Source organism: Vibrio sp. M250220 (assembly GCF_036533795.1).
Classification (GTDB): domain Bacteria; phylum Pseudomonadota; class Gammaproteobacteria; order Enterobacterales; family Vibrionaceae; genus Vibrio.
Window position 1 is genome coordinate 1 of the sequence record NZ_JATABI010000038.1, and the last position, 42534, is coordinate 42534.

At 45.1% G+C, this 42534-nt stretch carries 29 protein-coding genes and 6 pseudogenes; 22 read left to right on the top strand and 13 right to left on the bottom strand.

The features are described 5' to 3' along the window. From QTN94_RS13415 to QTN94_RS13430, 4 genes are all read left to right on the top strand, one after another. A partial coding sequence (locus tag QTN94_RS13415; RefSeq protein WP_331427906.1) for an S-type pyocin domain-containing protein occupies window positions 1-605 on the top strand: 605 nt, incomplete at its 5' end. Further along, the gene (locus tag QTN94_RS13420; protein ID WP_331427907.1) at window positions 606-1055 is read left to right on the top strand and encodes a hypothetical protein; all 450 of its coding nucleotides are present in this window, start codon (window positions 606-608) and stop codon (window positions 1053-1055) included. After that, on the top strand, window positions 1052-1327 hold the full coding sequence (locus tag QTN94_RS13425) for a hypothetical protein (RefSeq protein WP_331427908.1): 276 nt from the start codon (window positions 1052-1054) through the stop codon (window positions 1325-1327). The genes QTN94_RS13420 and QTN94_RS13425 overlap by 4 nt, the downstream gene beginning before the upstream one ends. Further along, a complete protein-coding gene (locus QTN94_RS13430; RefSeq protein WP_443088793.1) occupies window positions 1324-1701 on the top strand; it encodes a hypothetical protein in 378 nt (125 codons plus the stop codon). Before QTN94_RS13425 ends, QTN94_RS13430 begins: the two co-directional genes overlap by 4 nt. Before the next feature lie 100 nt (window positions 1702-1801). Here QTN94_RS13430 and QTN94_RS13435 read toward each other — a convergent pair. The 4 genes and pseudogenes from QTN94_RS13435 to QTN94_RS13450 form a co-directional block, all read right to left on the bottom strand. Further along, window positions 1802-1963 (bottom strand): annotated as a pseudogene (locus QTN94_RS13435) (transposase domain-containing protein); the annotation flags it as partial. A gap of 85 nt (window positions 1964-2048) precedes the next feature. Then, entirely contained in the window at window positions 2049-3836 is a 1788-nt protein-coding gene (locus QTN94_RS13440; protein WP_331417855.1) for a cation:proton antiporter, read from the bottom strand. Between the two features lie 151 nt (window positions 3837-3987). Further along, window positions 3988-5019 carry an IS630 family transposase gene (locus tag QTN94_RS13445; protein ID WP_331427909.1) on the bottom strand — a complete coding sequence of 344 codons (1032 nt, stop codon included), beginning with the start codon at window positions 5017-5019 and terminating at the stop codon, window positions 3988-3990. Between the two features lie 205 nt (window positions 5020-5224). Continuing rightward, window positions 5225-6345 (bottom strand): annotated as a pseudogene (locus QTN94_RS13450) (IS110 family transposase). 79 nt (window positions 6346-6424) lie between these two features. Between QTN94_RS13450 and QTN94_RS13455 the strand changes: the two are divergent. The 3 genes and pseudogenes from QTN94_RS13455 to QTN94_RS13465 all read left to right on the top strand — a co-directional run. Then, a pseudogene (locus tag QTN94_RS13455) lies at window positions 6425-6568 on the top strand (transposase domain-containing protein); the annotation flags it as partial. Between the two features lie 26 nt (window positions 6569-6594). Further along, window positions 6595-6830: pseudogene (locus tag QTN94_RS13460) on the top strand (S-type pyocin domain-containing protein); the annotation flags it as partial. 93 nt (window positions 6831-6923) lie between these two features. Beyond that, a complete protein-coding gene (locus QTN94_RS13465) occupies window positions 6924-7160 on the top strand; it encodes a hypothetical protein (RefSeq protein ID WP_331427910.1) in 237 nt (78 codons plus the stop codon). 166 nt (window positions 7161-7326) lie between these two features. Here the strand turns inward: QTN94_RS13465 and QTN94_RS13470 are convergent, their stop codons facing one another. Beyond that, window positions 7327-7941: a TetR/AcrR family transcriptional regulator gene (locus QTN94_RS13470; RefSeq protein ID WP_331427911.1), complete on the bottom strand. Its 615-nt coding sequence runs from the start codon at window positions 7939-7941 to the stop codon at window positions 7327-7329. Window positions 7942-8088: 147 nt separating this feature from the next. After that, the gene (gene arcC / locus QTN94_RS13475) at window positions 8089-8997 is read right to left on the bottom strand and encodes a carbamate kinase (protein WP_331427912.1); all 909 of its coding nucleotides are present in this window, start codon (window positions 8995-8997) and stop codon (window positions 8089-8091) included. A 397-nt stretch (window positions 8998-9394) separates the two neighbouring features. On the opposite strand from arcC, the gene QTN94_RS13480 reads away from it, so the two are divergent. The 6 genes and pseudogenes from QTN94_RS13480 to QTN94_RS13505 all read left to right on the top strand — a co-directional run. Then, the gene (locus QTN94_RS13480) at window positions 9395-10831 is read left to right on the top strand and encodes an APC family permease (RefSeq protein WP_331427913.1); all 1437 of its coding nucleotides are present in this window, start codon (window positions 9395-9397) and stop codon (window positions 10829-10831) included. A gap of 16 nt (window positions 10832-10847) precedes the next feature. Beyond that, the gene (gene aguA, locus QTN94_RS13485; protein WP_138972094.1) at window positions 10848-11939 is read left to right on the top strand and encodes an agmatine deiminase; all 1092 of its coding nucleotides are present in this window, start codon (window positions 10848-10850) and stop codon (window positions 11937-11939) included. Between the two features lie 120 nt (window positions 11940-12059). Then, window positions 12060-13106, top strand: a complete 1047-nt coding sequence (argF, locus tag QTN94_RS13490) for an ornithine carbamoyltransferase (protein ID WP_331418083.1) — start codon at window positions 12060-12062, stop codon at window positions 13104-13106. Window positions 13107-13277: 171 nt separating this feature from the next. After that, window positions 13278-14543, top strand: coding sequence for a RidA family protein (locus tag QTN94_RS13495; protein WP_331427914.1), 1266 nt, complete (start codon window positions 13278-13280; stop codon window positions 14541-14543). Between the two features lie 19 nt (window positions 14544-14562). After that, window positions 14563-15202, top strand: a pseudogene (locus QTN94_RS13500) (Tn3 family transposase). Between the two features lie 202 nt (window positions 15203-15404). Continuing rightward, window positions 15405-15614 (top strand): annotated as a pseudogene (locus QTN94_RS13505) (Tn3 family transposase); the annotation flags it as partial. 77 nt (window positions 15615-15691) lie between these two features. Here QTN94_RS13505 and QTN94_RS13510 read toward each other — a convergent pair. Next, window positions 15692-16540, bottom strand: a complete 849-nt coding sequence (locus tag QTN94_RS13510; RefSeq protein WP_443088794.1) for a pirin family protein — start codon at window positions 16538-16540, stop codon at window positions 15692-15694. A 221-nt stretch (window positions 16541-16761) separates the two neighbouring features. On the opposite strand from QTN94_RS13510, the gene QTN94_RS13515 reads away from it, so the two are divergent. After that, complete coding sequence (locus QTN94_RS13515) at window positions 16762-18057, top strand: alpha/beta fold hydrolase (RefSeq protein WP_331427916.1); 1296 nt, start codon at window positions 16762-16764, stop codon at window positions 18055-18057. A 35-nt stretch (window positions 18058-18092) separates the two neighbouring features. Here the strand turns inward: QTN94_RS13515 and QTN94_RS13520 are convergent, their stop codons facing one another. Next, on the bottom strand, window positions 18093-18473 hold the full coding sequence (locus QTN94_RS13520; RefSeq protein WP_331427917.1) for a VOC family protein: 381 nt from the start codon (window positions 18471-18473) through the stop codon (window positions 18093-18095). 333 nt (window positions 18474-18806) lie between these two features. On the opposite strand from QTN94_RS13520, the gene QTN94_RS13525 reads away from it, so the two are divergent. Beyond that, window positions 18807-19046, top strand: coding sequence for a hypothetical protein (locus QTN94_RS13525; protein WP_331427918.1), 240 nt, complete (start codon window positions 18807-18809; stop codon window positions 19044-19046). Window positions 19047-19086: 40 nt separating this feature from the next. Beyond that, complete coding sequence (gene arfB, locus QTN94_RS13530) at window positions 19087-19500, top strand: alternative ribosome rescue aminoacyl-tRNA hydrolase ArfB (RefSeq protein ID WP_138971256.1); 414 nt, start codon at window positions 19087-19089, stop codon at window positions 19498-19500. A gap of 19 nt (window positions 19501-19519) precedes the next feature. On the opposite strand, the gene QTN94_RS13535 is transcribed toward arfB, so the two are convergent. Further along, window positions 19520-20029: a GNAT family N-acetyltransferase gene (locus tag QTN94_RS13535; RefSeq protein WP_331427919.1), complete on the bottom strand. Its 510-nt coding sequence runs from the start codon at window positions 20027-20029 to the stop codon at window positions 19520-19522. 152 nt (window positions 20030-20181) lie between these two features. Here QTN94_RS13535 and QTN94_RS13540 point away from each other — a divergent pair, with 152 nt between their 5' ends. Next, window positions 20182-20823 carry an START domain-containing protein gene (locus QTN94_RS13540; RefSeq protein WP_331427921.1) on the top strand — a complete coding sequence of 214 codons (642 nt, stop codon included), beginning with the start codon at window positions 20182-20184 and terminating at the stop codon, window positions 20821-20823. Window positions 20824-20869: 46 nt separating this feature from the next. Here QTN94_RS13540 and glgB read toward each other — a convergent pair whose 3' ends face one another. The 3 genes from glgB to QTN94_RS13555 form a co-directional block, all read right to left on the bottom strand. Continuing rightward, entirely contained in the window at window positions 20870-23047 is a 2178-nt protein-coding gene (glgB, locus tag QTN94_RS13545; RefSeq protein WP_331427922.1) for a 1,4-alpha-glucan branching protein GlgB, read from the bottom strand. 185 nt (window positions 23048-23232) lie between these two features. Further along, window positions 23233-25413, bottom strand: a complete 2181-nt coding sequence (gene malQ, locus QTN94_RS13550) for a 4-alpha-glucanotransferase (RefSeq protein WP_331427923.1) — start codon at window positions 25411-25413, stop codon at window positions 23233-23235. Window positions 25414-25514: 101 nt separating this feature from the next. Continuing rightward, window positions 25515-27968, bottom strand: coding sequence for a glycogen/starch/alpha-glucan phosphorylase (locus QTN94_RS13555; RefSeq protein ID WP_331427924.1), 2454 nt, complete (start codon window positions 27966-27968; stop codon window positions 25515-25517). A 568-nt stretch (window positions 27969-28536) separates the two neighbouring features. Here QTN94_RS13555 and malT point away from each other — a divergent pair. Both malT and QTN94_RS13565 read left to right on the top strand, forming a co-directional pair. Then, complete coding sequence (gene malT / locus QTN94_RS13560) at window positions 28537-31245, top strand: HTH-type transcriptional regulator MalT (protein ID WP_331418093.1); 2709 nt, start codon at window positions 28537-28539, stop codon at window positions 31243-31245. A gap of 158 nt (window positions 31246-31403) precedes the next feature. Then, window positions 31404-34289 (top strand): alkaline phosphatase family protein, encoded by a 2886-nt coding sequence (locus tag QTN94_RS13565; protein ID WP_331427925.1) that lies wholly within the window; start codon window positions 31404-31406, stop codon window positions 34287-34289. Between the two features lie 76 nt (window positions 34290-34365). On the opposite strand, the gene QTN94_RS13570 is transcribed toward QTN94_RS13565, so the two are convergent. Then, window positions 34366-34722 carry a YibL family ribosome-associated protein gene (locus QTN94_RS13570; protein WP_138971249.1) on the bottom strand — a complete coding sequence of 119 codons (357 nt, stop codon included), beginning with the start codon at window positions 34720-34722 and terminating at the stop codon, window positions 34366-34368. A gap of 226 nt (window positions 34723-34948) precedes the next feature. Between QTN94_RS13570 and QTN94_RS13575 the strand changes: the two genes are divergently transcribed. The 3 genes from QTN94_RS13575 to QTN94_RS13585 all read left to right on the top strand — a co-directional run bounded on the left by QTN94_RS13575 (window position 34949) and on the right by QTN94_RS13585 (window position 41944). After that, window positions 34949-35722, top strand: a complete 774-nt coding sequence (locus QTN94_RS13575) for a DUF4344 domain-containing metallopeptidase (protein WP_331418654.1) — start codon at window positions 34949-34951, stop codon at window positions 35720-35722. 386 nt (window positions 35723-36108) lie between these two features. Continuing rightward, entirely contained in the window at window positions 36109-37770 is a 1662-nt protein-coding gene (locus QTN94_RS13580; RefSeq protein ID WP_331427927.1) for a methyl-accepting chemotaxis protein, read from the top strand. Between the two features lie 364 nt (window positions 37771-38134). After that, window positions 38135-41944, top strand: coding sequence for an SIR2 family protein (locus tag QTN94_RS13585; protein WP_331427928.1), 3810 nt, complete (start codon window positions 38135-38137; stop codon window positions 41942-41944). The last annotated feature ends 590 nt before the right edge of the window (window positions 41945-42534 follow it).

The following is a 42534-nucleotide window of genomic DNA, read 5'->3' on the forward strand; positions in this document are numbered from 1 at the left end:
ACGGCTCAACGGATGTACTCACACCTGATACCGTCCTCCCCGAGAATGACCAAGTGGATGTTCACAATATCTTGGTTCACCCAATTGAAGAGCACGAGCAAGAAATTGGCACGGTTCTCTACCCAGAAGAAGATCTAGTCGAATATATTGTCACCTTCCCTGCGGATGCTGGGCTCCCTCCTCTTTATTTAGTCTTCAATAAACCAAAAGTAAAGCCATTGGAAGTCGGAACTTACGGTGAGTTAGCACCTAAAAGTAAAAAAGATGGTATGGATATTGACCATATTCCATCTCAGGCTGCTTTAAGAAGAGCAACAGAAAGTGCATTGCAGGGGCAAGCTCTTACTAAAGAGGAAGAACGTACGTTAATTAATACTGCTGCAATTGCTATACCTCAGGAGGTTCATCGAAAGTGTAGTGAAACATACGGTGGTAGAAATCAGGCTGATAAGCAGAAAATTGATGCAATGGATATAAAATCGGCGGTTGACTCTAATTTTGACGCTATTAAAGAGTGTTTGAAAAATGAAGGCTATAGTGATGAAGATTTAGAAAAGGCCAGAACTCAACTACATGAAATTAATATTAAAAATGGTTGGTATTAAATGAGCGCGTACAAAAAATTTCTCGGAAAAAAATACAATGAATTACTAAAACAGGCGAACTTTTTAGCTTTGATTGGTGGTAATGTTCCAGAAGTATTGAACTCTAATAGTGATGCATTTTACATATGTGTTGGCTCATCTGGTATCGAGTTTAGGTTTGATCGCCAAACTTATGAGCTAACTACTGTTGTCGTGACTAACTCAGCTTTTTATGAGGATGAGCTTAATTTGGTAGAAAACCGTTTTCAGGTAAGAAATGTTCTTGGTTTACCGTCAAATGAACGGCCTGAGAAAAATATCCCTGTTCTCGGGAGAGTCGGCGCAATGGATGAGTATACAGATGAGAGAGGGGTTTCTACACAAGTAGTGTATAGAGTAGGGTCTGATGATATTGAAAGGGTACATTATCAAAAAAAGGAGTATATACCCGTAATCATTGAAGATGCTTGATTTCTCAAGCTCTTCGTATTCACGTATCGACCGTTGCTGGGGGAACCACCAGCGGAAATATCGCTGCTGCTGGCACGCTATTAGTATTGGGTATTGTAGGAGTTACCTCTGCGCCTGTGTTAGCAATTGCTTTAATTGGTGCTTTTGTTGCAGGAGGAGTGGTTGGTGGAATCACTGGTACGGCTATTGGAAAAACCTTTGGTGATATCCTTTATGAAAAGGTCATCGACCTTAAAGAATCGAGTGAAGAGCTTGTAGAGGATTGGCTTTGAGTAATTTTTTTGAACATGCTTATACTATTATTACAGGCATACTAGCTGTATATGTGATCATATGGTCTGTTCCCGCAGTAATTATGAGTGCAATGGTCTCACTAGGAAGCATTGAAAAAATTGTATTTATTGATAAGCAGGTAGCTAAGGATTTAGATAAATATTACGACGACCAAGGGTATATGAAATGGAACTACCAAATGTCCTATTCTATAGGGACTAGATTGTTTGGTTACTGGCTAGCCTACCCATTTATAAGACATAGAGTAACAACTAAATCTAAATGGTTCAGATTGTTTATGTGGATTAATAGTATTGGGATATGGAGCTGGCTTCTAGTTCCTTCCTTATCTTTTGTAGAAAAATTAATGTAACCGTAGTTGTGTGAAATCAACGTACATTCAGCAAAGTTACGATGCGTGTCCGTTTCAGTATGTACACCGTATCCGCCCCATGATCCCACGGGGCGATTTGCTAGTGCTTGAAGTTCCAAGGCAGGAGTGCTTCGATATCTGGCTCTGCTTTCGCCAGCTCTTTCATGCACTTGACCATGTAGTCGTAGAGGATAAGGCCGTTGGCTTTCGCTGTCTCGACGATACTGTATCGCTTCAGCTCCATTAGATTGGTCGAGAAGAGCTTAATTGCGTTAGAGCAAAAGTGGAGACGGCTATACATCACAAATCGCTGAAATAGGCACTAAAAAGAAATCACTCTAAGATCGTTAACACTCTTTCACCAAAGAAACGACAATATCACCGCTCACTGGTACCGTTTCATCAGCTTGAGCAAGCATTTGAATGTGCTGCTTGCTGTTAACCGTAAACAATGGCACCACTGTCGCTGATTTATACTGCTCTTGGTAATCCTCGTAACCAAAGCTATCACTCAGCTTAGTGTGTTTTATTTCTGCGCCTTGGCTAATCAGACTCGCGAGCTTTTTGTAACTAGTCGTGCCTCCGAGTAGCAAGGAGTAGGCGTGTTCCGAATTATGGCTATGCTTATCCAACCTCTCCTGCTCTTTTTTATCTTGCAGGCTAAACACCTTACGATACCCAAATTCATTCGAGAAATGTACGCTCGCCACCGAGTTTAAGTGCTGATCGGGCGTAACTGCCAACACTTGCCCTATCCCAATCAAATCAAGGTACTCATCGGCATGACTTGAAGTCGGGTTGCCATAATAGCTGTCAAAACCACCCATACGTGCTTTACTAACATAATCCCAGTTGGTATCTGACATAAGCACGCGACAACCGTAAGTTTGAATCGCTTTACCCAATGCTCTCGCCACATCGTTCGCGCCAACGATTAAAAAGCCTCTTGGTGCTGGCTCAGCGACCCCAAGCAGATTGGCAATCGGACGAGCGGTGGCACTTTGCAGCACCACGGTACCGATGATGACCATAAAGATAAGTGGGACAAGTAGGTTGGCTTGCTCAACATTTTGCTGAGTTAGCTTAATGGCAAATAGAGACGACACCGCTGCTGCAACAATACCTCTAGGTGCCACCCAAGCAAGAAATGCTTTCTCTTTAATTTCTAAATTGCTGCGCAAGGTGGATAAGAAAATGGAAGCTGGGCGCGACACCAACTGAATCACGATAAACAGCGCCAAAGCTGCCCACCCAAGCTGAGCAAAGTCACTCAACTCAACCCTAGCAGCGAGCAGAATGAATAAGCCAGAAATAAACAAAATGGTCAGGTTTTCTTTAAAGTGGAGGATATGACTGATGTTGACGCCTTTGGCGTTCGCCAGCCAAATACCCATCACGGTTACTGTCAATAGACCCGATTCGTGTGCTAGGTAATTGGATAAGGCAAACACGCCTAACAAGATGGTCAGCACAGCAAAAGGCTGTAAGTACTCTGGTAGCCAGTGGCGCCGTATCATAGATGCAACCAACACACCTGCGGCGATGCCGACAGAAAAGCCAATCACCACAATCAAACCAAATACCGCCAAACTGTGCATTTGACTGTGCGAGACAATGAACTCGTATACCATCACTACAAACAGCGCGCCTAGAGGATCAATAAGTATCCCTTCCCAACGCAAAATATTGGCGAGCTTCGAGCTCGGTCTGACCGTTCGTAGCAAGGGAACTATCACGGTTGGCCCAGTGACCACCGTCAGGCTCCCGAACAAAAATGCCAGCGCCCAATCTAGGCCTAATAAATAATGCGTCGCCACGGTAGTAATAATCAATGACACCACAGCGCCGATCGTTACTATGCTCCAAACACTCTTACTTATCCCTTTGATCTGCTTAAAATTGAGCGTCAAGCTGCCTTCAAAAAGAATCACTGCAACCGCTAAAGAGATAACTGGAAAAAATAGATCCCCCAACGCTTCTTGAGGAGAAAATAGACCAAGTACAGGCCCCACTAACAAGCCTGCTATGAGTAGAAACAAAATAGCGGGAAGTTTTAGCTGCCATGCAACCCATTGGCAAATCAAACCCAGTAAGCCAACACTAGCGAGGGTTAGTGCAATCGTCTCCGAAGTCATTGAGTATCCTTATAACGAGCGAAGTAGAATTTTCTATACTAAACAGTGGGTAATAATTAGACAACAACGCCAAGTAAAACCAAACCATTACTGTTTGCTTATAGACAGTTAAATAAAAAATGGCTCTAAAAATAGAGTCCTTTATACCGAATCAACTTGAAGATGCAGGTTTGAGAACCTGGAAATTATCATTAATTCTAGATATCAAAGAGCCTGCGATCTCTGGAAGAGTCACAGCAAAAAATTGGTCTATTTCCACCTTGAAATCCCGTTTTCTTTTGAAATAGACGTTGTTCCTCGACTTCTCATTCATTACTTTCCATAGCCACTCTATTGGGTTGAGGTTTGGACTGTAAGGTGGAAGATAATGCAGTTCAATATTCAGGACAAACGCCGCATCTTTGACTAAGTCACTGCGGTGATACCCCGCACCATCTAAAATGGTATGAAGCTTATGGGTTAACGGATAACTCTCTCTTAACTTACAGAAAAAACGAACAATCGATTCATTGTTAATGCTCTCATAGGCGTGAACAATGGTTGCACCAATATCCGACAGGTTCAGTGCGCCAATAATGTTCAATCGGCTACGATTACCCGTTGTTTCAATCACTTTATCCTGACCAGTACGTATCCAGCCATGCGATATTTTTGTTGATAGTGTTGGGTGAACTGCATCGATAAAGACTATCGATTCATCCTCGCCACAGCTTGCCTTTAGCGCTTCATATGCCTCTATGAATGCTTGCTGTTTTGCTTCATCAAACTTGTGTGGTATGCCTTTCGGTTGCTTGTAGCTAAAACCATTGTGGTGAAGCCATTTGTTCATACCAGAAACAGTATAATCAAGTCCAAATGTCTCTTTAACGTAGGCGACAATTTGATGAGTATGAGAATAGGTTTTCTCAGACAAATGCTCGATTAGGTGCATGGTTTGAATAGCGGAAAGCTTGCTTTGGCTTCCGCCATTCTCAGGCTTAAGTTTTTCAGAAAGTACGTAGTCACTGAGGTGACGTGCAACGGTCGATTCATGAATACGAAGAGCTTGTGAAATCATAGTCTGACTCCAGCCTTCAGAAGCCAGCAAAACCGCTTTAATACGGTCGCAAACTCGACTATCACGTTCAATGTCGTGCATTTGTTCGAGTTGCAGTTTCTGTTGAGAAGTCAGTGTAATTTTCATGGTTCGTAGCATGATACTGATTCTAAATAAAATCAAGCATTTTCAATGATCAGGGGTATACACACTCTTATTCGGGGATCATTAACCCCAACATGGTTTTCGTAATGAGCTTACCTCTTTCTGGCTGCTAGTATCTAACCAAATGGTCGACTTAAATTCTTGACGAGGATTACTCACCTTGAGCGTCTTTACTTTCAAGCAAATTTTAAACTTTTTGAGGTTGTATGGTTACAGCAATATCCCACATAAACCCAAGCAGCTCTCTGGCTACAGCAGTAATGGCCACTTGTGATCTTTTCCCTCTAGCAAGCAAACTTCGATAACGGAAACATAACCGCAGCTGTGCTTTCCAAGAAATATCCTTAGCTTCTTGGCAGACACTATCTGGGCGGTAGGTGACTAACCAGTTGCCAACTTTTGCCTTCGTTCTATAGCTCCATGCTGCTTCATATAACAAGCGCCTAAGTTCTACGTTGCCAACCTTAGTTATTCCGGCTTTTCTAACTTTGGTGCCGCTTGAACACTCGCCAGGGATCAGCCCTAGAAACGCCATGATTTGCTTGGGATTACTAAATCGAGAAAAATCTCCCAATTCAGCAACAACTGAAATAGCAATAGTCCGACCGACACCTTTCAAAGCTTGTAATTGGTTAACAAGATTATAGAGCGACCAATCTGGAAGTAATCGATCAATCTCTTGGTCAAGCTGTGTGATTCGGTTTTCTATTTGCTCAAGGCTTTGTCGATAATGCTCGTACGCAATTTGTTGGGATGGGAGTGGGAATGACTGATTTGCCAGCCATATTCGATGCCTGACAGTCCACATTTTTTTGTCATATCGCTTACCTGTCCTAAGAAGAATACTCTGGATACGTTGTTTAGCGACTTTTTCATCTTTCTTTGAGCAGCTTCGTGCACGGATCAAATCTCTCATCGCCTCATGAGTAATATCCGGAACCCATACTTCAACGAGTTCGCCAGCACGAAGAAGCCGAGCAAGTGCGACAGCATCTCGATGATCATTCTTTATCTTATTGGTAGAAATTTTAGGAATTCGAGAAGGGGCAACAACAGTACAATCGATATTCAAACTCAGTAAAAGCCGATAAATACCATAACCAGTAGGCCCGGCTTCATAGCAGGCTAGAAATGAGGGGTGTAGCTTCATAAGCTTCTTCATCAGCCTAATGACAGAATCTTTGGATGAGGATATGTACCCCAAAACCTTACCTCTCCCTGTCGTTCAGGACTCGCTATTGCAACTGCAATAGTGTCTTTATGAACATCAAGCCCTACATAAGCCGAGTAATTGTTAACATTTGCCATATCAGAGACCTCCAAAAACACACCATAGGTGAATGTTAAGTATATAAGGTCATACCATCTGGCTCTTCTCGACCAATCAGCGAGTGCTATGCTTTACAGTCTCGTCGAGACCGCGAAAGCCAATGGACTCATCCTCTACGACTACATGGTCAAGTGTATGAAAGAGCTGGCGAAAGCGGAGCCAGATATCGATGCGCTCCTACCTTGGAACTTCAAACATTAGTAGCATCGCCCTGTGGGATCATGGGGCGGATACGCTTCAATATGTACACCGATGAAAATGGCAAGTAACAAGTCGTTGGTATAAAAACGGGCGAAGGAAGCGCATACGGTGATCGTGTAGCGAAGCGTGAGGCGGTGCAGCAAGGGCAACCCTTTATTGTAATGGTATCACCATTACCTGGACACCTGACGGCTCAACCGATGTACTCACGCCTGATACCGTTTTCCCCGAGAATGACCAACTGGATGTTCACAATATCTGGTGGCTCAATGTTAGGCAAAGCTACTGGTGATATTATGTATATTGCTTATCAGTGGGGGAAAGATCAGGTTGAAGCTAATCAGGAAGATCCTAGATGATTACATTTAAATTAGTATTTGCCTTATTTACAGTGCTTATATTTTGGTGTTTTGTTATTTGGTGTGTGCTCGGTACCATTATGTTAGCCATGGCTTCATTAGGGAATATTGGAAGAATTGTATTTATTGACAAGCAATTAGCTAAGGATTTAGATAAATATTACGACGAACAAGGGTATATGAAATGGAACTATCAAATGTCCTACGAAATTGGAACTCGATTGATGGGTTAATTGCATTGGCATCTGGATCTTTGTTATCGCATCATGCTTTACCCTATTGGTGAAATGGCTGGAGACTATAGGTTAATCATTCACTGAGGCATCGTTCGAGGACTTATTTTGAGTGATTTGCTTAAGGGGTTTTCATGAACATTTTTTGTACAGCAATTTAACTTACTTAACCGCCCCAAACCGACTTCTGACAAATATGCGGAATATAAAGCTGAAGGTAAGACTCCGTTAAACGAAGGGCTTCGTTAGCGAGTTCAGGGGTAATATAGCCATGTTCATGGTAAGACAGTGAATATATCTTGTCGGCGACTTGCAGTGAAATAGCGAATACATTGATGGGTTGGGTAAACAGGGGGACATCGAAGAATTGACGATAGATTGCTTCGACTTCTTTACCCAATGTTAAATCATGTTTGGTGTCAGCGTGACCAAGTTCAGTAAAAGTATGGCGACCTAAAATCAGCTTTCTCGCGATTGGATTATTGTTGTAGTAGTCCACATAGGCGGTTTCGATCATACGGTTAATATCAGTCCAATGCGTGACTTTTTCGGCATCGATACATTGACCAAGTAGTGAGTCGAAATCAGTAAACACATCGTCTAATAAGCTATGGAATAGATTCTCGATGTTCGGGTAGTGGTGATAGACGGTCGAGGTGGCCATACCGCATTCTTTTGCCACATCGTACATAGAGATATCAGTAGCTTCTCGCCTTTCCATTAGTTGAGTAACGGCGTTATGAATTTTTGTAAGTTTCTCTTTTGTAGTTACTTTTCGCATAAAACTGTCGTCACTTATTGTCAAAGCAGATTTCAAAATAGAGGGTTGATTGTCAAAAATCAATTCTGTCAATATGAAGTTTGATGTCATCAACCCTTATGTTTCGAGTGTTTGGATATTCGTGGAAAAAATCGATCTTGATCAAAACTACGCTTGGATATGTGTGCCTGATTTCCCTTCTATGATTTCGAGTGCGCAGGAAAGATCGCCGATATGACCATGTTGCCCGGTCTTTTCCACAAATTGGCAGCATGCATCGACTTTTGGCCCCATCGAACCGGCAGGAAAGTGATATCCCTTCATCTCGTTAACCGATACTCTTTCTAGCTTTTGTTCTTGTGGCGTGCCCCAATCCAAACAAACATGAGTCCCATCAGTTAAGATCAGTAAGTGCTCTGCGCCAATTTCTTCGGCAATAAGTGCGGCTGTCATATCTTTATCAATCACAGCTTCAAAACCGACATAGGCACCATCTTTTTCGATAACAGGAGCGCCGCCGCCGCCGCCACAAATAATAAGGTGCTCTTTCTCAAGTAAGTCTTTAATCGCTTTTATTTCTAGCACCTCTTTAGGCGCAGGAGATGGAACAACGCGGCGCCAATGCACACCGTCTGGTTTTACGATCCAATTATTGGCTTCAGCCAGCAATTTAGCTTGCTGCTCGGTATAAACAGGTCCAATAAATTTGCTTGGGTCAGCGATGGCTGGGTCATTTTCATCAACAACGATGCGCGTCAGTATTGTGGTGGTAAAGCGGTCTTCGATGGCAGCATTTAACCCCTGTTGAATTAAGTAGCCGATCATACCTTGGGTTTCAGCGCCTAATACATCAAACGGATACGGCGGGCACTCTTTATAAGCATCATTCTGTAGAGAGAGTAATCCCACTTGAGGGCCATTACCGTGCACGATAACCAAGCGATAATCTTTACTCAGGGCTGCTAATGAACTTGCTGTTTGCTCAATACTCTTTTGCTGGTTTTCACAGCTCATTACTTCTCCGCGTTGCAGTAGCGCATTGCCACCGACCGCAACAACAATAATAGGCTTCAACATCTCTTAATCTCCAAATAATGATTGGCTAAAAGCCACGTAAGATGGAGATACTCTATTGAAATATCAGAGTACTATTGGCGATAAAAATCACAATTCGATTTCTGCTCAAAAGTGGGTCTATTTAGTTGCCACCCCGTCACAGAAAGTGAAAATAATCGATAATTCAAGCGGATATGTGATCTTGTTTTCAATTCAAGGTGCTCAATAAATAAACAGTGTTTTTGTTGATGAAAATCAATCATTCAGTGTTTGGTTGTTTTTTATCCAGTTTTTGTCGGTTCTATTTCACTTGCAATTTGAGTTCATTCGCTCAAAACCGATATTCAGTTTTCATCCCAGTTCACATCATCGCTTTGCCGTTTAATAAGTTCCGAATGAGATATTAAGGAGCTAAGCGATGAGCAACGAAACGCAAGGAAAAATGGGGGTCACTGGGATAGCACTCTTTACACTGTGTGCTGTGCTAGTAGTCGACACATTAACCGCGTCAGCAAGTATTGGCGTTAGCGCTATTGGCTGGTGGGTGCTAATGCTGGTCTTCTTTGTTATTCCCTACGGACTAATCACTTCAGAGTTAAGCACCGCCTATCCAGGAGAAGGGGGGATTTACGATTGGGTAAAACAAGCTTTCAACTTTAAATGGGCAGTAAGAACCACTTGGTTTTATTGGATCAACGTAGGCTTGTGGATGCCTGCTGTCTACATCATGTTCGCGGGTATGTTCGCAGAGCTGTTTATGCCGGGCTTGTCGCTATGGGGGCAGATCGCAATTTGTATCTTGTTGACTTGGCTAACGGTATGGATTTGTAATGTTTCTGCTGATATTGGCGTGTGGGTAACGAACATTGGCGCGGTATTAAAAATAATCGTAATCAGCACCTTAGGTGTAGGCGGATTTATCTACGCGATGAAAAACGGCGTTGCCAATGAGTTCACTTTGCCTGCAATGATGCCTTCATTAGATTCAGCGGTCTCTTTTCTACCAGCCATTGTTTTCAACCTGATGGGCTTCGAGCTTGTCGCGACGATGACCAAAGAGATGAAAGACGTCCGTGACATGCCTAAGGCTGTTTTCCTTTCCATCGGTATCACCGCTTTCCTATACATCTTCGGTACTGTTGGAATTTTGATGGCGTTACCCGTCGAAAGCATTGGACTTGTGGCTGGCCTGATCGACACCTTTAAAACCTTATTTGGTGAAGGTCCGTTTGGCACGGCAATGGTTTACGTCTTTGGCACGTTCGCTCTACTCACGCTTATCGGCAACATGGTGAGTTGGACGATGGGGGCAAGCCGTGCGGCAGCAGAAGCGGCTCAAGAAGGTGAACTGCCTGCTCCAGTGGCAAAAGTATCAGAGAAGGGTTCTCCAATTGGCGCGAACAACATTACAGGCATAGTCTCAACGGTTGTCATCTTGTCGTACGCGTTGTTTGCTCAAGGTAACGATGATCTGTTCTGGTCTATCTTCGCTTTCTCAAGCTGCATTTTCTTACTTCCTTATCTGTTCATGTTCCCAGCGTATCTGAAGCTGCGTGTGGTTGATGGCCAACGTGAGCGCCCATTCAAAGTGCCGGGAGGTATGCCCGCTCAATGGCTGATGTCGATTGTGTGCTTCTTCGTGATTTTCCAAGCGGTGGTTCTATTTATCTTCCCTGAGGCACTCGATCTCACGGTGGCAGATTGGGGATACACAGGGCCAGTTTTGATTGGTGTTATCGCGACAGTCTTGATTGGTGAATGGATTTTGTTGGGGGCTCTCAAGCACAAAAAAGCACAAAGCGAGCAAGAGGATAGCTCTGGCGACACTGCAGAAAATAAACAAGCTCAAGCTTAAGTTGGAGGATAGAGCAATGAAGAAAGTTATTGATACCACACCAAAACATGATGGTTTCAGAATGCCTGGTGAGCATGAGCCACACAATGAAATTTGGATGGCATGGCCAGAGCGTACAGATAACTGGCGCGACGGAGCGAAACCAGCGCAGAAAGTGTTCTCGGAGGTTGCCGAGCAGATCAGTAAAACTACACCAGTGACGATGCTCGCGAGCTCAACTCAATACGATAACGCGGTGTCTCGCTTACCTGAAGATATTCGAGTTCTAGAAGTCTCAACCGATGACTCATGGATGCGTGATATTGGCGCGACATACGTCGTTGATGATAAGGGAGAGCGTCGCGGAGTTGACTGGGAATTTAATGCTTGGGGTGGTTTCGTTGATGGTTTGTATTCACCTTGGAACAGAGACAATCAAGTCGCACAAAAAATGTGTGAAACCATCCGAGACTCAAGATATCGAGCACCTATCGTATTGGAAGGTGGCTCAATCCATGTGGATGGTGAAGGCACGCTTTATACAACGGAAGAGTGCTTATTGCATGAAAGCCGTAATCCAGACTTGAGTAAAGAAGAGCTGACCAAAGTGCTGTGTGAATACCTCAATATTCAGAAAGTGATTTGGTTACCTCGTGGTCTCTATAATGATGAAACCAATGGCCATGTAGACAACATCTTACATGTGGTTAAGCCGGGCGAAGTCGTGCTGACTTGGTGTGATGATGAAAACGATCCTCAGTATGAAATCAGCCGAGAAGCGTATGACTACATCACAAGCCAAACCGATGCTAAAGGGCGAGAAATCAAAGTACACAAGCTGCCAATGCCAGGTCCTTTGTATATGTCTACTGATGAAGCAGCAGGGATTGATATTGCAGAAGGGATGGAACGTGAAGCGGGTGAGCGATTAGCGGCATCCTACGCCAACTATCTGATTACCAATAAGCAAATAGTATTGCCATTGCTGGATAAACGCTATGACGACGACGTGATTGAAATCCTAGAAGAGCTCTACCCAGGTTATGAGGTTAATGGCATTCCAGCGCGAGAGATCTTGCTCGGTGGCGGCAATATCCACTGCATTACTCAGCAAGTACCAAGAATATAACCTGAGGTCATCGCCTCAAACATAAAAACAGCAACAACAAAGTTTAAATCCAACCGAAACGAAATCATCACGAGATCGACTTAAACGACACCGTGAAACGACGAAAAATAGGAATATATTATGAAATTACCTTCTTCTAGCGCGACTGAACTGAACAAAGCAAACCTTGAGCACATGGTATCAATGAAAGACTTCTCTGTTGAAGAGATGGATAACATGATGGAGTTAATGACGTACCTAAAGCAGGCACGTAAAGACAATGCGATTCCACAACTGTTTAAAGGCAAGTCAGTGGGTATGATCTTCGAAGCGGGCTCTACACGAACTCGCGTATCGTTTGAGGTAGCCGCAACTTTACTGGGTGGTCACGCGCTGTTCCTTTCGCCGAAAGATATTCACCTAGGAGGTAAAGAGTCGATTGATGATACCTCTCGCGTTCTATCACGTATGTGTGACGTCATCATGGCTCGTACCAATAGCCCTGAAACCTTGGATGGTTTGCTAAACATGTCGACAGTGCCGGTTATCAATGGCCTTGATACACGTTTCCACCCAACCCAGATGCTGGCTGACCTATACACCATCAGAGAGCATATTACCGACGGACGTAAGCTATCTGACTTAACGCTGGCGTTTATGGGTGATGCTACGGATGTGTGTCGTTCTTTGATGCTGACTTGTGCAAAATATGGTATGGGCTTTAAGCAAATTGGCCCTAAGAAGTACCATATGGAGCAAGAATGGATTGATATGGCGCTCAACTTCTGTGAAGAGTCTGGCGGTACGATTGAAATTACCGATGACGTGGAACGTATCAGTGATTGTGATGTGGTTTACGGCGACAGCTTCTACTGGGTGACTCAGATGGACGAGAAAGAAGAGCGCTTGGCGGCATTTATGCCGGACTACGTCATCACTGAAGAGCTGATGGCAAAAGCTCGTCCTGGCGCAATGCTTCTTCACTGCTTGCCAGCAAACGACAAAGAAGAAGTGACTCGTGGCGCACTAGAGAGTGGATACTCCGTGGCATTCGATGAAGCTGAAAACCGTCTGACGGCTCAAATGGCTATCTTGGTTTACTTCACGCATAAAGATTCGGTTATCCCAACGCAAGAAACCATCAAGCATCACGAAGATAAGATCAATGGTTTCCTAAGTACCCTATAACGTTCGATGACAGTTTGTTTTGCCCCGTTTAAATAGTAGCAGCAAAACAAGACTTAAATGGCCCTGTTTCCCCAGCGAGAAGCAGGGCTAATTATTTGCTTCCGGTGATTGGTTTAAAGCTTCCTAAAAATAAGCACTTCTACGAGTCGCCATACAAGGAGAAATATCGACATGAGTATCGGTATCAAAAAAATTTCAAGAAACACTGATAACGCCCCATTAAATCAGATGTCGACGCAATCTGTTGCGTTTTCCCACTACAACAATATTTCGGCTCAGTTGCCTGTCAGTCCTAAAACTGGAAAGTTGATTTTAGGTGGCGTTAAAGTGCAGGTAGAGCAGTGCTTGATGAATATTAAAGCTATAGTCGAAAGCATTGGTCACGGCATGTATGATCTCGTCAGAGTGAACGTATATCTTAAAAATATTCAGGATCTCGATGCTGTAAACGAAGTGTATTCTTCATTCTTCCAAGGCTACTTCCCAACGCGTACCGTGCTTGCGGTTTCGGCGCTGCCACTAGAAGGAGCGCTAGTTCAGATGGATGCGGTGTTGTCTAATGGTGAAGGAACTTATCCTCAAGAAGCGTGTGATTTGGTTAAAGTGGCGAAAAATACAGCTGATGCACCAGCATGTTTGCTATCAACACATACTGTTGCTTTTTCCCATTATAACCATTTGTCAGCTCAACTACCGATTGTTCCAGCAACGGGGAATATTGTTGCGGGTGACGCCAAAGAGCAAGCTGTTCAATGTCTTAAAAACCTCAAAGCGGTACTAGCAAGCATTGATGCTCCATTTGACGATATCGTTAAGATCAATATTCAGGTCTCAAGCCTTGAAGACGTTGAAGCAATTAACGAAGTGTACAGCACCTTCTTCCCTGACTCTGCAATAGCCAGAGCGGTAAGTTACATGCCTGCTCGTTCGTTGATGGTTGCAGAGGGCTTACCTATGAATGCGCTAGTGCAGATAGATGCCACAGTCTCACATGGTGACGGCACTCCTCCACAAGCGGTAGAAGATCGACATGGCATTGTGATCAGAGCAAACAACACTAAAAACGCCCCTAGCCACGCACTATCGACGCAAACTGTCGCATTTTCGCATTACAACAATCTTTCGGCGCAGTTGCCTATAGACCCAATTACAAAAGCTGTCGTTGCGGTTGGCGCAAAAGAACAGGCGATGCAGTGCTTGAACAACTTAAAGGCGATTATAGAAAGTGTCGGTCATGTGATGGATGATATCGTTAAGATAAACATCCAACTTACAGATATGGCGGATCTGGACTCAGTCAATGAAATATACGCAAGTTATTTTGAAGAAGAGCTTCCAGCGCGAACAGTGGTTGGAGTTTCCGCGTTACCAATTGGTGCGCTAGTGCAAATGGATGCGATTGTATCGAATGGTGAAGGTACTCCGCCAAGCGCGTAAATCGGAATCGAAATGAGTAATGCCCCGTACCTCACGGGGTTTTCAAGGTATCATCGTGACAGGAACGTTACGAGACTCATTATATGTATTGGAGGGAATACTTGAGCAACAGACGAGGCTCAACCCCATAGAGATAATGACAGATACTGCCGGCGCTAGCGATATTATATTTGGGTTATTCTGGTTGTTAGGGTATCAGTTCTCCCCTCGATTGGCTGATGCAGGAGAAGCAGTATTCTGGCGAGTAGATAAGTCCGCTGCCTATGGACCGTTAGATGATTTGGCTCGAAGCTGTACGACTCTTTCAAAAGCAAAAGAACAGTGGGATGAAATGATGCGTACAGTCGGTTCATTAAAGCTTGGAACCATTCGAGCATCAGAACTGGTTAGCTCAGGGCATCATGGAAGTCGGCAGAGTCAACAAAACATTGTACTTGCTTAATTATATAGACGACGAGGATTATCGTCGCCGGATCTTAACACAACTCAATAGGGGGGAGGGTCGACACGCTGTCGCTAGAGCCGTTTGCTATGGTCTACGCGGAGAAATCAAAAAGCGTTATCGTGAGGGACAAGAAGATCAGTTGGGCGCATTAGGTATCGTTACAAATGCAATCGTGTTATGGAACACTCTCTACGTACAGCAAGCATTAAATTAGATGAAATCCAATAGTGAAGAAATTGTAGAAGAAGATATCTCTCAGCTATCCCCACCAATATACAAACACATCAACATGTTAGATCATTATACGATTACGTTGCCAGAAGACTTAAAGAAAGGGGAGTGAAGATCTTTGAACATTAATGAAGGTGATAAATATTGAGTCAATATAAGAGCGATAAGGGATTATTAATCAATGACTTAAATCCATTATCTCTCCAACAAGTTTGAAACCAAAAGATATCGAGCCACATTGGGATGAGGTATTGCGTCTCGCCACATCAATTAGGCAAGGGACAGTCACCGCTTCTCTGATGATGAAAAAGCTGGCTAGTTACCCCAAACAGAATGGATTAGCTAAAGCATTGAGAGAAATTGGCAGATTAGAAAGAACGTTGTTCATGCTTGATTAGCTTCGAGATCCGGTCGTGACTCCAATTACTCTGGGGTTGTCGTCAGTGACCGAATGGCGGTCACAAAGGTTCAGTTAATATGTTTCAAACACACCAGCGTTGTAATCACGAATGGTTTGCTCAATTTCAGCCATGCTGTTCATGACAAAAGGCCCATAATGAACAACAGGCTCATCGATCGGTTGACCAGAAAAGATCAGTACCCCACCCGATGCGAGGTTGGTCAGAGACACCTTGTCCCCCTTGCTCAACAGAGCGAGTTCACCTTGATTGACTACCTGACCATCAATAGCGACAGAGCCCTGATAGCTAAGAACCATCATGTTAAAGTGTTCTGGCACCTCAATTGAAAGTTGCTGTCCTTGCTCAGAACGCCAATCAGAAACACTCAGTTCGACCCCTGTTCTGTCTAGCGGCCCCGTTAACGTCTCACCATTGGCAATTAAGGTTCCAGCTAATACCCGCAGCAATCCAAGTTCATCACCGCTATGTTCAGTGATGGTTTCTGGTTGGAAGTCAAAATATTGCGCGGGTTTCATTTTGTCTCGGGCAGGCTGGTTAATCCAAATTTGAAAACCGTGCAAATCGCCCTCTTCCATAATGGGCATCTCACTATGGATAACGCCACGACCCGCCGCCATCCATTGCGCACCACCACTGCGAAGTTCACCAACATTTCCCATATGATCACGATGCTGAAAGTGGCCTTTGAGCATATAGGTTAGGGTTTCAATGCCACGGTGTGGGTGTGGAGGAAATCCACCGACATAGTCTTTACGTTGATCCGATTTCAACTCATCGACCATCAAAAATGGTGAAAATTGTGTATTGTTAAACCCAGCGACACGTTGGATTTTCACACCATCACCATCAGATGTCGCATGAGTGCGGATGATTTGCTTGATTACTCGATTCGCCATGATCGCCTCCCGATAACTTGATAGGTGTAGTTTAGAGAGCGATATGCCTTTCATACAGAGGGCAGAAGCGAACAGCTTGTTTGAAAAATTTGAATGAGTACAGCTAGACACTGGCGGCTAGCTGACACTGAACACATGCCTCACTCATCAAACAGCGATTGGTATCTGTTCCGCATCAGGATAAGATACGCCATCTCTAAGTCACGGAAGTCCTGATAATAATTATGAAAGCTCACCCATTTATTGATGCTGGTGTTAAATACACTCCGCACTATTTCCAAGTACCCTTAAACTACGCAGACAGCGCACAAGGGACAATTGAAATCTTTGCTCGTGAACTATCACTGGTCGCCGATGGCGACAGCACTAAGCCTTGGCTGGTCTATTTTCAGGGTGGACCGGGGTTCCCGTCTCCACGCCAGAATGGTCACAATGGCTGGGTAAAACGTGCCCTACAAGAGTACCGAGTGTTACTCCTCGATCAACGCGGTACTGGCAATAGTTCTGTGATCACCCATCAAACTCTGGCTCCGTTCTCGGCAGAGCAGCAAGCTGAGTACCTAAGTCATTTCCGTGCAGACAATATCGTTCGTGACGCGGAATTTATTCGTCAACAGTTTGGTATTAACCAGTGGGCGATTCTCGGTCAGAGCTTTGGTGGTTTTTGTTCACTTACTTACCTGTCACTGTTCCCTAAAAGCCTTTCTCGTAGCTACATCACTGGAGGTGTGCCATCTATTCACCGTCATCCTGACGAGGTGTATCAGGCCACGTTCAAGCGTACGATGGAAAAGAACCAAGCTTTCTTCAAACAGTTTCCGCAAGCGCAGCAACTGTGTAAGCAGATTGCCGACCATCTGCTTGAGAACGATGAGTTTCTGCCCAACGGGCAGCGTTTCACGGTTGAGCAATTTCAGCAGATTGGTATCAATTTCGGTATGAGTGATACCTTCCTGCCAACTTACTATGCGTTGGAAAATGCTTTGATTGAGGTGAATGGTAAACCGCAGCTACGTTACGAATTCCTCAACAGCATGCTGATGGAACAAGGTTTCCAGACCAACCCTATCTACGCCATCCTGCATGAGTCGATCTACTGCCAGAGCTTTGCTTCAAACTGGAGTGCTCATCGTATTCGTCAGACACGAGATGAATTTAACTACACAAAAGAAAAGCCATTCTACTTTACCGGCGAGATGGTGTTTCCGTGGATGTTCGACCAATACCACTGCCTGAAACCACTCAAACAAGCAGCAGAACAACTGGCAGCAAAACAGGATTGGGCCCCCTTGTACCATGCGGATGTGCTTGCCAATAACAAAGTACCTGTGAGCTGCGCGGTATACGCTGATGATATGTTCGTCGAAATGGACATTAGTCGTGAAACCTTGGCAAAGATTCCAAATTCACAAGCGTGGATTACCAACGAGTACGAGCACAACGGACTGCGTGCCGATGGTGAAAAGATCCTCGATACGCTCATTGCTATGGGTCATCAAACCGCGGCAACTATCAACTAAAATTAACGCCCCCGACTCACATCGGGGGCGTTTTTTTAGCTCATTGAGTGGAGGCCAATCATATTGCCTTCCGTGTCAGCCACTATGGCAATGTATCCATGCGGGCCGATGGAAAATTTGCTATTCATTACCTTGCCACCCGCTTGTTCAACACGAGATTCCTCGACCGCACAATCCTGACATGAGAAATAGACCATAGTACTGTTGCCACCCGCTACGACGCCTTCCATTTTCGCCAACGCACCAGATGCTCCATACTGCTCCATATCAGAGGGAAACAGCCACATCTCGCCCCCCATATTGGCGACATCTTCGAGATGCTCCAATGAGGTTTCAAGTACTGCTTCATAAAAAGCTTTCGCTCGCGGCATATCATTCACATAGATTTCAAACCAACCAACCGGATTCATTTGCATACTGTCACCTAACCGTTACAAGTTCCCTTCTAAATCTAGCGCAGTTATCACTCTCCACTACCTTGGCTAAGGCTATAATGCTCATTTTCTCACTCATGAGCTAACAGGTAGGGTGACTGTAAACGTGGTCCCCTTACCCAGTTCGGAATCCAAACAAATATTGCCACATAAGTTGTCTACCATCGCTGCCGCTAGCGACTCGGCACTACAATCATAAATTACCATTTATCAATGATGACATATGAACTCACTCACATTAGACTGGTAATCGTTGGCATTTTCGTCAGTTGGCAGCAAGACAGTGATAAGGTGATAAGGTGATAAGGTGATAATATGACTATCCAATGGTGTGAAAAATGTGCCAAAGAGACCGAGCACAAAGAACTGATAAAGCAGAAACCGTCGAAGTACGGTAAAAGCAAAAAGGAACAATTTAAGGCCTTTCTTTCTGGATTTGTTAGTGGTGCTGCCGTCGGTGGTGCGCTGGCTTCTCTAGAATTGATTGATCGCTATGTAGTCTGTCAGGAATGTGGTCACAAGAGACTCGAAAACCATGGCGAAGAGTTTCAGTAAGGCTAAAATAGGTCGGTGTCTGTTTTTGTCGTAAGCCCTAATGCTGAAGATTTCTAATACCGTTACCCTTCAATCCTGGGAGATCCAACTGACCGCTATACGAGCGCAAGGTTCAGGCGGTCAGAACGTGAATAAAGTGTCCTCTGCGATTCATCTTCAGTTCGACGTGAAGCATTCTACTCTGCCAGCTATCTACAAAGAGCGTCTACTCGCCCTCAAAGATTCCCGTCTATCTAAAGAGGGGGTTATCACCATCAAGGCGCAGCAATTTCGAACCCAAGAGCAGAACAAAGAGGATGCGCTCAATCGCTTAGCGGAGCTTATCCGTTCTGCGATGGTGGTACAGAAAAAACGCCGCGAAACCAAGCCAACCAGAGCATCTAAAGAGCGCAGGCTCAAGAGTAAGGGAATTAAATCACAAACGAAATCCCTGCGCGGTCGCGTGCAGCACTAACCATAGCGACTGGCCTTGATCACGCGGACTTATCGAGGGCGAAAGTTTCTAGCCCTTCAACCTCACCGTAGAGTCGTGTATTGACTTCTTGGGTCATACCGAGCTTTTTCAGTATCGCCAGCGAGGCAAAATTGGCTGCAAGGGCAACGCCATAGATCTTATCGTGTTTATTGGCTTTAAAGGTTTCTCTGATCACGGCCTGAGCCGCTTCAAATACATAGCCTTTGCCCTGATAATCAGGCAGCAGAGCATAACGGATATCGCTATACGCAGGGTCTTGACACTGCTCAACACCAACGTAACCAATTTTAGTTTCAGGATCGCTGGTTAATCTTATCGCGTAAGAGCCAAAACCATGCTGCCAGTGTCGCACGCGGTTACGAACATGTAGCTTTATTTCTTCAGCAGTATAGGCCTCACCTTTCGGCAGGTATTTAGTCAGCTCATTACAACCTAGAATCGCTGAATAGATATCGAGATCCGCTTCACATACCGGTGTCAGTATCAAATTGTCGGTGGTAATCATCATGCTCTCTTTACTGTCTAGAAGTGAAAGGTAACAAGCTAAATGATTAGTGACCAAACTGCCAGTGCCAATTGTCTCCTTTCCTAATAGGGAGACTTTGCTCTGTACTGTAAGTATGCTTGAATTAAATCAGAAATTAATCGTTGAGTAAGGTTATGACAAGCTTAAGGAAAAGCCTCATTTATGCCCTGTTGATACTATCAGGTATCGGTTATTGCCAAGCATCAACCCATTGGCAATTTGAAGGTGACAAAGACGGAATCACCATCTTCTCCCGCCATCATAGTGATGGACTGGTAGAAATTCGCGCACGTATGTTTGCGCCAACCAGTTATGGGGCTTTTGTCACCCTGTTAGAAGACACGGAGAATGTGCCCAACTGGATTGATAACGTCAGTCACAGCCGCGTTGTAAGGCAAATCTCACCAAACGAAAACATTGTCTACACCCAGTTTTCCGCTCCCTGGCCCGCCAAAGATCGCGATATGGTGACTTACTCAAAATACTCCGTGGATGAGATAGGCTTTACGCTAAATATCAAAGATGCCCCTCCCGCAAGTTTGCCCGAACAAGATGGTTACATCCGTATTACCGCAGTGAAAGCGACTTGGACACTGCAAAAGCTAACCAACGGAATGACGTTAATAGAGTACACCGCATTTGCTAATCCTGGCGGTGCTCTGCCTAACTGGCTAATCAACAAATTGGCTAAAGAGAGCGCTCGCAATACTTTTAAGGGTCTCAAGCAGCAGTTACCAAACTATCAAGACGATTCAAAGCCTGATCTTAGCCAATAAAAAGGGCCAGCGATGGAAGCTGACCCTTGTGTTACTTATTATTTAGCTATTTAAACTTATAGAATACGGTCGCTAGTGGAGGCAGACGCAGTGAAATAGATTGTGCCAATCCTTCACTTTCTACTGCCTCGGTCGTTACCTGTTGTGCAACTGAATAATCGCTACCATGATATTTAGCACTGTCCGTATTGAGCAGCAATTCATATTCGCCTGCCAAAGGTACGCCTAGCCTGAAATTGTCGTGAGGAACAGGTGTGAAGTTGGTGATCACCAAAATTCTCTCACCGTTGTCACTCAAACGTTCATGAGCCAAAATCGAGGCTTCTGCCGCATCTTGTAGACGCCACTCAAAACCGCGCGGTTCGCAGTCGAGTTCGTGCATCGCTCTTTCACTTGCGTAAAGCTTATTAAGATCTCTGGTTAGGCTCTGCACACCTTGGTGACGTTCAAATTCAAGTAAGAACCACTGTAGCTGATCATCATGATTCCATTCCGCAGTCTGACCAATCTCAGCGCCCATAAAGTTGAGCTTCTTACCAGGTTGTGCATACATGTAGCCGAGGTAAGCGCGCAAGTTTGCTGTTTGCTGCCACTCATCCCCCGGCATCTTGTTGTGAATAGAGCCTTTACCGTAAACCACTTCATCATGTGACAGAGACAGAACGTAATTTTCACTATGAGCGTAAACTAATGGGAAAGTGATGGTATCGTGATGGTATTTGCGATGAACAGGATCCTCCTGAATGTATGATAACGAGTCATGCATCCAGCCCATATTCCACTTAAAGCCAAAGCCCAATCCGCCCATAAAGGTTGGCGCAGAAACACCAGGGAAAGCGGTCGATTCTTCAGCAATGGTCATGGCATTCGGGAAGTGTTTGTAAACTTCTTCGTTCATCCACTTAAGGGTCGCGATCGCATCGTAGTTTTCGTTGCCACCATCGATATTTGGAATCCATTGATCGTGACTGCGCGAGTAGTCGAGATATAGCATTGAAGCAACCGCATCAACGCGAATACCGTCAATATGGAATTGTTCGAACCAGTAAAGCGCGTTAGACACGAGGAAGCGGCGAACATGTTCACGACCAAGATCGTAGATGTACGAGTTCCAATCTTGATGCCAACCGCGACGAGGATCAGGATCATGGAACAGTGGCGTGCCATCAAAGTTCGCCAAGCCATGGTCATCCGATGGGAAGTGCGCAGGAACCCAATCAAGCACCACGCCAAGACCCGACTGATGGCATTGATCAACAAAGTATTTGAAGTCGTCTGGCGAACCATAACGGCTGGTTGGCGCAAACAGGCCAACCGGCTGATAACCCCAAGAACCATAGAATGGGTGCTCAGAAACCGGCATCAGTTCAACGTGTGTATAGCCCATATCGACTAAATAAGGAATTAACTGATCCGCCAGTTCGCGATAGTTAAGGAAATCACCATCGGCATTGCGGCGCCAAGAACCTGCGTGTAGCTCATAAAATGAGAGCGCCTGCTTACGTTTCTGTGTAACTTCTCGCTCTTGCCATGTTTTATCGTTCCACTGATAACGGCTGTGATCATAAGCCACAGAAGCAAACGATGGATATTGCTCAGAGTATGCGCCCCAAGGGTCCGCTTTATGCGGTAAGCCTTCACCATTAGGACCTTTTAATTCGAACTTGTACTGTGTGCCTTCAGCGAGGTTTGGAATGAAGATACCCCAGATACCATAATCGAGACGCTGCATTGGCGTGCGACGACCATCCCATTGGTTGAACTCACCGACTAAGCTACACGCTGACGCATGCGGTGCATAAACCAGAAAGCGGATACCGGAGATCTGTTTGCCATCTCGCTCCAAAGTGATGAATTGAGCACCCATGTGCTTGTACATCTCTTTTGGTGTATGCAGATCGTCATACTCTGCGTAAATCGTGTGGTATTGATATGGGTCGTCAATCAGTTGTTCGGTTCCATTCCAATCAACGGCTAATAGATAGTGGCTAAAGCGTAGATCTTTGTTTTGTTTGAGGATAAAGCCCGAAGCGTCCTCACGTTCAAGTTCGATACGTTGATCATCAATAACTAACTCAACTTTGTCCGCACCTGGCATCCAAACACGCAATGCCTCTTGTTCACCACTTAGAAATGGGCCGATGAAAGAAAAAGGGTCAGAAAATGTCGCGTGTGAAAGTTGGTTATATATCTTTGTCGCCTTATCTAACGTTGTCGTTTTCAAGTTATTCTCTCCCTAACCTAACTTTCTTTATTCAAATGAGTTTGGCTGAAATATAAAGGGGTTCTATGACCCAAAAAGCCCGCTAGGTAGCGGGCTTAATTAGCGTTACAACAGTGTAGCGAATTCGGCGTTTACATAGAGTGACCTGACCGAAAAATTTTCCATGTACACCTTGTAAATCCGTTTTATTTACTCACTTTAGCGCGAACTTCGGTGAGCTTATGAGCAATACGATTTACCCCTTCATGAGCAAAAACCTCATCAAGGTTCATCGACAGCTTACGACGCCAGTTCGGGTACTCGTCAACCGTGCCTGGAATGTTAACTGGCTTGTCCATTTCCAGCCAATCTTCCAACTGAATACTCAACAGGGTCGAAGATCCCGCAGCAACGTGCAGTTGCAGTGCTTCCGCTAGGTAGGAATCCATAGGTACGTACTGAGCATCGCGACCAACGCCTTCAGGCAAGTAACCGTGCCATGCAACGGAATCTAGGATACCTTGCTTGCACTCTAGACGACTCGCAAACAGACCTTCTAGTTGCTTGGCATCTGGGTAAAGGCCTAACTCTTGGCCCATCTTCAGGTCATCACAGTGCCAGAAACCACGTAGAGTCGGCATATCGTGAGTACACAGAGCAGACATAGATTGTTCAGCGTAGTGTGCTGGAGAGATAAAACCACCGTCATCTTCTGATGTTTCGAAGAAGAACACCTTGTATGAGTGAACACCTGCGTCACGCAGAATATCAACAATCTCATCCGGCACAGTACCTAAGTCTTCACCAATCACACTGCATTGATGGCGATGAGACTCTAGAGCCAAGATTGCGAGCATGTCTTCCACAGGGTAATAAATGTAAGCACCTTGAGTCGCGTTTTCACCTTTCGGGATCCACCACAAACGCAGTAAACCCAGTACATGGTCAATACGCAATGCACCACAATGCTTCATGTTCGCACGCAGTAGCTTGATGTATGCATCGTAACCCGTCGCTTGAAGCACTTGTGGGTTAAGCGGTGGTAGACCCCAGTTCTGACCCAAAGGACCAAGAATATCTGGTGGAGCACCAATGCTTGCATCCATGACTAGGTTGCCTTCATCTGCCCATGTTTCTGAACCAGAATCCGCAACACCGACGGCAAGGTCACGGTACAAGCCAACAGACATGCCTTTCTCTTCTGCTAGAGCCTGCGCCTCTTTAATTTGGATATCAGCCACCCATTGCAGGTACATGTAAAGATGTACTTGATCTTTGTTTTGCTCGATAAAATCCTGAACCGCGCGGTTTTCAAACTTACGCAACTCTTCCGGGAATACTGGCCAGCCCCAGATGTTTGAATCTTTCGCATGCAGTTCCGCATGCAGAGCATCAAACGCAGCTTGGTGAATTAGGCTTTCGCCACCTTCTTCGACGAACGCTAAGAAAGCCTGTGCACGTTCGCTATTTTTATCCAGATGACGCTTTTTAAACTCAGTAAACAGCTGCGGTAGCACACTCATTTTGAGATCCGCGACTTCACTGTAATTCACCCAATGAGATTCACGTGCTTTTTGTAGACGTTGCTGGAACTCCGCACTGCCCACTTTTTGCTGCGCTTCAATGCTAAGAGAAAACTCAGGTACTGAGCTCACATCAATGTAGAGAATGTTCAACCAACGACGTGATGAAGGGCTGTATGGGCTCGCGCCTTCTGGGTTGGCAGGGAACAGTGAATGAATAGGGTTAAGACCAACAAAATCACCACCGCGGGAAGCGATATCTGCCACTAACTGTTTCAGATCCCCGAAATCACCAATACCCCAGTTATGCTGAGTGCGTAGCGTATAAAGCTGGACACTTGGGCCCCACATTTTCTTACCATCGACGATAGCATCCTGCTTGTAACATGCTTTTGGCGTCACAATTAGCGTCATTTCATAAGGCGCTTTACGACGTTTACGAGAAATCGTCAGTTTGTGATAACCCCAAGCAATATCACTTGGTAATGCAAACACTAAAGGGCCACCCTCTTTGCGCTCATCACGAACGATTTGCGATTGAAGATAGCCTTCAAGTACCTCTCCTTGCTCTGTATCGAGACGCCAGCTGAACTCACTTTCGCGAGCACTCGCACCAAGATTGAGCACCACTTCAATTGGCTCTCCATCACGGACTACCTGAACAGAAGCGAGCACCTCTTGCTTGTGCTTTTTCTCCGCTGATTTTAGAAGAGTTTCATCATTGGTTGTGTCATAGCCTAAAGACGCGAGTAGTCGACGAATTGTTTCATCAGCAACTTTTGCTTCATCTCCCCACGCGCTTACGTAGCTGTCGGCAATTCTCGCCATTTCAGCGACTTGTTTTAATGCGTTATCTTGTTTCATCGCTCTCTCCGAAGGACTGCTTATACCTTCAAAATGTAGGGTTATTAAATCGTTATAAAGAGTAGAGCCAAGGCGCTAGGCCTTGGCTTTGTCTGGTTCAATTAGCGCGATACCGCTTCTAATTTCCAAATGTTATTGACGTAGTCTCGAATCGAACGGTCTGAGGTAAATTTACCCATCAAGGCCGTATTCAAGATGGCTTTCTTCGCCCAGCCAGCTTGGTCTTTGTACTGTGCACCCATCGCCTCGTGCGCCTGAACATATGATGCAAAGTCCGCTAAACATAAGTATGGGTCACCACCATCAAGCAGGCTGTCGTACGTTGCTCTTAGCAGGCCAGGTTGACCAGGTGTGAACTCTTCGCCCACTAGCAGGTCTAGTGACGCTTTTAGCAAAGGATCTGCGTGGTAGTATTCGTAAGGGTTGTAACCCGCTGCTTTAGTCGCAACGACTTGGTCAACTTCAAGACCGAAGATATAGATGTTCTCATCACCCACCTCTTCACGAATCTCAACGTTAGCGCCATCCATAGTACCGATAGTCAATGCACCGTTCAGCGCCATCTTCATGTTACCCGTACCCGATGCTTCTTTACCCGCTAGAGAAATTTGCTGAGATACATCCGCCGCAGGAATAATGATTTCAGCCATGCTCACGCGGTAGTCAGGGATGAAGACCACTTTCAGTTTATCGCCAATACGCGGATCGTTATTGATCTTGTCCGCAATCTTGTTGATAGCGAAAATGATTTCTTTCGCTAGGTGGTAACCCGGCGCTGCTTTCGCTGCGAAGAATGCAACACGTGGCGTGCATTCGAAACCAGGTTCGTTAATGATTCTGTGGTACAGAGACAGAATGTGTAGCAAGTCTAGATGCTGACGCTTGTACTCATGCAGACGCTTGATTTGTACGTCAAAGATCGCATTGGTATCAAGCTCGATGCCCATGTTGTCTTTAACCCACTTCGCCAAACGCTCTTTGTTCTGTTTCTTAACAGCCATGAACTCTTTCTGGAATTTTGCGTCAGTAGCGTACTGAGCAATACCTTCTAGCAGTTCCAGTTTCGCCGGCCACTCGCTGCCAATCTTATCCGTGATAAGTTGAGACAGGCCCGGGTTACAGAACTTCAACCAACGACGTGGAGTAATACCGTTTGTCACGTTATGTAGACGAGTTGGGTACATTTCGTGGAACTCAGGGAAAAGATCTTTCTTAACCAATTCTGAGTGCAGAGCGGCAACACCGTTTACTGCGTATGAACCAATCACACATAGGTTAGCCATGCGAACCATACGGTTGAAGCCTTCTTGAATGATAGATAGCTTAGCTTGTTTCTCACCATCACCAGGCCACATTGCACGAACTTCTTGTAGGAAGCGGTGGTTGATTTCAAAAATGATTTCCATATGGCGTGGAAGCAGACGCTGGATCAGAGATTCTGGCCAAGTTTCCAATGCTTCTGGAAGAAGTGTGTGGTTGGTGTAAGCAAAAGTCTTCGAGCTGATTTCCCACGCTTTATCCCAAGATAAGCCTTTCTCATCAAGAAGAATGCGCATCAATTCTGGGATAGCGATTGTTGGGTGAGTATCGTTTAGCTGGATAGTCTCTTGCTTAGGCAGATCCGCCAATGCAAAACCTGCTTGCTCGTGACGACGCAGAATATCGCGAACTGATGCTGCCGAGTGGAAGTATTGCTGCATTAGACGCAGTGTCTTACCTTTCTCGTGGTTGTCATTCGGGTATAGAACTTTAGTGATGTTACCAGCGTCGATCAGCGCGTGCTGAGCTTCGAAGTAATCACCGTTGTTGAAGCTTACTAGTGAGAAAGGCGCAATAGCCTGACATTCCCAAAGTCGCAGTGGGTATACCGTGTCAGACTCGTAACCAACAATTGGCAGATCCCAAGGCATTGCTTTTACCGTCATGCCAGGTACCCACTTGCGGACTTCTTTTCCGTTTTCATGCGTCACTTCAACATGACCGTAAAAACCGATCTCTTGTGCCAATTCAGGACGAGCCACTTCCCATGGGTAGCCTTCAACACCGCGCCATGCATCTGGTGCTTCCTGCTGACGACCATCTTTGAATGATTGCTTGAACAAGCCGTATTCATAGTGAAGACCGTAACCCACCGTTGGGTACTCTTGTGCTGCACAAGAATCCATAAAACATGCTGCTAGACGACCTAGACCACCGTTACCCAGTGATGGGTCACGCTCTTCTTCAAGAAGGTCAGTCAGGTTTTGACCCAACTCTTCCATCGCTACGGTGATTTGATCGTACAAACCCATGCTGATTAAGTTGTTGCCCGTCAGACGACCAATAAGGAACTCTAATGACAAGTAGTTTACGCTTTTCGCGTTTTTGATCTTCGGATCCTGCTCAGTCTTAAGCAAGTCAAAGGTTGTTAGTTCTGCTAGTGCTTTGCCCATTGCTAGGTACCACTCACGCGCAGTCGCTGTTTCTACAGTTTTAGCGTAAGTCGCTGAAAGGTGTTTTTTCACATCAGCTTGGAACACTGCTTTATCAAAATTTTTCTGTTGCGTAGGTTTCATTAGAGAAATCTCACTTATTGGTTTCAATCCATCTGTGCCATATCGTGCATCGACATGATTGGCAAAACATCCTCCTACTCCTAGCCATTTTAGGAGGAGGACAAAGGGCGTAGAGGGCGTACAACCAGTAGCTCAGTGATCTAGGTCTCATTAAGTTTTCCTAACATCACAGCTCGGGTGATTGAGATCACACCGTCAACCAATTTAGCCTATATCTGGTTTATTAAAGATAGGTGTCGAGAAAAATACACAATTGATGAATATACATACTCGATCACATTAAGTTTTACTTCGCAGTGCAATTTTCATGATTTCTCGTGCAAACAGGCACTAAAATCTCATCTCACACAGACCAAATAAGAGATATTCATCACAATAAAGGGGCGTAGCTGGTAGCAAAATGTGAATTAAGCGAAAAACCCATTGTTGATCAATAACGGTTATGATTGTTCTCAAGTAACATCATTGCCAATAAGCTTTATTGATTAATATTTACACAATTAAGTGTTTCACCTTCGGGTAACTTCGCTGCTCCACGAAAAGTGGAAGGATAATAGGGAATAAAAAGATGTGGATTCCTTCTAAGTTAACGCGTCCGGGTCGATTACATAACGCCATTGTACGACCAAGGGTATTAGATCTGCTCCAGCAGGCTCCTTTCTACAAATTGGTGCTACTCCGCTCCCCAGCTGGCTATGGTAAAACCACCATGGCGGCTCAATGGCTATCGGACAAGTCACACGTCGGCTGGTACAGCATTGACGAAAGTGACAACGATTCTTTTCGCTTTATGAACTACCTGCTTCAGGCACTGAATAAAGCCACCGATGGCAGTTGCCCAAACTCGCAAAAACTTGCAGAAAAACGCCAATTCTCTTCACTTTACTCCCTATTCGGTGAAGTTTTCACTGAGATGTCTGAATTTCATCAAGAGTGTTATTTGGTTCTGGACGACTATCACCTGATTTCTGATGACGAAATTCACGAAGCTATGCGCTTTTTCCTCAAGCATATGCCAGACAACCTCACACTGGTTGTGACCAGCCGAGCAGCACCACCACTGGGGACGGCTAACCTTCGCGTGCGAGACTTAATGATCGAGATCGGCGACGAAATGCTCGCCTTCGATACCGAAGAGACAACGCGCTTCTTTAATCAACGTATCGCCGATGGCATTGACGATACCACCGCGACCAATTTACGTAACTACGTAGAAGGCTGGCCATCAGCACTACAGTTGATCGCTCTGCAAGCGCAGCATCAAAACAAAACTCTCGCTCAGTCGGCCGAGTCTTTCTCTCAGTTCAACCACGCACACCTCTGGGACTACCTGATAGAAGAAGTGTTTGATCTTTTAGATACCGAAACCCGCCAATTCTTGCTTCAGTGTTCTGTCCTTGATCACTTTAACGATCAACTGGTCTCTGAACTGACTCAGCGAGAAGATGCACTGAGCATGATCGAGTCTCTCAATCGCTTTGGTCTGTTTATTCACCCTCTCGAGGGAGAGCAGAACTGGTATCGTTTCCATAATCTGTTTGCCGAGTTCCTTGCTCACGAGCGCAGTGCGAGAATTCCTCAGCAAGAGAAGCAACTCCACCATGCGGCCGCCAAAGCATGGCTAAAACTCTCCTCGTCTCATCAAGCTCTTCGCCATGCACAAGAAGCCAAAGACAGCCAGTTAACCGCAGATATCCTGACTCAGTATGGCTGGAAGATGTTTAATGGTGGTGAGCTGCAAACACTCGAAAAAGCGATCAACTCTCTCACCACAGAACAGCTCTACAGTGAACCTAAGCTTTGTATGTTGCAGGCTTGGCTAGCGCAGAGTCAGCACCGCTACAACGATGTTGGTGACCTACTATCAAAAGCTGACCAAGAGATGAGTAAGCTCAATGTGGTTCTAAGCACCAAAGAGCAAGGTGAGTTCAATGCCCTTCGCGCTCAGGTTGCCATTAACCGTAATGAACCAGAACAAGCGCTAGAGTTAGCAGAACTGGCGCTAAGCCAGTTGGACAGCACGGTTTACCGTAGCCGTATTGTTGCGACGTCAGTCGTGGGTGAGGTCAACCACGTACTTGGTCATCTCAGCCGAGCTCTGCCAATGATGCAGCAAACAGAGAAACTGGCTCGCCAGTATCAGGTCTACCATCAGGCTTTATGGGCGATGCTGCAACAGAGTGAAATTCTGATTGCACAGGGCTACGTTCAAGCCGCTTTCGAAGTGCAAGACAACGCCTTTAAACTGATAGAAGAACAACAACTACAACAAGTTCCGCTGCATGAGTTCTTACTTCGTGTACGCGCCCAGATCCTATGGTGTTGGAATCGACTGGATGAAGCAGAAGAATGTGCCTATAAAGGTCTGGATATCCTTGGTAACCACAGCCCAAGTAAGCACTTACATAGCTACTCAATGCTGGCACGTATCGCGATTGGCCGTGGAGAGCTTGATAAAGCAGGTAAGTTCATCGAGCAAATCACCCACTTGCTCAAACAGTCGACCTATCACGTTGACTGGACTGCCAACGCCTCGCTCTCTCTGATCCTATTCTGGCAGGCTCGCGGCGATCACGAATCAATCAAACAGTGGTTGGAAACAACGGTTAAGCCTCAGCATGCATGTAACCACTTTACTCAACTTCAGTGGCGTAATATTGCGCGTGCGCAAATCATACTAGGGCTTTTTGACCAAGCCACTGAGACGCTTAATTTCCTCCAGCAACAGGCAGAGGAAAATGAGTTGCTGACCGACACCAACCGAAACCTGATTGTTTCCGCTGTACTCGCCATCTCACAAGATGACGAAGAGAGCGCTCGTGAACAACTAAAGAAAGCATTAGCACTGACCAATCAGACGGGTATGTTAGGTAATTTCCTCGTCGATGGCGCGAAAGTGGGTCATATCTTGGAGAAGCTCAACCATAAGAATGAGCTGGGTGATTTAGAACGTCACCGCGCACAACAGCTACTCAAAGATATCTCAACCACTCAACGCAGCAGTTCTGTTCACTTTGATGAAGAGTTTGTTGAAAAGCTGGTCAACCACCCGAACATCCCAGAGTTGGTTCGCACCAGTCCACTGACTCAGCGTGAGTGGCAAGTTCTCGGGCTGATCTATTCTGGTTTTAGCAACGAACAGATCGCCCAAGAGCTAGACGTAGCGGGGACAACCATCAAAACCCATATTCGCAACTTGTACCAGAAACTCAATATCGCCAACAGAAAAGAGGCGGTCAAAACCGCCGAAAACCTGTTGCAGTTAATGGGCTACTAATCCACTAAGACCTACCAATCAGCCGACAGTTCTGCTGGCTGATTGGTAGCGAATCTCACTTCCAAGCAAAACACTTGCGTCTCATTCGCTAACGCTTGCACTCTCACTCTTTAATGTCACAATGTAAATCATTAACGGCATGAATGAGAATAATATCAATGACTTGGTTTAGAGCAACGACCCTTACCATCGCGTTAACTAGCGCTTTATCCGCCTCCTGCTATGCCGAGGTCGGTAACACACCTGTGGTTGGCGGTTTATTCAACTCCAGCGAAGTTCTCAAAAACCAAATTGTAGATTCTCTCTCCTATTCCACCCGCTTCGCTCGTGATATGACTCTTTTCACGATTGGCGGGATGACGCTCGAAACCTATTTGCTCTCACTGCCGTTAAATGCCAGTACCAAGACAAGAGTGATGGGGCAAATCGCCGATCCCACCTACTCGATTCCTCTCGGTTATTTCCTCTATCAGTTTTACGATCACTACACAGGGATTGAAAACGGAGATCAGTTCAAAACATATCTCCAAACAGTCTATGACCAACAAGCTTTAAAAGGGTTTGAGCACTCTTTGTTTCAGCTTGATTCCAGCGCTCAACCACAGAAAAAGCAACACGCTAAAGATCAGGCGCATCAGGAAGGTCTAAAAATCGATAGTCAGTTTATCGCAACCATGGTGACCGTGTATGACGCTTTGATTCAAATCGGTGAGTGGCAAGATATGGAGCAGTTGCCACAGCATTACACTTATCTCGATAACACACCTAACGACAGGCAGTTAGTCGACAAAATTCAGCCAATCGTCGTTGATATACTAAGGAAAACTGCCTCAGGGATGGACGAGGGAGAGATGAAAAGTGCTCTGCTTGCCATCGTCGCAGACGGCGACGCTGAACGAGCCAATCAACCCAATAATAAAGCACAGGCATTGACCGTCACACTGATCGACTTTGTGCGCCTGAATGTCTTAAAAGCTTACCGCCAGTTCGTCTATCAAGATGAAAGGCAACAACATCTCAATGATTGGCTACAGAAGGCCTTTGATAAGGAACCATCGACCGCCGTCGACTTTTTGCAATCACAGCAAGAGCGCCGTTTCGCCGTTCAAATCACCGTGGATGGACTTCAGCAAGGACTGATTGAAGGTTTAGTCGACCCAAGCAAACCCTTTATTTCTCATGCCTACCATCGCTATTTACACAGCAAACAGCTAGACACTCCGCTTGCTCAGTCAAGCCCTGAACACCAGCAAGATATGCGCTTTTTGCAGATTCTCTCTGAACAAACTTATCGCGATCCCTATTATTTGCCGTTTTTCAAACGCCTCTATCAGCACCATGCTGACTCGATTGCCAATGTTGGCATCTCTTCTACACCAACAATCAGCGTACGCAACTTGCCTATCATTAAAACCGGGGCGAAAGTTGCAGGCGAACAAGGGACAGGCATCCCAAATTTTCACTTTGTCGATCGTCATCAAGATCGCGCTTACTACTTCTTTGGCAACGACGCTTTGCAGCTTGATCGCCTAATGCAAGCCAATAACGTATCGACTATGTTTGATCGCCTAGTCCATCTAAAAACCCTTAACTGTAACGCTCAATATGATTGGAATGCCCATACCAGTTACGATGGTTTGGTGAATTTAGGCGTTGGGGAATCGCTCAGGGATTTCGGCGAGAAACGTTGTCTTAGAGAGTTGGACGAACGAGCCGAAGTTGAAACCGTGCTAACAAAACTGCGTCAGTCACTGATTGACAATATCACAGCATATCAAGACATTCCGAGTTGGGATTTCTACACCAAGTTGACTCGCAAATGGAAGATTGAACAAGATATTTCAAGCTATACCAAACTCGACGGTCAAGGCATGCCAGACTTTACCCTAGTGTACAATCCTTGGCCTGATCACTTCGCTCACTTTGTCGGTCCTTTTAGTGACGAAATCATTATGCCAACTGGCGAGCTCAATAGACTCGATTACTGGATCACTCAAATAGAACAAAGCTACAAAGCCGCGGGCATCTACGATCAAACCTTGTGGGGCATGGCTGGCGATCATGGTCTAGCTCCTGTCTATTACACGCTCAACCCAGAAAAAGCCATCTTCGAGCCTTTAGAGGAGAAATTGGGTTTCCCATTGATTATCAAGAAAATCTCTTCCGATGAAGGGGAAGGGCCAAAGATCACTAACGCGTTAAGCTATCCAAGCAATAAAGGGATAGACGTCGTTGTCGCCTCAACCGCTGGAGGCAACTTCATGTTCGACCTATTCAATTCAAAGCAAGGGTGGGATAGTCAGCCTGTCTACGCTGAGTTAATCAACTGGCAGCCGATCAATGCACAAGGTAAAAGCGTAGACATTATTGCCGAATCCCTAAACTACCTAGATGATTCATTGGATTATATGGTCGTACGTGAACAAGCCTGTGGTGAAAATCACTGCCAAATACGCATCATGGCCAATCGAGATGGAACAAGGTTTGACGAACGCATCATTCAGCAAGGCGATCGCTACTATTACGGAAGCATAAACCGTAAGGCTGCGGTTCAACTGCTTGAAGCCAAGTCACTTAACCCCTACCTCTCCGCCCCAAACAAGAACGAGCTGAGTCGTTTTGCCGATCTAGTTGATCAATGTATCGAACGTGTGAACCCGAATGAGAGCCAAACATGGTGTAATGCCACTCAGTGGCGAGAACTGACAAGCTATACACCAAAGCCAGACTCTGTCGTTCAGTTAGCCCAGTTATACGCAGAAGATAGAGCAGGCACAATTAACCTATTTCCTAGAGAAGGGATTGGCTATAACACTAAAGTTCCTGGGCGACATGCTGGTGAAAGCTACCTAGAAAAAGATGCCTTTATCGGATTTTGGGGAACGCCAATTGGTCAAGCTACAACGCCACTTAGATCTGAGGCCAATGGCTCGTTAGCTCCCACTCTATATGAATATTTGACCGGTGAGAAAGTAGTTGAAGGAGAAAATGGCTGGGGCTTCCCGTCTCTACTCGGCAAGCTTGATATTACATCCGCTCGTTAACAGTAATAAAGCGTTCGCACAGAAACTAAAAAAGCGCCGTTAGGCGCTTTTTTTAAATACATACAAGACGTTGGCATTAGAACTTGTTCGGTGCGTAGCCTGTCATCACTTCAATGCGCAACTCTTTGCCCAACTTTGTCATTGGGTGAACCACCACTAAACCTTTTACCGACTTTTTCAGTTTACCCATATCCGCCTGTTCCGCTTTCGTGATTTCGCGAGAGAATGGCATATCCTGCAAGCTCTTACGCTCTTTGTTGCGATCGAATTGCTGCTTATGCTTCATTGAGCTTACTTTCTTGTTGAGTTTTTCGATTTCATCAGTGAACTGAGAAATCATTTCCTGATCACCACGACCTTTCGCTGCGTCCAGTTTACGTTGGCAAGTATCTAGACGGTTATGAAGGTTTTGAAGTTCTTTTTTAAGGCTCATGGTGATTTATCTCATAGAAACGGAAAAGGGCGGCGAGTGTAGCACAAGCATAGCTGCTTCCCTAATGATAATCATCATTTCACTCCCCTCTATTCCCTTGAACAACCCTGCCCTCAATCCATCGTTCAAAATTGAGTGTCACCAACGGCAAACTAGAGCGAAATCATTCATTATATACCAGTATTAGCTAAGTCCATCCATGCCAAGATAATAATAAGGATTGAGTATGTTTTATCGTGTGTTACTTCCTTCGCTAATGCTGTTTGCATCTACTGTCTTTGCCGGTTCAGAAAGCGTTGTCATTCGCTATCTTGAACCACAAAATGAGGTTGAGAAAAAGGCCAAATCTGAGATTGAGCAAAGTGGTGTAAACCAAACCTTAGTCGACTTATCGCAGAGTATTTTTCCGTTCAAAAACACCTTAACCATTCAATACGGTGGCGATCAGGGCCCACTTTACGATCCAGAAACGCATCAGGTTCATATGCCTTACGAGTTCTATCAGCAAGCACTGGATTACTTTAAGAAAAATCAGTATGACAAAAAATATGGCAAGAGTGCGCAAGCTGGTGCCATTGATACCGTATTACACACCCTGCTTCACGAAGCCGGACACGCTTATATTGCCGACCAAAACATCCCGATTCTAGGCAAGGAAGAAGATGCCGTAGATAATTTTGCTGCGCTAATGATGATCGAATATGTGGAAAATGGAGAAGATGCAGCAATCAGTGCCGCCGATATGTTCGCCTTTGAATCCGAAGATCGTCCTGACTATTACGATTTTGGTGAATACATAGACGAGCACAGCTTTGACTTACAACGCTACTTCTCAACTTTGTGCCTAGTTTATGGCAGCAACCCTGAACAACATAAAAGCTTATTAGACGAAGTCGAAAACGACTATCTGGCTGATCGTAAAGATTTTTGTATCTATCAATATCAAGCAGTGAGTCAAAACTGGCACAGATACTTAACGTCAGTGAGCGATGATAAATAGCCATAACGGTTTCGGAGAAACATCGAGGTGAAAACATAACTAAATTGACGATTTTCTACGATGGCCGCTGCCCATTGCGTGTAAAAGAGATGGGCAGATTGGCTAAACATCAAGTTTGCCAACAACCGTTACCACTAGTCTAAATGGTTGACAGCAAAGAGTTACTGCGACGACAAGCCATGTTATCGATAGATTGTACTAAGGTCTAATATCAAGAATCTGCAAACCCCTCAAGATTCACAGTCCTGAGCCGATAAATTGGCTAATCTTATAAGATAAACTTTTGGTCTATAAGCATGATTCCAATAATTAAGCTTATTGCCTATTCGGTCCTCTAGATCGCAGTATGGTCAATAAGCCACTATGTACTTAAACAGGATGTTTGTATGAGTCTTACAATTCGTAGCCGCTTATATATTTTGGCATTGGTTCCGCTGCTAGTTATCGCGTTAGGTATGCTTAGCTTTACCTACATGAAAACCACCGAACTGAACGAGCAACAAATCGAAGTTACTCGCGCTAACTTAATGAACTTGAAGAAAGCCGAACTAAGGAACTATCTTCAAATGGCCAAATCCTCCATCGAACCTTTTCTAGAGAAAGGTGCGAGCCTTGCGGAGGCATACCCAACCCTGAAAACACTAGAATACGGTGAATCAGGATACGTATTTGGTTACGACTCCAAAGGCGTACGACGTGTTCAGGGGAAGAGTGAAAAAGGGATCGGAGAAAACTTCTGGAATCTACAAGATCAACAAGGCAACTACCTGATCCAAGATCTCATCCGTAACGCAAAGACTGGCGAGTTCACCACTTACTACTTCCCTAAACCAGGCGAAACTAAGCCTCTGCCTAAACTGAGCTACTCAATCTTTATTCCAGAGTGGGATTTGATGCTGGGGACTGGTTTCTACACAGATGATATTGATGCCATCATTGCCGATATGGAAGCCGCAACCCTTAGTGCATTGCAAACTACCTTGTCAGCTATCGTCATTTTCTGTCTAGTCATCGCGGGGATCGTTGCTGTCTTCGCAGTTGCGATAAATCGTACCATTATGAAACCGCTAGAAATGTTTGATAACTCCATTAGCTCATTTGCAAGCGGTGACGCTGACCTGACCGCTCGTATGGAAGCGTTTAAAGCCCCAGAGTTTGCTAGGCTAAGCAGTAACTTTAACGCTTTCGTTGCCAGCCTTCAGACCATCATTGCAAACGTTAGCGATGTCGGCCAGCAAGTCGTCGCGGAAACCAACAATATGTCCCAGCGTGCTACTAAAGTCGATGAGTTGGCTTCAGGGCAACGTGAAGAGACAGAACAAGTTGCGACGGCAATGACCGAAATGACAACGACAGCTAGCGAGATCTCCAACAACGCGAGTCAGGCGGCATCATCAGCCAAAGAAGCGGATGACTACGCGAAAGAAGCGCAGCACATCGTTAATTCAGCGGCACAATCGGTTGAAGCTCTCGCTGAAGAGGTTTCACAAGCCAATGGCGTTGTTTCTCGTCTAGAAGGCGACGTACAGAATATCTCCTCTTCACTGGAAGTCATCCAAGACATCGCTGAGCAAACTAACCTACTTGCGCTGAACGCAGCCATTGAAGCCGCTCGTGCGGGTGAACAAGGCCGAGGCTTTGCGGTCGTAGCTGACGAAGTACGCAAACTGGCTAGCCGCACTCAAGATAGTACTGGAGAGATTCACCAGATGATCCAGCAACTAAAAGCTGCCTCTGACGATGCAGTGAAAGCGATGGAGTCTAGCCAAAGACGTGGTGCAAGTACCGTTGAAGAAGCGAATGCCGCCGCCAAAGCGCTCATTCAGATACAGGAATCAATCGGAACCATCATGGATATGAACTCACTTATCGCAACGGCAACGGAAGAGCAAAGCCTAGTGGGTCAGGAAATTTCTCAACGCGTGGTTGTCATTTCAGACCAGAGTTCGCAATCTGCCGAACTGGCAAATGAGAATCGCGCTGGTAGCCAAGAGCTCAACCACCGTGCCAACGAGCTATACGACTTGGTTGGCCGCTTTAAAGTGTGATGCTCAACTTTTTGTTTCCTTTAAAGCCCGCACCTCTGCTGCGGGCTTATTCTTATCCCTAAATACTAGAAATCACTTTCATTGTTTTCCTGTGCATTTATGGACTTTAGAGGAATAGCTAACTCACTATTGCCCCTTTCCATGCCAGTGATGCTCAATCTCATGAATCACTTACAGGTGGTTTGACCTACTTTTTCTTATCTGTGTATTGTCTACTGGTGTCTTACCTTAGCGAGTTTTTGAGCATAGTGACGAAGTCGGTTCCCAAGCACAGAGTTTCGAAATATGTGATTGATAGTTAAGTGAAGCGTTGCAACTGGTTGTATTATTGATCGCTAAGTCTTATCAACGCAAACGGACAGCTATGCGCTTTAATTTTGATAGTCCTGATATCCCTGACGTACTTCTAGAAAGAAGAGATAAGGGGAGAGTTGTTTTCCTGTGTGGTGCGGGTATTTCATTTTCGTCAGGACTTCCTGGCTTTGCTGACCTGACTAAACATGTGATTGACTTCTACCAGCCAGCAGAGGGCTCAGAGCTGCACAAAGCCTTCCAGCCATGGGTTGATAAGAATACAAAAGAAGATGCCCCCAAGGTTCCGCTAGACCAGATTTTTCACATGCTGTATCAGGAATATGGTCGTGAAGAGGTCAACGAGTTAGTCGCCAAGAGGCTGAATGAATTTAAGCCTTACGGTGATGCTGGGTATGAACACGGATTGATTCGACTACTGTCTACTAGCTCAGATGGGAAACCACAAATCGTCACTACCAACTTCGATTTATTACTTGAGTTAGGAGATGGAAAAGATCTTCCTCGTCATGAACCACCTGCATTTCCTGACATAAAACTTGGGGCATCACTTGAGGGAATTACTTACCTGCATGGACGATTAAACAATACAGGTGAGGGGCGTCACCCATACATATTGAGTAGTGCTGATTTTGGCAGGGCTTACCTATCTGAAGGCTGGGCTACCAACTTTATTTTAAGGCTGTTAGAGAGTTACACAGTGGTTCTGGTTGGCTATCAAGCTGAAGACCCGCAGGTCAAATATCTACTCCAAGGATTAAATCATGATGGTCAGTATGACCGAACAAAGATATACGCATTTGACAAGGGCGAGCCAGAAGACATTGAAGTTAAGTGGCGTGACAGAGGTGTCACTGCAATAGCCTACTCAGACCATCCTGTCTTATGGTCAACTCTTGAGGCTTGGGCTGAACGTGCTAAAGACCATAGAGCTTGGCGGAGCAAAGTGTTAGAGATGGCTCAAAAGAACCCGTCAGAGCTAGAACCTCATGAGCGTGGTATGGTTGCACATCTTGTAAGAAGTAACGCAGGTGCAAGGGCATTTGCAAATGCAGAGCCGCCGCCACATGCAGAATGGTTGTGTGTGTTTGATGCGGGGGTTAGGGCAGAAAATACTGCTACGGACTATTTTAACAATACTCAATTTGACCCATTAGATGCTTACGGTTTGGATTCAGACCCTAAGCGAATTGACATTAAGCAAGGATTAGAAGGTGACGATGATGACGATAGTCCAGTTATCATGTATGAAGACTTGCTGACTGGCTCATGGGGAGATGGCCACTCTAATGCTCTAGACTGCCGCTTGGGTAGTAAGCAGATTGGATTACCATCAAGGCTGGCTAGCTTGTCGCGTTGGATTCGAAGAATTCACGATAGTCCGGTGGTCGCATGGTGGGCGGTGAAGAAATTTGGTTTACATCCAACTCTAGAGACTGAGTTAAAAGGGCTCGTACAAAGAAAAGACATTCACCCTAATTGCCTTAAAGCTTGGGCTCTCATCTTTGACGGAGTAAAGCAACATGCTGTGCCTTATTATTACCGTCCGTATTATATGCTACTGGACTTACTTAAAACGCAAGGTTGGACTGAAGAAGTCCTTGTGTTTGTGAGTACTGAAATGGCTCCCTATCTTCGTTATTCGCCCGCCACGGGGATTAACGGCGTTATTCCTCCTAGGTCTGAGTGGGACAATATTGAGTTACATCACCTTGGGAACTGGGAGGTTAAAAGCCCATTCAGAGACTTAACAAAAATTGACCTCCCTAAAGAAAAAAATCTACTCAAACTCGCGAGAATTTTAGAGGGGCATTTGAGGTTATCGGACAGGCATCACGAAAGGATAGGCAGTGTAATGTTCTACCCGCCATCATGTTATCCAGACGTTCTTTCCGAAGAAGATTATCAGGAATTTAACTTGTTTCGACTTGTGTTCGATGACTTAGCTAAGTTTCTTCCAGATGACGCTCGCATAATGGCTAGTGGGTGGCGTTTTGATGACGGGCTTCAGTTTATTAAGCTAAAGCTTTATGCATTGAGATTTAAGTCACTGTTCACAGCAAGCGAGGTGACGGAGGCTATTTGCACGATAGATAGAACTTTGTTTTGGAGTGACAAAAGCAGACAGGAACTACTCTTCTTAATTAAGGGAAGATGGGGCGACCTATCGACTCTTGAGCAGGGGCGTGTAATAGGAAAACTGCTTGAGGGACCAGAGAAGTACGAGTATTGGTCAGAATCCGAATATCCAGAGTACAAGGCGGATTCTGTGGCTGAATATTTAAAATGGATAAATATCCAACGAGAGGCGATACCAGCTAGTCTTCTGGGCACTTACGACACCTTAGCTCCTGCACTTAACCAAGTTAGTGAAGAGCGCATTAAGAGGCTGGCTGAGCCAAGAAGGGTACAAGTCACCAGTATTACACATGATGAATCAACCGTCCCGATAAGCGCTCTTCCTGCTCATAAGATAATTGCAGCTATCGATGCAATTAAACCAAGAGAGTTTGGGAGCTTTGTTAACAAGACACCATTTGCTGGGTTAGTCAAACAGGAACCAAGGAGAGCATTGGCGGCACTCTTGTATCTAGCAAAAAAAGGAGAGTATCCGGTTACCCACTGGAAGAAGATCTTACAGGAATGGCCTGAGATTGATGACCTAAAAACCAATCAAGCGTTACTTTGTCGACTCGGTTTGTTACCTCAAGATGTATTGTTAGAAATTAGCCACACCTTAAGCTCTTGGTTCGATAATTTCTTTGTCGCGATGCTGAAAGTTGATGAAGAGGCACTATGGCTTGCATTTGATAAATTCATTGATGACATTTGGCAATCTGAAGAAGATGTAGCTAAGAGCTCTATAGTTGACACCACCGTAGGGGGTAGAAGCTTAAATCTATCTCGTAGAACGTATGGACACGCTATCAATAGCCCCGCAGGAAAGATAACTGAATGTCTATTTAATCAATTACGAACCATGGATTTAGAGAAGGGAGATGGAGTGCCTGACTTTATTAAAAGCAGGTTTGGCAAGCTAACCTCTCTAGGTGGTGAAGGTCAGGACTGTGCGGTTGTTATTTTCGCTAAATTTGCTGAATGGATGCTTTGGTTAGATCCAGACTGGACAGTTGAAAATGTAATTCCTTGGTTTGACTTGAAGCATGAAAACTCTGAGCCAGCATGGAATGGATTTATTTCAAATAGCAAGGTGCCGTACCTGCCACTACTTACACATATTCAAGAGCACCTGAAGCACTTATTCCCTGTCCTTTATAAGTGGTCATGGGGCGAGGGAGAAAGGAAGGTGGCAGCCCAAATAATAGTAGAGCTGGGAATGCCGCATGAAGACACTCCAGCCTCTTTGGTCGCTCAGGATTTCAAGAATAGCATTCGAAACATGAAGAACACCCAGAGAAGTGACGCTATTCACTACCTAGGTGTTGCCGGAAGAAGAAATGGAGGAAAATGGAAAGAGCGCGTTATTCCATTTATCAACAACGTCTGGCCTAGAGAAAAGAAACTGCGCACAAAGGCTGAAATTCAAGCATGGATTAGTCTTTTAACTCACTCAAAGGAAGCGCTGCCTGAACTCCTTAAGTGCGCTAAGTGGTGCCTAGCCCCAGTGCAGCTTGAACCATATTGGACGCAACAGTTAACTTACGAGTATGAAGAAGGAAAGCCCATCGCGTCAGTGTACCCAGATGAGATTCTAGAGCTGTGTTATCTGGTAACGCCAGATAGCAACACTGGTTTACCAGTCAATCTAGAGGATGTACTTGACCTAATAGAGCAAGCCAAGCCTGAGCTAGTTAAAGACCGACGCTTCCAGCACTTATTAGATTTAATAGAGAGTGCCTAGGGGGGCTTTTCTATGAGCATTGATTATATTTTGAGTGAATTTGACCTGCATGATGGCAATCAATACCAGCTGAGTAGTACTATATGAATGCAACCTGAGTTTTCGATACTAAAGATAATCCGTAATTTACTAATTTAGCAAAAAATATAAAACGTTTTTGTCCAGCTTCGAGCTAGCTGGTGAGGCTAGCTCATGTGATCACCAAGCGATTCTGTCGTACCTTAATTACCAAGTGACTTTGTCACTACGTTAACTACCGAGGGAAAATGACGAGGCTGAAATGCCGTACTCTTTAAAGTATTAAAATAATCTTTAACTAGGTCATTAATGATAATTACTTGATAGATTGATTAATTATTAACTGGGTGTGCATCATTAAGAAAAGGAAGGAATATCACATTATTTCCCGGTCATTAACTTCATGTCACCTGCTTAGCCGCTTAAAATAAACGGCTAAATAATGAGGATTGATAATGAATTATAAATGGCTAGGTCTTCTCGGGGCGATTCCTTTATTGGCGGCATGCAATAGCGATATCGACATTTCCAGCGACGTGCTTTCTCAACAGCAGCTCAACACCATTATTAGT

What these genes read in the sequence shown, in the direction of transcription:
- QTN94_RS13480 (WP_331427913.1), top strand. Translation starts at nt 9,395, where the DNA reads ATGAGCAACGAAACGCAAGGAAAAATGGGGGTCACTGGGATAGCACTC.
- QTN94_RS13565 (WP_331427925.1), top strand. Translation starts at nt 31,404, where the DNA reads ATGACTTGGTTTAGAGCAACGACCCTTACCATCGCGTTAACTAGCGCT.
- QTN94_RS13440 (WP_331417855.1), bottom strand. Translation starts at nt 3,836, where the DNA reads ATGACTTCGGAGACGATTGCACTAACCCTCGCTAGTGTTGGCTTACTG.
- QTN94_RS13525 (WP_331427918.1), top strand. Translation starts at nt 18,807, where the DNA reads ATGACTATCCAATGGTGTGAAAAATGTGCCAAAGAGACCGAGCACAAA.
- arcC (WP_331427912.1), bottom strand. Translation starts at nt 8,997, where the DNA reads ATGTTGAAGCCTATTATTGTTGTTGCGGTCGGTGGCAATGCGCTACTG.
- argF (WP_331418083.1), top strand. Translation starts at nt 12,060, where the DNA reads ATGAAATTACCTTCTTCTAGCGCGACTGAACTGAACAAAGCAAACCTT.
- QTN94_RS13445 (WP_331427909.1), bottom strand. Translation starts at nt 5,019, where the DNA reads ATGAAAATTACACTGACTTCTCAACAGAAACTGCAACTCGAACAAATG.
- QTN94_RS13555 (WP_331427924.1), bottom strand. Translation starts at nt 27,968, where the DNA reads ATGAAACCTACGCAACAGAAAAATTTTGATAAAGCAGTGTTCCAAGCT.
- QTN94_RS13585 (WP_331427928.1), top strand. Translation starts at nt 38,135, where the DNA reads ATGCGCTTTAATTTTGATAGTCCTGATATCCCTGACGTACTTCTAGAA.
- QTN94_RS13535 (WP_331427919.1), bottom strand. Translation starts at nt 20,029, where the DNA reads ATGATGATTACCACCGACAATTTGATACTGACACCGGTATGTGAAGCG.
- QTN94_RS13580 (WP_331427927.1), top strand. Translation starts at nt 36,109, where the DNA reads ATGAGTCTTACAATTCGTAGCCGCTTATATATTTTGGCATTGGTTCCG.
- arfB (WP_138971256.1), top strand. Translation starts at nt 19,087, where the DNA reads ATGCTGAAGATTTCTAATACCGTTACCCTTCAATCCTGGGAGATCCAA.
- aguA (WP_138972094.1), top strand. Translation starts at nt 10,848, where the DNA reads ATGAAGAAAGTTATTGATACCACACCAAAACATGATGGTTTCAGAATG.
- malT (WP_331418093.1), top strand. Translation starts at nt 28,537, where the DNA reads ATGTGGATTCCTTCTAAGTTAACGCGTCCGGGTCGATTACATAACGCC.
- QTN94_RS13470 (WP_331427911.1), bottom strand. Translation starts at nt 7,941, where the DNA reads ATGCGAAAAGTAACTACAAAAGAGAAACTTACAAAAATTCATAACGCC.
- malQ (WP_331427923.1), bottom strand. Translation starts at nt 25,413, where the DNA reads ATGAAACAAGATAACGCATTAAAACAAGTCGCTGAAATGGCGAGAATT.
- QTN94_RS13540 (WP_331427921.1), top strand. Translation starts at nt 20,182, where the DNA reads ATGACAAGCTTAAGGAAAAGCCTCATTTATGCCCTGTTGATACTATCA.
- QTN94_RS13575 (WP_331418654.1), top strand. Translation starts at nt 34,949, where the DNA reads ATGTTTTATCGTGTGTTACTTCCTTCGCTAATGCTGTTTGCATCTACT.
- QTN94_RS13520 (WP_331427917.1), bottom strand. Translation starts at nt 18,473, where the DNA reads ATGCAAATGAATCCGGTTGGTTGGTTTGAAATCTATGTGAATGATATG.
- QTN94_RS13515 (WP_331427916.1), top strand. Translation starts at nt 16,762, where the DNA reads ATGAAAGCTCACCCATTTATTGATGCTGGTGTTAAATACACTCCGCAC.
- QTN94_RS13420 (WP_331427907.1), top strand. Translation starts at nt 606, where the DNA reads ATGAGCGCGTACAAAAAATTTCTCGGAAAAAAATACAATGAATTACTA.
- QTN94_RS13570 (WP_138971249.1), bottom strand. Translation starts at nt 34,722, where the DNA reads ATGAGCCTTAAAAAAGAACTTCAAAACCTTCATAACCGTCTAGATACT.
- QTN94_RS13495 (WP_331427914.1), top strand. Translation starts at nt 13,278, where the DNA reads ATGAGTATCGGTATCAAAAAAATTTCAAGAAACACTGATAACGCCCCA.
- QTN94_RS13465 (WP_331427910.1), top strand. Translation starts at nt 6,924, where the DNA reads ATGATTACATTTAAATTAGTATTTGCCTTATTTACAGTGCTTATATTT.